Below are 41,212 nucleotides of genomic sequence, written 5' to 3'. Positions count from 1 at the left end.
CGTAGTGCGCAGCGGGGGTTCTTTCATGCCCGAGGACGCGCCGGAAAGGAAGGTCGCCCTCGGGCCGAACATACAAGACAGCTTACGCGACGGTGTAAACCCAGTTGTGCTTATCCTCGACAGCACCAGACTGAATACCAGTCAGGGTCTCGCGAAGTTTTTTCATAACAGGGCCGATCTCGGTGCAGCCAGCCGGGAAGGTCACGGTCTCGTCGGCACCATAAACCTTGTTGTCAATCTCGCCGACCGGGGAGATAACAGCAGCGGTGCCGCACAGACCGCACTCGACAAAGGTGCCGGCCTTGACCTCGGCCCACTCGACGGGACGCTGATCAACGGTCATGCCCAGGTCCTGAGCGACCTGAACGAGCGAGCGCCGGGTGATGGAGGGCAGGATCGAGTCGGTGTGCGACTGCGGAACGACGAGGGTGCCGTCCTCTTTCACGAACAGGACGTTGGCGCCACCGGTCTCCTCGACATAGGTGCGAGACTCGGAGTCAAGATACAGGTTCTCGGCATAGCCCTCGCGATGGGCCTCCATCGTGGGCTTAAGGGACATGGCGTAGTTCAGGCCGGCCTTGATGTTGCCGGTGCCATGCGGGGCTGCACGGTCATACTCGGAAACGCGCAGCTTAACGGGCTTAAGGCCGCCCTTAAAGTACGGACCGACCGGAGTCACGAGAATGCGGAACGTGTACTCAGGAGCAGGAGCCACGCCAATCACGTCACCAGAGCCAATCATAAACGGACGCACGTACAGGGTCGCACCGGAGCCGAAAGGCGGAACCCAGGCGGCGTTGGCAGAAACGACCTGCTTGACGGCCTCAACGAACTTGTCCTTGGGGAACGGGGGCATCTCGAGGCGCTGGGCAGAGTTATACATGCGCTCAGCGTTCATGTCGGGACGGAAGCAGACGATGCTGCCATCCTCGGCGGTGTAGGCCTTCAGGCCCTCAAAGACCTCCTGGCAGTAATGGAAGATGCCGCCGCACTCGGAGACATGCATGGTGTGGTCGGTGGTCAGGCCGCCCTCGTCCCACTCGCCATCCTTCCAATGAGCCTCGTAGCTGTAATCGGTCTTCATGTAGCCAAAGCCGAGGCTACCCCAATCGATATCCTTCTTCTCGACAGTCATATGTCGCTCCTTACATACACAGTTGCATACTCGCGAACCCGCACGCAAGGACCGAGGCCGACCGTGTCGCAACGTCGCACGCCCGGAGCGTAGAGCCGGACGGGACACGCGGGCAACATCGAAGCCGATGGCACGTCGATTCGCATGGACGAGATTGTACTCCCCGCGCGCGTCGGATAAAACGTTTTTCTTTAACTAAGTAAAGTATTTTCATTTGCTTCGGAATTCACCAGGGTAAATAGGCGTCCTCCAAGCCGCGGCGTCCACTCGCCCCATGCGCCCCGCGACCGCCCTATCGATATACTCTAAGTCGAGACGATGATTGGAGCCCCCTTGGCTACTCAGAACAAACGCGAACACTTGACGGAAGACCTGCTCAAGCGGCTGTTGGCCAGTTCGAGCATCGACGCCTATCTGGACGAAGGCGAAACCGTCGACCAAACGCTTCCCTCGTACTTGCGCTGCCTCATCGACGAGCGCCGCATCAAGCGCTCGGACGTCGCACGCAACTCGGGCCTTAACCCGACCGTTGTGTACGACATCTTTGCCGGCAAAAGCCGCCCCGGCCGCGACCACGCCATCATGTTGGCACTCGGTATCGGCTGCACGCTTCGAGAGACGCAGCGCCTTCTGAGACTCGATAGCGTCGCCGAGCTTTGGTGCAAGGATCGCCGCGACGCCATCGTCATCTGGTGCATCGAACGCGGCATGAGCCGAGCGTGCACCGACGACGAGCTCTACCGCCTGGGTGAAAAAACGCTTCTGGGAACCAACCCACTCAAATAAACGCCCACGTCCGCGCGAGCCCCGCGGCTCTATCGTCTCCATACACGATTCAGTTGCCAACTGAACAAACAGAACAATCGTTGGCATATTATTTTTGGGGCATTTGCCCAGCTACCATGAAGGGAGGACGGCTTGAACGACAACCAGCTCATGCATGCCATGAGCCTTGACGACACCTATCGCGTCGAGCAGGTGCTCGCACGCGGCGAAGACGGCATTACCGAACTCGTCACGATTGACGGAGCCGGTCCCTTCGTGCGAAAGAAGATTCGACAGGAGCTTGCCCGCCGCAATGTATGGTCGGCACTCACAGAATGCAGCTCGCCCCGCCTTCCCCGCGTCGAGGCGACCTACGAACTACCCGAGCACTTTGTTGTCGTCTACGACTTTGTGCCGGGTCGGTCGCTTTCCAAAGTTATCGAAACCGATGGGCCGTTGACGCCGGAAGAGACGACATCGCTTGGCATCGAGCTTTGCGAGGCGGCCGAGGAGCTCCACAGACACGGCATCGTCCACCGCGACATTTCCCCCAACAATATCGTGGTTGCCGCGAACGGCGCGCACCTCATCGACCTCGGTATTGCCCGCATGCGCGTCGAAGGGGCAAGCAAGGACACGACCTCCCTCGGAACTTGGGGGTTCGCCTCGCCCGAACAATACGGCTTTGCCCAGACCGATGCGCGAAGTGATGTCTACTCCATCGGACGCGTTCTTGGCTTTGCGCTTACGGGTGTCCGGCCCGATGACGAGGCTTACGAGCAGATTCTTAAGAAGAATCTTGATAATGCACCCGCGACGCTCGCCCACGCCATCACGTGCGCCTGCTCGTTTGAGCCAAGCGCGCGATTTCAGTCTGCAGCAGAGATGGCAGGGGCGCTCGCCGGCTCGTCTCGACCGGGAAACGACAGGGCATCTTCTGGCACAGATGGGCATGCCGACCATGCCCAAATGGCAGCGGGTACGCATGCGTCTAAGCGCAACCCAAGCAAAAGCAGGACGCGGACCTTTGGCGGCTTGTTGCTAAAACTGGCACTCGTCACCGCGATGCTTGCCGGGCTGATGGCAGTCGGCGCGATTGCCATCTCGACGTTCCACGCCGACCGAGAAAGCAACAACGGGCCCACGTCCTCATCGCAAGCCGGCCAGTCTGACGGCGTTTCGACATCCAAAAAAGCAAATACGGCAAGCGACGCCAGCCTTCTGTCCGCCGAGCTCTCGATTGCGGAATCAGGCTGGTCGGTTGATGGGCACGGATACGTCCACTTTGGCATCGGCCTTAAAAACTCCGACGGCCCTGCCGCTATCGCATTTCCCACCATTAAGGTCTCCGGATACGATGCGGACGACAACCTGATCTTTACGGATGAGAAAACCTACAGCGCCATCGAGCCCGGCCAGACCGTCTACTTTGGCGATCAGACGGGAAATGGCACCGCTCCCGCGCGCGTTGAGTTCGAGGCGGTCACACCCAGCGGCGTTGCACTTGCCACCGCCACCGAAGCACCGGTGTACGAAATTTTCGATAGCACCGAATCCGCTGGGGCAGACGGCATGCAGTCATTCTTGGCAAAGCTCAAACTCCAAAGTGCTCCGAGCGGCTTTGATAAGACCCAAGTGTTCCTATCGGCTATCCTGCGCGATAAGCAGGGCAATATCGTTGCCGGCTATAACAATTTTTGCGACTGCCCCTCCGTCGGTTCCACGACCCCCGTTTCGGTCGACGTCCACAATCCGCCCACGCACGCAAGCTGCGATATCTACGCCGCCCAATGGTAGGACCGGGGCGCCGTTCGCCGACAGCATATCCGATTCAGTTGGCAACTGAGGAATCCAACCCTTCCCAGCACGACAATACTCATGTCGGGATATCGAAGGAAGGAATTTTCATGAACAAGACTCTTGTCATCATCGGTCTCGCAAGCTCATTGGCACTAGCGATGAGCGGTTGCTCGGCTCCAGCCCAAACCGGCTCAACCGCAACCCAAGACGAAGCACAAAAAGCCGAGTCATCCGCACCGGTTAAAATCAAATCGTCGGATGACCCCCATATTCAATATGTCAAAAACTATGTTGGAATGAACGCGCGCCAGGTGGGTTATACGGCACTCGATGAAATGCGACACGATCACTATGGAAACGGTACGCTCAAAATCGTGTTCCTCACGCCGGATGGTTCCCATATCGACCTGGGGTCGGACGAAAACGATTGGGACGACTCCGCACTTCAAGACTGGAAAGTCGTTTCGCAGAGCCTTGACCCCAATACCGAGTTTACCTATACGTTCTCAAGCGACTCGGACGGCGAGGATACTACCATCGTTGCAACGCAAACCATTGATGAAATCGTGCTATCGCTCGGCAAAGTCGGCAGCTCAACAAAGAAGGCCACCAAATTAACCAAAATCAATCCCGCCACAGACAAATACACTTATTTCATTAAAGATTATGTAGGCAGGAATCTTGCAGACTGCGGTTACCTCTCCCTTGCAGACACCTTCAACGATTCCTATGGTCCAACCTATATCCAGCTCGATATTGTTTCCGAAGATGGCGCCTATGTAGACCCGACCGACTCCTCCGCTCTTGCGAACTACGTCGTTGTCTCTCAAAATGTTGCGCCCAACTCCGAGCTCAAGTTGGTCTACAGCACCAATTCCAACGGTGAGGAATATCCCAACCTGGTCAGTTCGAAATCAATCGATTCTGTCGCATTGACCGTTAAGAAAATCAAATAGCTCCGAATAGCTATTAGCGCACAAAAGGCGCCGCCGCGAGCTCCTTCTGCTCGCAGCGGCGCCTTTGTCATAAAGCCCAATCGCACCCCATGCTTGTTGGGCACTATTCTTGTCGACACCCATTTGGAGAGTCGCAACAAGCGCGGATTAGGCGTTCTTCTTCCCGAGCTTAGCCTTAACCAGGCCGACTACAGTCGGGATGATCGACACGGCTACGATGCCAATGATCAGCAACTCAAAGTGCTCCTGCACAAAGGGGATGCCACCAAAGAAGTAGCCCAGCAGTGTAAAGACCGTCGACCAGGTAATGCCGCCCAGCACGTTGTAGATGACAAAGTTGCGCCAGTGCATGCCGCCCATGCCGGCAATGAAGGGCACAAAGGTGCGGATAAACGGGAAGAAGCGGCCGAGGAAGATGGCCAGGTGACCCCACTTGTCCAAGAAGTCCTCGGACTTTTTGATACGCTCGGGCGTCATGGCCTTGACCTTGCCCGAAGCGATGATCTTTTTGCCAAAGAAGTGACCGATCATAAAGTTGCACTGGTCGCCCAGGATGGCAGCAGCCCATGCTACGGCCAGCAGGGCCACGATGTTAAAGCCACCGTTATGGGCAAAGAAGCCCGAAGCAAACAGAAGTGAATCGCCGGGAAGGAACGGGAAGAACACCACGCCTGTCTCAACGAAGATAATGAGGAACACGCAGCCGTAGGCCATAAGCGGGCCGGCGGCGATCCAGCTGGCAATCGCGGTGCGCGGGTCTTTGAGTAGCTCGGCGATAAAATTGATGAAACCCATGAAGTAAAACCTCTCAGTTGTGGGCGCGGATACGTCCAAGTTGACTAGTATACGGTTGCGGTGCCCCCTCGTGCGCAACCCCACAAAAGCATGACTCCATTACCAGCAAGTTTGCATAACTGACACCTGTCATGCAAAGCCGCCAAGATTATTCTTCCTAATCCCTAGCGAATCGCTATACTTTATTGAATCGCATTGCCATGGCGCTAAGGGAGGGCGGCCGGTGAGCTTTATCAATACCATTCGCGAGGACATCAAGACCGTCCAGACGCAGGACCCCGCCGCGCAAAACGGTCTGGTCATCTTCCTTTCCTATCCTGGCCTGCACGCCAAGTGGAACCACGTGCCCGAACACTGGCTGTGGGAGCACGGTCATCGCTCGCTCGCCCGTGTGCTCTCGCAAATCACCCGCCACATCACCGGGGTCGAGATTCATCCCGCTGCACAGATCGGCAAGCATTTCTTTATCGACCACGCCATGGGCGTCGTCATCGGCGAAACCACCATCGTGGGCGACAACTGCGTGCTCTACCAGGGCGTCACGCTTGGCGGCACCGGCAACGAAACCGGCAAGCGCCACCCCACCCTGGGCAACAACGTCACCGTGGGCACGGGCGCCAAGGTGCTCGGCAACATTCGCATCGGCAACAACGTCAAAATCGGCGGCAACTCGGTTGTCGTCAAGGACGTGCCCGACAACTGCACCGTCGTGGGCGTGCCGGGGCGCATCATCAAGCGCAACGGCTGCCGCGTGTTCGAGGAGAGCTTCGACGCCAAGCAGCACCGCGAGTACATGCCTGACGATGCCGCCGAGCAGTCCGCCCTCAACCGTCAGGGCATCACCGAGAACGCCCGCCGCGTCAAAGAACTCGAGCAAGAGGTAGCCGAGCTCAAAGCCCTCGTTGCCAAACTTGTGGACGAACGCTAGACGCGGACGGCCAATGACAACATTCACGCCAGCGCAAAGGCGCGCCAGGGAATCTATCCCCGGCGCGCCTTATTTCCGATGCGACAAGGGGGCCGTCCCCATGTCGCATTATGCGAACTGGCTCAGATAGAGGTCGGCGTAGGCGCCCTCGGCAGCCAGCAACTCCTTATGCGTGCCCTGCTCGATAATGTTGCCGTGATCCATGACCAAGATCAGGTCGGCGTCCACGATCGTCGACAGGCGATGCGCGATCACAAAGCTGGTGCGCCCACGCATAAGCGCGTCCATAGCGCGACCGATGGCGAGCTCGGTGCGCGTATCCACGCTCGACGTCGCCTCGTCCAGGATGAGAATCGCCGGGTTGTTGAGCAGCACGCGTGCGATGGTCAACAGTTGACGCTGCCCTTGGCTAATGCTCTCGGCATCGTTGGCCACCCGCGTGTCATAACCCTGCGGCATGGTGCGCACAAAGAAGTCGACCTGCGCGGCGCGCGCAGCCGCCACGATCTCGTCGCGCGTCGCCTCTGGACAGCCGTAGGCGATGTTTTCGGCAATCGTGCCATCGAATAGCCAGGCGTCCTGCAGCACCATGCCAAACTGCTGGCGCAGCTCGCCGCGGTCCATACCGCTCGTGTCCACGCCGTCGAGCGTAATGCGCCCGCCATCGATCTCGTAAAAACGCATGAGCAGGTTGATGAGCGTGGTCTTGCCCGCGCCCGTGGTTCCCACCACGGCGATCTTCTGGCCCGGCTCGGCGGTAAACGACACGTCACGCATAAGCGGCTTGTCGGGCGAATAACCAAAACGCACGTGCTCAAAGGAGACGCGGCCCTCAATGCGACCCGGCAGCCTGGCAGCCTCACCCGGCAGCGGATCGGCTTCCATCTCGGGCTCATCGAGCAGGTCGAACACGCGCTCCGCACTCGCCAGCGCGCTCTGCAGCGAGTTGAAAGTGAACGACAGCTGCGTCATGGGTTCGGACGCCCCGTAGATAAACTGGAAGAACGCCTGGAACACGCCGACGGTCATGTGGCCGGCGACCAGCATGCTGCAGCCCACCAGCGCGATCACGATCTGCGCCAAACGGCCGATAAAGCGAACCGCAGGGCCGACGGCATTGATCATAAAGTCGGCCTTGGTACTCACGCGCGCTAGCTCCCTCGAGGCCTCGTGCACCTCGGCAGAGCTCTGATGCTCGCGGTTGAATGCGCGAATCACCAAACGGCCTGAATAGCCTTCCTCGACCGCGCTCGTGATTTTGGACACCCACTCCTGACGCTCGCCCGTCACATCATGCGTTCGGCGCGAAACCACCTTGGTCACCAGCAACGATACCGCCGTAAAGCCCAAAAAGACCAACGTGAGCTTGACGCTATAGACAAACATCATGATGATGGCACCCGTCACGGTACCGATCGATACCAGCAGCTGCAGCAATCCGCGCTGCATACTCTCGGACATCTTGTCCAAGTCGTTGGTCGCGCGGCTGACCACTTCGCCGGGTCGATGCGCGTCAAAGTAGGCGAGCGGCAGGCGGCTGAGCTTCTGCGCGATGCGGTTGCGCAGACGCAGGTTGAGTCGCTCGGCGACGCTCGACATCAAAAAACTCTGCAGCGCATAGAACGATCCGGCGGCTGTCCAGATCAAAAAGTAGACAAAGATGGTCTTACCGCACTGGTCCCAGGTGATGCTGAAGGTAGTTCCGCTGGCAAACGCCACCTGTATATGGCCCCACAGCTCGTCGATAACATGAGCGCTATATGCCGGCGCGGCGGTGTTAAAGATGACGTAGAACACAATGCTCGCGAATACAATATAGAAGCGCCAATGGTCGCCGGCGGCCTCGCTCCACAAGCGGCGCACCGTCGCCCAGGTATCCCGGGGCGTCTCGTCCTCTTCTTCGTCGTCCACGTCGCGCATACGCTCTGCCTCGGCACGGGCGCGCTCGTCCTCGGCACGCTCGTTTTCCTCGTACAGCGCCTGGCGACGAGCCTCGCGCTCGGCCGCGGCCCTGGCGGCGGCATCCAGCTCGGTCGACGCGACAGACTGCTCGACCGCTTCCTCGGCCGCGTCCACAACGACGGCATCGATAGCGTCGCTGCGCTTCTTGAGCTCCTCGGTCATGCTACTCACCTCCCTTCATCTGCGATTCCGCGATGGCGCGGTACACCTCGCAGGTTTCCATAAGTTCCTCGTGTGCGCCCAGGCCCACGACCTCGCCATCCTTGAGCACGACAATCTGGTCGGCATGCAAAATCGTCGAGATGCGCTGCGCGATGATGAGCACCGCGGCGTCGCGCGTCTCGTCCTGCAGCGCATGGCGCAAGGCCGCATCGGTTTTAAAGTCCAGGGCCGAAAAACTGTCATCGAAGATATACAGATCGGCATGCTTCATGAGCGCACGGGCAATTGCCAGACGCTGGCGCTGGCCGCCCGAAAAGTTCGTACCGCCCTGGGCAACCGGAGTATCGAGCCCCTGTGGCTGATCGAGCACAAAGGTGCTCTGGGCAACCTGCAGCGCATGAAGCATGTCCGCCTCGGTCGCGTCCTCGTTGCCAAAGCGCAGATTGCTTGCCACGGTGCCCGAGAACAGCCACGCCTTCTGCGGCACATAGGCGATGCGCCCGCGAATCTCATCTTGCGAAAGCTCGCGCAGATCGATGCCGTCCAGGCGAATGGCGCCCTTGGTGGCATCGTGGAAGCGCAGCAGAAGCTTTGCCACCGTCGACTTGCCCGAGCCCGTCGAGCCCACAATCGCGGTCGTCTGACCGCGACGACAGGCAAAGCTCAGGTCGCACAGGGTGTCCTCGTCGGCATCGTCAAAGCGAAACGACATGTGGTCGAACACGGCAACAGCATCCGCATCGTCCTCGGAGGCAGGCGTCCCGTCACCCAGCGTACGCTCGCCGTCCACAATGCTCGGCTCAATCTCCAACACCTGCTGCGCACGGTTCAGGCACGCGGCAGCACGCGGAAGCGTCAGCACCACCATCTGGGCCATCATCACAAAGAACAGGATCAGAATTGCATACTCCAGCACCGCCGAGATACTCGCGATCTGCATCGCATGGGCGCCCACCCGGTTACCGCCCACCCACAGCACCGCCACCTCGGCGATGTTCATCAAAAAGAAGCTGGAGCTGTCAAGGCCCACAAACAGGTGGTTGACCTTTATGGCGTTGGCGGCGTAGTCGCTAAACACCTCGTCCAGGCGCCGCTCCTCGTGATGCTCTTTATTAAAAGCACGAATAACGCGCACGCCCACAATATTCTCGCGCAGCACCACGTTCATGCGGTCGATAAAGCCCTGTAGGCGCATAAAAATCGGTGCCGCATTGGCAACCGTAAAGACCGCCGCAACCAGCACGATCGCAACCACGACGCCCAGAAGCACGCCCATAGCCGGATCGATAAACCAGGCGAAGATGATGCCCGCCACCGCCAGGAACGGCACGGGCAGCACCAGCTGAATCGTCTGAAGGACAGCCTGTTGAATCACGTTGATGTCGTTGAGTGAGCGCGTGATCATCGATCCGGTGCCAAAGCGCTCAAAATCGCTGGCAGACAGCTCGAGTGATTTGTCGTAGACGGCATTGCGGATGTCGCAGGCCACGTTAGCCGCCAGACGCGCCGAAAGATAGCAGCCCAGCACCGTGCCGCCGCTAGCCATGCTCGTCGCGATAAACATGTATAGGCCGTTGCATAAGATGTAGTCGACATCGCCCGTGGTAATGCCGGTGTTGACCATGTTCGCCAGCATCGTGGGAACCAACAGCGTACCGACGTTATCCACCAGCAGCGCCAGCAGCGTCACTGCGACAAGCCCTCGATAGGGCTTCAAAAACCTCATTAACAGTCGCACGACTCACCCTCACCTTGATTCTCGGCAGCGATATGCTGCTTAAAGACATCGCACTCATCGCCGAGCGCATGGGAAAATTTTTCGATTAGGCGCATGATTTCGCGCTGTTCCCAGAGCTCGAGCACTTCGAAAGCCTGTTGCTCGGCTTCTTGCGCCGGCAGCGCATATTGCTCGGCAAACCGCATGCCCGCTTCGGTCAAACGCACAACCTTGTTCTTACGGCTGCCTTCGGCAAACTCCAACGTTGCGAAGCCCCGCGCCGTCAAGGTTTTAATTGCCGAGTTGATGGTCTGCTTGCTGTAGAACCATTCGCTTGTCAGACGGCTTACGGCAATACTGCCGCCTGCCGTGCTGGTATCGACGAGCATCCAGTAAGCGCAGTCCGAAAGGCCGCAGGCGCGCGAGAACTCCGAATAGATATGGTCGAGTCCATTGAGCAACCGGTCGAAGTCGGCCGGCGTAACCGCACTATTCATCTATCCCACCATTCGATTGTCCGATTTTTGACCAATTTTATGTCTCTAGATTAGTCCGAGTTTTGACTATCGTCAACAGGTTCTCCGCAAATGCCTGCACTTTTATGGCCTATCGGCAGAAAAAGACCGCCGGCGCGGGGGCGGCGCCAGCGGTCACGTGAAAATCGGGTTTTATTGCCTGTTAAGCGGCGACGGCCTCGTAGACCGTAGCGCCCGAGAAGCTATCGTGCAGGCTTTTGCCGCAGATCCAAGGCAGCTCGACGACCTCGCAGAGCGTGTTGACCAGCTCGGAGCAGTCAGTAAAGTGGCCCTTATCGTTGAGGGCCTCGCAATCCTGAACACGCCAATAGCCATCGGTGTGCGTGATGTAGTACTCGTGATCGTCAATCCTCACAAAAGCGCGCGTCTTGGAACGCAGCAGCTTCAGAAATCCTTCGAAATCGGTCTCGACGACATCCCCAGCCTGGAACATGATAGTTACCTCCTGGCCCGGCGCCACCACGGCGCGTTGATAAACGTTGGTACTTCTTTAGTAAAACCTTTATCAGAGGTTATGCGTTCGTCATTTAGGCAAGTGGTAAAAACCGCAGGGCAGACGGGATAAAACGTTTAACCATCCCATTGGCTTGTCACATTTTAAAGGTACTTTTATGCAAACCTACTTTCCCAATTGGAATCTATCCTTTTGCCGGGCACTTGACCGTCTATCGTTTGAGCCCGACGGGTATGAACGGGGCATCTGCAACGCCACCGCAAGGAGACACCATGGAGACTATCGAAGCGCTCATTCACCGCCGCAGCTGCCGCAAATACAGCGATCGTCCCGTCGAGGCCGAAAAGCTTGCACGTATTATCGAAGCCGGCCAATATGCACCGAGCGGCATGGGCCGCCAGCCGGTGACGTTTGTCGCCGTCACCAACCCCGCGACCGTCGAGCGTCTCTCACAGCTCAACGCCCAGGTCATGGGCAGCAACAGCGACCCCTTCTATGGCGCCAAGACCGTTGTGGTGGTGCTGGTTGACCGCAGCGTGCCCACACATCTGGAAGACGGCTCACTCGCCATGGGCAACTTGCTCAACGCCGCCTATGCACTGGGTGTCGATTCGTGCTGGATTCACCGCGCGCATGAGGTCTTTGACTCGCCCGAGGGCCTGGAGCTGCTGGCCAGCTGGGGCCTGCCCGCCGACGGCAGCCTGCGCGGTGTCGGTAACTGCATTCTGGGCTATGCCGAGGACACGCTACCCGAGGCAAAGCCGCGCCGCGACAACGTGGTGTACGTTAGGTAATTTGTTCCGCCGTTCTACCGAACGGCAGAACAAATTAGTCGACCGGGTGGTAGAAGGTGTCGACGACCGTCTGCTTTACGTTGTCTTGGTCTAAGTAGAACTCGGCAAAGGTGTCGCCCTGCTGCATGGTTCCCTGCAGCGTCACAACATCAAACGAGGTCAGGCCGTGCTCGAGCATCGTGGTCGCCAGATAGCTAAACTCATCGAGGCCCAGATTGGTCCACGTATAGTCACCCATCGTCTGGTACAAGTTGATCAGCACAGCCGGATTACTCTTGGCGCTGTTGAGCACCTTGGCCGCAAACGCCTGCACATAGCTCACCTGACGCGCCGTACGATCGAGCGACGAGGTCAGCTCCGTGGTATCGCGCCACTGCACATACTTTTCGGCCGAGATTCCAAACAGCGTCGTCTCCTGCCCCTCAACCGCTGCCGTGCCCGGCACGGTCTGTGTCGGCACGAGCGTCACGCCGCCAATAGAATCATTGATAGGCGCCACGCCCTCGATGTTGAGCGTGTAGTAATAGTCGACTGGGATATTGTCGAGTACGCGTGAAGCGGCTGCCGCCGTCAGCTGCGAGGAATTATCACCGTCGGTACCGTAGGCAAACTGCAGGCAGAGCTGCTCGGTCACCTGACCCGAAAACGAACCACCCGCATACGTATCGACGGCAACCATGCTGTCGCGCGGAATAACGATACCGCGGGCCTCGCCTGTATCGGTATTAAGGGCTACAACCATAACGGTATCCGACTGGCCTTCTTTGGCGCCATCATCAGACGCGCGATTATCGAAGCCGATAAACGCCACCGTAGCCATATGCTTGTTGAGTGCATACTTCTTGCCGTTATAGGTAATGGTGTCACCCTTGGCCTTAATGACCTTTTCGGTCTTTTCCTCGATCTTCTTTTTGCCCTGGCTCACGCTGTGGTTCACAAAGCCCCAGCCGGCAGCAGCAATCGCTCCGATCACGAGCAACACAATCACGAGTGTGCGGATGCGGCGACCACGTTTGATGCGCTTAATCGACTCCTGGGAACGGCGACGGCGCTGCGGTGGCGCCTCATCGAGCGAAGGCCATTCGGTCTCATCAGCAGGCTGCGGTGCATCATCCGCAACCTGCGCCGAAGTCTCGGCCTGGCCCACGGTTTTGCTCGACGCCCCATTTTGTGTGTCAGATGCCGAATCGACATCGGCACCCTGCTGCGCGCTGGCAGGCTCCGCCACATCGGAAACCTGTTGCTGGGAAGTGTTCTCCTGGCTATTTTCGTCGGGATCCACCGCATCGATAAAGTGCTTGCCACGGGGGTTCATGACTATTTTGTCTCCTGGTCGTTTGTTAACACACCGCTCACAATATAGCGCGAGTTGCCCTGCGAGCTATCGAGCATGCAGGTGCTCAGTTGCACAACCTTGCTATCCGCGTCAAGCGCAATACCTTCCCGTACGTTTTTGAGGAGCGCGTCGGGATTGCAGACGGTATTGAAATACTCCTGGCGCACTGCGGAATCGGCAAAGTTAAATGAGTTGAGGATGTGGCGATCGTCGTACTGGTAGGCCGAAACGATCTGGTACGTCAGAATATGACCGGGCGTGTAGATGAAGAACTCGGTATTCTCGTTAAAGAAGTCCGTATCCTCAAAATTATGCAAGTTATGGAACACGCCGCCGTTCACGTGGCCGTAGATCACCGTCACCGGATCGCTAAAGTCACGCGCATTGGCCATCTGGCTAAAGGCGGTGCCATACGGGTCGTACTTGCCGTCCTTGTCGTGATCTAAATAGAACAGGTCGTCGGTCGCACTCTGCAGTAGAGGCGTATTGATGTCGGCGCCCGGAATATAGAGCCAGGCGTAAACGTCAGCGTTTTCTTTGATAAGCGAAGCAAAGTCGATGGGATTGTCTGCCAGCTCCCTGTCCTTCGATTCGACCTTGGTGGCAGGCTTGCCCGTTGCACTCATCTCCTGCGCGCGCTGCTGCTCCAGATGGTTCATATAGAGTGCGTAGCCGCCGCAGCCGACTGCGATCAGTAACAACGCCACGAAAACGCCCTTGAGTATCGTGGCGCGACGCTTTTTGTCCGAGTCGTCCATATACTTGCCCCGTGGCTGCTGTGCCATAGTGTTCCCTTACCCTGTAAATCGGCTAAAAAAAGGACCCGCACAAGTACGGGTCCTCAAATCTTACGGTTGAAACTGTATGTGTGCTAGTTGTTCTTGCGAAGAGCAACAAAAGCGCAAGCGGCACCAGCGGCGGCAACAGCAGCCACGGCGGCAACAGCGGTGGTGTTCACGCCGGTAGCCGGGGACTTAGCACCCTTGTCGGCAGTCACAGTCGTGCTAGCGGCAGCAGAAGCGCCACTCGTGGGCTGAGCAACCAGAGAGATGATGCAGAGCTCGTCCATCGTGAAGGAAACGTTGCCGTTGGCGTCGGCGGTAAGCTCCTTCACATCGTGGGAACCAGAATCATGCTGGATGTAGACGGTCACCTTGGCGCCTGCATACTGAGAACCAAGAGCAAAGGTGAAGTTGTACGGGCCGCTCGTGTTATAGTGGGTGACCTCAAAAGAAGCAACCACATTGGAACCAGAGGGGACGTTGTTGGCGGCAGTACCGGTACCGACAACATTAAGCCAGGCATTGCTATCAGCGGCAACGCCAGACGCATTCGCAGTCACGCCATTGGACGTAACGGGATCGCTTTTAACATTTGCAGGACTGTTAGTGGCGAAAGCAGCCACGGGCAGAGCCAGGGCAAGAGCGAGCACACTCAGTGCTGCCATGAATCTCTTCTTCATGTTGGGTACTCCTCAACTTGCAGCTTACGAATTTTTAAGTTTATAGTAGTATAGCTTTTTTCTGCAAATTGTAACTAAAGAGCTCTACATAAAACGATTTTGCAGATTTTTGTTCGCCTATAGCTCAAAACGGCACCTAACCGTGACTATTTTATGTTCCGTCAGGTCTATGCCGTTTGATTTGGAGCCGAATTCGCCCCGCCATCACTCGCCTGTGCCGCTCCCTCTGCTTTTTGTTCGCCTTCATCCTTTTGAGCATCGGCAATGGTGGCAGCGGCTGCGACCATGCCGCGCTGGGGCGCGACGCCCGTCTGGGTCTGAACGCCCTCGACAACTTCTGTGCCTGCATGCGCGAGCTCCGGCGACTTAAACATTGCGTCCAGATTGGCCCCGCCGCCGGCGTAGCCAAGCGCCGCGAGCGCGATGACAATCACCGCAACAACGACCGCGATCGGAACATAGCGATGCCAGCCTGCGGGATTGAGGCCACTACGGCGAGCAGCGCCACGGCTAATGTAGCCGAGCGTTCCATCGTGCTTGAGCTTTGACCCCACCACACGCTTACGGCCCCACAGCGATGATTCGGCCTGCATGGCCAAGCGAGCACTTGCCGAAGGATAACCATATTTAGTGCGTTTGAACGAGCCGTCGAACCCCGAGGCGCTTTTGCCCCACGTCCGTGAAGTCGTGCGACGGTTGACCGGCGCCGCGGGCTTTCGAACCCGATTTGTTTTTGAAGTCTCCGCCATACTCCCCGCACGCCGTAACACAGTCGAAACAATACTGCTTTGGACTGTATCACACGCGCCGCGCGCGGTCACGGGCGCCTCGCTTAACGGTCGTCGTCCTTCAGCAGGCGCCACAGGGTCGTACGGCTTATGCCTAGCACTTCGGCAGCTCGGGTCCTGTTGCCGTGAAGGTGGCCTACGACCAGCCGTGCGATATCACGCTCGGTATCGGCCAGTGGGCGCAAGATATACAGATCGCTATCGAGCGTCGGGGCACCAAAGGTCGCGGTCTTGATAACGTCCTCCTGGGCGAGCACCTCCTCCGCCACCGCCCGCTCGGCTGTACCCGTCCTCACTAATATATAAAGTCGTTCCGAAACCTCACGAAGCTGTAGATAGTTACGGGGCCATCGATAGGCATCGAGTGTCTTTGCCGCCCCGGACGACAAGGCGGGTGTTGCCGTCTCAAACATATCTGCCAGATACTCCAGATAGCGCGCAACCTTTTCCGACGCGCCGCCCTGCTCGGCAATCGCCGGCGCCACACTCACTGCACAGGCCAGACGCTCGGTTACAAAAGCAGCCTGATCGCTTTCGCCGCCGCCTGGCATGTCGTTTGCCGTCAACACCACATGGCAACGAGTTGCGAGCGCCGTGTCGATCATTGCGGACACGAGCTCGCGCAGGCGTTGGGGGCCAACGGCATGCCAGCCGCCCATGCAAAGTGTCAGCCCCGTTTGGAATAGCGGCGATTCGGAACTTTTGAGCAGATGGCGCCAACCGCGATCCGTAAGCTCATCGAGCGCAACGGACACAAAGGGCTGATCGGCATAGGGTCCATCCAGGTACAGGCGTTTTGCAATCTGATCCTGTCCCGCGCCCAGCTCGCCCTCGAGCATAAGGGGCACTCCGCGCGCATAGCTCTCCCGTACGGGGGCAGCGACCGCTGCCGCGTCTTCGACGATGCCGTACGCACTCGATTCGTAGCGGGCCTCAACTTCGTCGGCGTTGAGCCACTCGATGCCCGCATGCGCCGCGGCGGCGCGCACCTCGCGGACCACGATGACCCAAAGGCCCCCGCCCTCTTTATCGGTGGGGCGAACGGTCAGGCTCAGGCGCGTACCCGCACGCCCCATAACCAGACGCGCGCCGTCTCCTATGCGGTCGAGGCGCTCAGCGACAAAAGCCGCCACATCCCGCTCAAGCGCCGCGTCAGTCATGGTCGAGATCGCGACGTCCCCACGCGCATCGATTGCCAATGCCGAGGCCCCGGCAGCAGCTAGGGCATCGCTCAAGATCTTCAGCTTGGCATCGCTATCCATGATTTGCCCCTGTCCGCTGCGACGTGCAACCGCCGACGGTCGCACGACCGAGTGTTTCAAAATTGAACGATATTGCTCACCAAACACTATAGGGCAGAAAGCTCCGTCCTGCGAGTATAGGTGTTGCCCCGCATCGCCATCCTGGCGGGGCGATAAGAGCTCTTCGGGATCTATTAACCTGCGGACAAGCCATACCCGCAAGAGCTCCTATCGCTCCACCGCGAGGATGCGGCCACCAGCAGCCAGCACGTAAATGGGCTACTCCTCTACCAGATTCCCAGCACGTGCTGCATTCCCAAACCCATGCACGCAATGCCAATCCAGCAGCAAAAGCCCAATGCGATGGGCTTGCCGCCTTTTTTGACCAGCTCGACGATATCGGTATTAAAGCCAATAGCCGCCATGGCCATCACGATAAAGAACTTCGACAGCTCCTTGATGGGCGCCGTAACGGACGCGGGAAGCTGAAACACTGTGGTGACCACACTCGCCAGCACAAAGAACAGCACAAACATGGGAAACGCGCGCTTAAGGGAGAACGTGCTTTTGGCGTCGCCGCCGGCCTTGCGCGCCAGATGCATCTGCCAGCATGCGAGGACCAACGTGATGGGAATAATGGCCAGCGTCCTGGTGAGCTTGACTACCGTAGCGCTCTCGAGCACATTGGCGCCAGGGTGCATACTGTCCCAGGCGCTCGCCGCAGCCGTTACAGACGAGGTGTCGTTGATAGCGGTACCGGCAAACAGGCCAAAGCCCTCGTTGGTCAGCCCAAGCATGCCTCCAAGCGTTGGAAACACGAGCGCCGCGATAACGTTAAACAGGAAGATGACCGAAATAGCCTGGGCAATCTCGCGATCGTCGGCATCGATGACGGGCGCGGTCGCGGCGATGGCGGAACCGCCGCAAATCGACGAACCCACACCCACAAGCGTCGCGATCTTGCCCGGCACGTTCATAACGCGGCAGAGCACAAAGGCGATGATGAGCGAGGTCAAGATCGTAGCCACGATAATCGGCAACGACTGGGCGCCTTTGGACAGAATCTGCGAGAGGTTCATGCCAAAGCCAAGCAGGATAACCGCGTACTGCAAGACTTTTTTAGACGTATAGGTGACGCCGGCGGCGAGCTGTTCGCGACGATTCTTGGGAAAGACGAGCGCCAGAACCATGCCAAAGAGGATGGCAAATACCGGCCCACCGACCACCTCAATCTGTTTGCCGAGCAACGACGCAGGGATGGCGATGATCAGGCAGAACAAGACACCCTTCCAGCGCTCGCGTACGATATTTACCAGTTGCATATGGGATTCCTTCTTTCTATTTCACGTTTGCGACGGCTTATGATACGGCAACATCGAGCACAGCCATACGCAAAAACAGACTAAGATGCCGCAATAGTTCTCGGGCAACAACCGAATTACCCAGCGCGGAGAGCTGATTCGCGGCATAATTAACAACTGACATATGAGTGTGATAGAACAGTTGCGAGGCACTATGGAAGAATCGATGCACGTCGGCGAGCAGGAAACGAGCCTACAGGACCAGTCCTACCACACCATTCGACGCAAAATAGTCTACCTGGACTACAAGCCGGGCGAAAAGTTGGGCGTCAAGCAGCTTTGTGACGACCTAGATATGGGGCGCACCCCTGTGCGCGAGGCACTGGTTCGTCTGGCGCAAGAGGGCCTAGTGCGCACCGTGCCCCAAAGCGGCACCTATGTCTCGCCCATCAACCTCACCCTTGCCGAGAGTGCCTGCTACATTCGCGAGCACCTGGAAAAGCAGGTGATTGTGGAGTGCTGCGCCCGTGCCACCTCGGTAGGCATCGAGCAGCTCGACCGAGCCATCGCGCTGCAGGAAAAAGCCATGGCCGAAGAGGACCGCATCGGCTTCTTTTTAAGCGACAACCTCATGCACCGCATGATCTTTAGCATCGCGTGCCGCAGCACCGTGTGGTCGTGGCTCGAGGCGACCAATGCCGACCTGGAGCGCTTCCGCTGGCTGCGCGCCGCTACGCAGGCGCTCGACAATCAGGAGATTGTTAACGAGCACAAGCAAATCCGCCGCGCCATCGCCGGTCGCGATCCTATCGAGGCAAGCTTTTTGGTCAGCAAGCACCTGCATATGATGTTCCGCAACCAGACCGAGGTCCTGGACCAATATCCCGAGTACTTCGAGACCAGCAAGCTCCGCTAACCTGCCAAAAAGGGACAGGTTTATTTTGGCAGGTTTTATCTGCGCAAATGCAACAAGGCCCGGCTCCGCTGCAACGAAGCCGGGCCTTAGTTGTTAGGACGTAGGAACTCGATTACTCTACTGTGACACTCTTGGCCAGGTTGCGGGGCTGGTCAACGTCGCAACCGCGCAGGATGGCAACCTCGCGGGCGAGCAGCTGCAGCGGAACGCTCGCCGTGATGGGGCTGAATACGTCACGGACGGCCGGCACGCGAATGATGCAGTCGGCGATCTTGTTGATTTCCTCGTCGCCCTCGGTAGCAACGACGATGACCTTGGCGCCGCGCGCCTTGCACTCCATGAGGTTCGACACCGTCTTGTCGTATGTTGCGCTTTTGGTTGCAACCGCGATAACGGGGAAACCCGGGTCGATCAGCGCGATAGGGCCGTGCTTCATCTCGCCGGCAGCATATGCCTCGGCATGCAGGTAGCTGACCTCCTTGAGCTTGAGCGCGCCCTCGTAGGAAATGGCGGCGCCCATGCCGCGACCCACGAACAATGCAGACTGCGCGTCCTTGCAGACAAGCGCGGCCTCGTGCACGGCCTCGGTCTGCGTATCCAGGATCCACTGGATCTGCTCGGCCGTATCGGAAAGCTCGCGGAACAGCATGCGCGCCTGCTTGGTGGTCAGACGGTACTTAACCTGCGCCAGCAGCAGGGCCAAAAGCGTAAGGCTCACGACCTGACCGATGAAGCTCTTGGTCGAGGCAACTGCAATCTCCTTGTTGGCCTTGGTGTAGATAACGCCGTCGCTCTCGCGCGCCACCGGGCTGCCCAGCACGTTGGTGATGCCAAAGACCTTGGCGCCCTTGATGCGTGCATCGCGAATGGCGGCAAGGGTGTCGGCCGTCTCGCCCGACTGGGACACGGCCACGACAAGCGTCGTCGGCGTGATGATGGGGTTGCGATAGCGGAACTCGCTTGCCGCCTCGACCTCGGTAGGAATACGAGCCCAACCCTCAATAAGGTTCTTGGCGATAAGTCCGGCATGGTAGCTGGTGCCGCAGGCAATCACATACACGCGGTCGATATCGTTGAGCTCCTCGAGCGAAAGGCCCAGCTCGTCGATATCGAGCTCACCGGCGGGGGTCATGCGGCCCACCAGGGTATCACGCACGACGCGAGGCTGCTCATGGATCTCCTTAAGCATAAAGTCGGGATAACCGCCCTTTTCGGCCATATCCAGGTCCCAGTCGATATGGGTAAGCTTGGGCTCAATCACGTTGCCAGCCTCGTCGGTATACTCGACGCCTGCGGGCGTAAGCTTGGCAAACTGACCGTCTTCGAGCACCACGACATCGCGGGTGGCATCGATAAGCGCGATCACGTCGGAGGCAACGTAGGAGCCGGTTTCGCCGACACCGACCACAATCGGGGAGTCCTTGCGGGCCACGGCGATCACGCCGGGCTCATCGGCAGAAACGGCGGCCAAACCATAGGCGCCCACCACGTGGGTGCAGGCCTCGCGCACAGAAGCCATCAGGTCGTGTGTCTCGGCATAGGCCTCTTCGATCAAGTGCGCAAAGACCTCGGTGTCGGTCTCGCTCTTAAAGTGATGGCCGCGGCCCTCCAGCTCCTCACGCAGCTCGGCGAAGTTCTCGATGATGCCGTTGTGGACGATGGCGATGCGACCGTCGCAGCTGGTGTGGGGATGGGCGTTGACAACGGAGGGCTTGCCGTGGGTAGCCCAGCGGGTGTGGCCGATGCCGCAGGTGGCGTCGCTGTCGACATTGGTAAGTTCGCTCTCCAGGCCCGCGACCTTGCCCACGCGGCGAATGACGTCGAGGTGAGCCGCCGTGCCCTCGCCCACTTCGAGTGCGACGCCCGAGGAGTCATAGCCGCGATATTCCATACGCTTAAGGCCCGTGACAAGGATGTTCTTTGCAATATCAGAGCCGGTGTAGCCGACAATTCCGCACATAGGATAAATCCCTTCGCTCGCGTGACTGCAAAACGTCCACGCACAAGGGGCGCTGAGACGTATAACGTTCGAGTATTGTACTCACGCAAGCGCAAGCTGATATACCAGAAGTGGTATCTCAACTTAGATACCACCCGATGCACACACGTTCAGCCGGTCCAAACCGCCACAAAGGTGCCTGTCCCCTTCGTGGTGGTCGCGTTGGCAATAGCGTTTCCCCAGATAAAACCTGCCAAAATAAACCTGTCCCTAATTGGCAGGTTTTGACACCCTAGGGACGGGCGATGCTACAATCTGGCTTGTACTTGAAACGCATCAAAGGGGCCGCTATGGCAAAGGTAAAAATCAGCGACGTCGCGCGCGAGGCAGGGGTCTCGCTGGGCACGGTATCCAACGCGCTCAACCATCCCGAAAAGCTGCGCCCCGAGACCCTCAAACTCATCAACGAGACCATCAATCGCCTTGGCTACCTGCCCAACCAAAGCGCCCGTCAGCTCGCAGGAGGCACCGCCAAGTCCTTTGGCCTGGTCCTCCCCCGTCTCGACCACGGCTTCTCGCTCCAAATTGCCAGCGGCGCCCATAACGAGGCCCGCAAGCACGGTTACGACCTGCTTATCGCTAACGCCGATAACGACGATATTCTCGAAGACCATTACCTGCGCTACTTTATGGGCACGCAGATGTCCGGTGTCATGGTTCAGCCCATGGCATCCCCCGATTGGCACCCCGCCATGACCAAGATGCCCGTGCCGATTGTCCATCTGGACATCCACTGTTCCGAGCCCGGTTACTACGTGGCCGCCGATAACGAGGCACAGGGGCGCATTATCGCCGAGCTCGCCATTGCCCGCGGCGCACGCCATATCACCGTTGTGGGCAGAGCGGCATTTATGCAGCTCACCCTGCGCGTGCTTGGCATTCACAAGGCCCTCGCCCTTCATCCCGATATCAAAATTGAGGTCATTGACGCCGGAGAATGGAATACCGCTGCCGACGGCTACAGTATCGGCACTCAAATTGCCGAGCGTTCCACCGATGAGCGTCCCGATTTTGTCATCGGCCTAACCGACGTATTGGCCTCGGGTGTTATCTTGGCGTTGATCGACAAAGGCATCTCCGTCCCCAAGCAAGTTCGCGTGGCCGGCTGCGACGGCAACCCGCTTGCATGGAGCGGGTCGGTCCCTCTCACCACAGTGGCACCGCCGGGTTACGAAATTGGCCGCAAGGGCGTGCAGCTGCTCGTGGAGCAAATCGAGAACAAGGCACCGACAAAAACCAAACGCGTCCGTATCGGCTCCGCCGCACGCACCGTCACCGAGGTCACAGCCGCCGAGGACATCAACCGCCAAGAACTCGTGCGGCCGTTCCTGCTGGAGCGCGCCAGCACCCAGGCAAGCAGCCAGACCGACGCCACGGCCATCAACCTCGGCGTGTATCTATAGCACGCCCGCAAGTATGCTAAGTCACCGCTTAAGCAAAAGGGGCCCGACCATTGCCGGGCCCCTTTTGCTTAAGCGCAAACGTGGGCAATTGCTCGTTTCAACGCCGCAATTGTCTAACGCACGGCCTTGACGACTGCCGCCGCCAGGTCGAACAACGTGTCGAGCACGGCCTCACAGCCATCCACCACGTCCTGCGGCAGCGGAACAATGTCAGGAACGGCAAAGACATGGCAGCCGGCCGTGATGCCAGAGACGCAGCCGTTGCGCGAATCCTCGACCACGGCGCATTCCTCGGGGGCAAAGCCCGCGCGCTCGCAGGCAAGCAGATACATCTCGGGGTCGGGCTTGCCGTGCACGACGTCCTCGCCGCAGGTCACCGTCTCAAACTTGTCAAAGAGGCCGACCGTCTTAAGATTGCGCTCGGCCGCGACGCGGCGTGACGACGTCGCAAGGCCCACGTGATAGCCCGCAGCCAGCAGCTCGTCTAGGCACTCAGCGGCGCCGGCCTTAAGCTCCAGGTCGGTCTTGACCATCTCGTCGCGAATCTCCTTGTGGCGATGATAGATCGCCTCAGCGGTTTCTCCGCTGCCGTAACGCGCCTCAAGGATGTCCATGACATCGGGCAGCGTGCGGCCGATAAACTGATGGATCAGCGCATCATCAATCGCGACCCCCAGCTCGGCAGCGCCCGCCTTCCATGCCTTGATGCCCAAACGCTCGGTATCGACCAGCGTTCCGTCCATGTCAAAAATTACAGTCTTGATCATATCGGTCCCCTCACCGGATTGCATTACGGCCACTCTAGCGCACTTTACAAACTTGTATATAACGTATATAGCATATTGCACTATCGTTACATAGGCAGAAGTCATATGACGAGCAGTCCGATAGGATTATAGTTTTCGACCGAGTACTCAATGGTAAGGATTGTTTTATGCTTTCAGACACTATCGCACCTGCAAAGGAGCTTCAGGACAAACTCGCGGCGCTCGAACAGCTGCTTTTGGCATACGGACGCGTCGCCATCGGCTTTTCCGGTGGCGTCGACAGCAGCTTTTTGGCCGCGGTCTGCGCCCGCATCATGCCTGCCAGCACGCTTCTCGTTCACCTCACCACGCCGCTCATCGGCACGCCCGAACAGACCTCGTTTGAGCGATCCGTTGAAAGGCAAACCAATGAGGGACCGCATTTTAAGCTCCCCGTGCTCAATCTTTCGGTCGATCAGCTGCAGCTCCCCCAAGTAGCCTGCAACGACGCCAACCGTTGCTACCACTGCAAGCACGCCGGCTTTACCGCCATCGTCAACCACGCTAAGTCGCTCGGCTTTCCCACCGTCATCGATGGCAGCAATGCAAGCGATCGCGGTGACTACCGTCCCGGCATGCGCGCTGCCAAAGAACTCGGCGTACGCTCCCCTCTTATGGAGGTCGGCTTTACCAAGGACGAAGAGCGCGAGCTGCTGCGCGCATGGGGCTATCCCGTTTGGAACCTGCCGGCGGGAGCCTGTCTTGCCACGCGCGTCCCCACGGGCGAGAAACTTACGCGCGAAAAGGTCGATTTAATCCGCGCCTGCGAGGACTACCTGCACGATCTTGGTCTGTCGCAGGTTCGCGCGCGCTTGGTCGGCGGCTGCATGCATATCGAAGCCGTTCCCGCAGATATCACCAAGATTGCCGCCCTCGGCGGTGCTACCGTCAATGCCGAGGGCAAGACCCCGCTGCCCGCCGCCATCGAGTCCGCGCTGCGCGAGCTGGGCTGCGCCCACATCTCCCCCGAAGTCACCCCCTACATCCACGGCAATATGAACCAGTAACCTGCCAAAAAGGGACAGGTTTATTTTGGCAGGTTTTATCTGGGGAAACGCCGAATAGCCCCACATTCACAACCGCCGCAGCTCCATATGAGGAAAATGAATCCGTAGCGTTTGTCCCAAATCTTAAGTATTTGTTCGACAGAACGGCCCCTGCCGGCTCCTGCTAGACTGGTAGACTCCCAACCGTCCGTCCAGGAGTCACCATGTCGCGCAAGTCCGCCTACAAGCAAGCACTTTCTATCGGCACCGCTGTGGTGCTGGGGTTTGCGCTGTTTACGGGATCGCTCGACGGGGCGCCCAGACTGCTCTCGCCGCAAAGTGATGAACAGGCGGCGGCTCTGGCCGAGAAGCAAGACGAGAGTCCCAGCCGCACCGACGACGAGGCAGACCTGGTTGCCCGACTCGAATCGGGAACGGCAAACTCCACAGACTCCCAAAACAGCCCGAACTCTAGCGACAAGCCACATTCCGCCGCACCCGACACCGGTGATGACGTTTCCGCGGACAGCGCCGCCACCCCCATCGACGAGGTCGAAAACCCCAATCTCGACCGCGCCCGCGGCGTATACCTCAGCAGCATTCCCGACTACGCGGGCAACCCCTATGTTGCCCTGCGAGCCGACAGCACGCACCCGTTGGGCACACCATCATTCACGCTCGATGAATACGAGCGCGCTACAGAAGAAGGTTGCTTTAAGAAGTTCTCCAAGCTCGACAGCCTGGGCCGCACCCGCAAAGCGCTCGCTTGCGTGGGCCCCGAATCGCTCGGTCAAGGCGAGCGCGGCGATATCTCGCGTATCCATCCCGCCGGATGGCGCCAGCAGCGCTACGACTTTATTCCGGGCCAGAGCCTCTACAACCGCTGTCACCTCATCGCCTGGTCGCTCTGCGGCGAAAACGCCAACCGCAAGAATCTCCTCACCGGCACGCGTTATCTCAACGAAACGGGCATGCTGCCATTTGAGGAGCAGATTCTCGGCTACATCCGCGAGACGGGCAACCATGTGCTCTACCGTGTCACGCCCATGTACAACGAAGAGGAACTCGTCTGCCGTGGCGTGCGTCTTGAGGCACAATCGGTCGAGGACCACGGCAAGGCCCTCTGCTTCCACGTATATTGCTACAACCTGCAGCCGCATGTGCAGATCGACTACGCTACCGGCCGCAATCAGGCCTCGGGAGACTAGGGCCGGCCAAGCTGCCCCAAAACCTAAATGGACCGTTTTCCTCCATCCCCCAGGGATCAAAAAGGGCCGCCTGGATTGCCCAGAGCGGCCCTTGCATCGGCATGTATGTTACAGACAACGCCCAACGCTACTTGGCACGGCCCTCCTCATAGCGCTCGACCAGCTTGGCCTGAACGTCATAAGGCACCTGCTCATAGCCCGCAGGCTTCATGGTAAAGTCGCCCGTGCCGCGCGTGATGGAGCGCAGACGCGTCGAGTAATCCGTCAGCTCGGCGAGAGGCGCCTGAGCGATGACCACGGTGTCTCCGCGCTCATCGGTCTCCATACCCGTCACGCGACCGCGCGATGCCGAGATGTCGCCCATCACGGCGCCGGCGTAGCTCTCGGGAATAGTCACCGTGATTTCCTCGATGGGCTCCAGCACCACCGGGTCGGCGTCGGCGCATGCCTTGCGCAGGCCGATGCGAGCCGCCGCGCGGAACGCCATCTCGTTGGAGTCGACGCTGTGATACGAGCCATCGTACACAGCCACGCGAATGCCCGTAAGCGGGTAGCCGGCAATGATGCCGTCCTTCATGGTCTCCTGAACGCCCTTGTCCACGGCGGGAATGAGCGAGCGCGGAATGCGGCCGCCTACGACCTCGTCCACAAACTCATAGCCGTCGCTCGTACCGTCGGGCCCAATGAGCGGCTCTACGCGCAGCCAGCAGTCACCATACTGGCCGGCGCCGCCGGTCTGCTTCTTGTGGCGGCCCTGGGCAGTTGCCGTGCGGCGAATGGTCTCGCGATATGGGATGCGAATCGGCACGCTCTTGGCCGCGACCTTGGTACGGTCCTCAAGACGATTGAGCAGGACCGAAACCTGCGCCTCGCCCACCGCCGAAATGATGGTCTGGCCGGTCTCCTCGTCGCGGTCGATGCTCATGGTCGGATCGGCCTTGCATGCCTTCTCGATAAACGTGTAGAGCTTCTCTTCGTCGCCGCGATTCTCGGCCTCGATGGCGATGCGGTACTGCGAGTTGGGGAACTTAAACGCCGCAGCCTCGACCTTGCCGGTAATCGAGAGCGTATCGCCCGTCTCGGCCGCCAGCTTGGGTGCCACGATGATATCGCCGGCATAGGCGTGACCGACCTCGGTCATGTCGCGGCCGCACATCACATACAGGTGAGCCAGACGATCGCTCTTGCGGGTGCGCGCGTTGATCAGCTCAAGGCCCGGCTCAAGCGTACCCGTCAGCACCTTGATGAAGCTGATGCGACCCTGCTGAGGATCGGCCAGGGTCTTAAACACAAACGCCACCGGGCGGTCATCATCGCTCGAAATCTTGAGCGAATCACCGTCGATGAGCGGCATCTCACCGTAGTCCGTCGGCGCCGGGAAGTACGTGGCGATGTCGTCCATCAGCGAGTTGACGCCCTGCTCCTTGATGCAATCGCCCGCAAAGACCGGCACAAAGATGCGCTCGGCGATCGCCTTCGACAGCAGGCCTTCAAGCTCCTCCTGCGTCAGCGTCTCCTCGCCTTCCAAGTACTTCATCATCAGTTCGTCGTCAGCCTCGGACACCAGCTCGCACAGATGGTCATGGGCCTCCTCGGCCTGGGCACGATACTCCTCGGGAATCTCCGACTCAACGGCTTCGGCGCCGTTGCAATGGCGCGCCTTCATGCGCACCAGGTCGATGATACCGTCAAAGTCCTCGCCCTCGCCCCAGGGAAGGGTCACGGCGCCCAGGCGCGTGCCAAAGCGCTCCTGCAGCAGGTCCATCGTGGTCGCAAAGCTGGCCTCGGAGCGCGACAGGCGGTTTACGAACACCGCACGCGCCAGACGCAGGTCCTCGGCGGCATACCAGAGCTTAACCGTCGTAGGCTGCGGGCCGGCCTCGGCGTCGACCACAAACAGAGCCGTCTCGCAGACGCTCATCGCGGCAAAGGCGTCGCCGATAAAATCGGGGTAGCACGGGGCATCGAGCACATTGATGCGCGCACCCTTCCAGTCGATCGGCGCAATGGTCGTCGAGATGGAAAACGCACGCTTGACCTCTTCGGGGTCATAGTCGAGCGTGGGCTTGGTGCCGTCGTGGCCGCCCAGGCGGGCGGTCTTGCCGGAAAGGTGGAGCATGGCCTCGGCGAGTGAAGTCTTGCCCACCCCACCTTGGCCTACGAGCACCACGTTCCTTACATTACCGGTCTTGGGAGCACCCATGATGACCTCCTTGCAGGGCCGCGCGCAATGCGCGACGCCAACGGGGAGAGTTCGCGGTCGATGCCGTCCCGGGAGCAGCATGGTCGGCAGCCGATCCGGCTCACCCTCCAAATGTCCTATGCCACCACCCTACCCTCGCGGGCGACTGTCCATGCACACCTTTCGGCGCACGTATGAATACGGGCGGCGAGAGGAGGGGGCAAACGCCTGAGGCGGTTATTAAGCCCCAGCGGCGCAAATAAAAACCGCCGCAGGCCATAAGACCTGCAGCGGTTTCGCCTCAATGTCTACTTGAGCCTAGCCCTCGATACGGCTCAGGAACTCGCGCGTGCGCCGTTCGCGCGGATGGCCGATAACCTGCTCGGCAGGACCCTCCTCGACAATGCGACCGCCGTCCATAAAGACCACGCGATCGGCAACATCGCGCGCAAACTGCATCGCATGGGTCACGATCACCATCGTCATATTCTGCGCGGCAAGGTCTTTAATGACACGCAGCACCTCGGCCGTTAGCTCGGGATCGAGTGCCGAGGTCGGCTCATCGAAGAACAAGATCTCTGGATCGAGCGCCAAGGCGCGCGCAATACTCACACGTTGCTGCTGACCGCCCGAAAGCTCGCATGGCACCTTGTTCTCGTTGCCCGTAAGCCCCATCTGCGCGATCAACTCACGCGCACGTGCTTCGACCTGCTCGCGCGGGCGCTTGAGCACGCGGACCGGAGCGTCGGTAATGTTTTTCATCACGGTATAGTGCGGGAACAAATTGTAGTTCTGAAACACCAGGCCAAAGCGCGAGCGCGCCTGCTTGGGCACATCGCCTTTCGCATACACCGTGCCCGATCCCGCATCCGTCGCAACGGCTAGATCACCAAACGAAAGCGAGCCGCCGTCAAGCGTCTCGAGCAGCGTGGTGCAGCGCAACAGCGTTGACTTACCGCCGCCCGAAGGTCCGATAATCGCCACGACCTCGCCGCGCTTTACCTCGAGCGAGATATCCTTGAGCACCTCATTGCCACCAAACGCCTTGCGCGCGCTCGTTATATTCATTACCGTTCCGGACACGGGAACCTCCATGTGTTGAAAAGCACGACGGAACAGGCTAGTCGTGGTAGTAGTCAAGTCGCTTTTCGGCGGCGCCCAGCAGCATCTCGACCACAAAGTTAAAGACCCAGTAGATCAGTGCCGCAATCGCAAACGGCACCATGCTCACTTGCGAGGCAACCAGTGCCTTGGCCGTCGAGAACATCTCCCCCACGCCGATGGCAAACGCCAGCGACGTGTCCTTGACCAGTGTGATGATCTCGTTGCCCATCGCCGGCAAAATGCGCTTAGCGACCTGCGGCATCACAATGTACAAAAACGTCTGCAGGTGTGAGTAACCCAGCACCTCGGCGGCCTCATATTGACCACGCGGGATAGACTGCAAACCCGAGCGATAGATCTCGGCAAAGTAGCCGGCATAGTTGATGATGAATGCCACGACGCACGCTGTCCACTTGGAATCGGGCGTGAGCGAAATACCAAAGACATAATACGGAGCAAAGTAGATGGCAAACATCTGCAGCATGAGCGGCGTACCGCGCATGACCGAAATGTAGATGCGCGCAATCCAACGCAGCGGCGCGATTTTGCTCATGCGCATAAACGCCACGGGAATTCCCAAGGGAATCGAGCCCAACAGCGTGAGCAAAAACAACTGCAAACTGACCAAGAAACCCTGGCCAAGCATCTGCATCATGACCTGAATAGACAACCCAAGCTCTCTTTCACAGCAACAGAACAGCAGGTGTTAATTGAAATAGGCACAGTGCCCAAGATTGCGAGCGACAAGCCCGACGAAGCGTACTTTGGTACGCGAGGAGGGTTGGAGCCGCAAGGTTGGGTGCTGTGGCTATTTCAAAACCCAGTTATCGAAGGACAGGCCATAGCTCGCATACTTGTCGCACAGGTCCTTGACTGTACCGTCCTCATAGAGCGCCTTGAGCGACTCGGTCACGGCGTCGGCCGACTTGGTGTCGCCCTTTTTAAAGCCAACGGCGTAGTGCTCGCTGGACAGCGGCTTGTCAAGTTGCGTATAGGCATCGGGCTTGGCGGCAAGCTGATACTGGGCGATCGAAAGGTCGCAAGCCACCGCATCGACCGCGCCGCTCTCGAGCTGCATAAAAGCCGTGTTGTACTCACCGATGGTATCGAGCGTGGCAAACGTCGCCGCCAGATCCTTCTGGTCACCCTCTAGCACATCCTGCGCGGCAGAATCGGTCTGGGTAATCACGGTCTTGCCGGCAAGGTCGTCCCAATTCTTGATGCCCGCATCCTTCTTAACCACCAGCACCTGCTCATTGAGCATGTACGGCTCGGAGAACGTGTAGTCGTCCTCGCGGCCCTCCATGGTAAAGCCGTTCCAGATGCAGTTGATGGCACCCGAGTTGAGCAGCGTATCCTTGGCGTCCCAGTCGATGGCCTCGTACTTGACCTCCCAGCCCTGCTTATCGGCAACTGCCTTGGCCAAATCGAGATCAAAGCCGGTGTACTCGCCATCGTCGCCCACAAAGCCATACGGAGGATAGGACTTGTCAAAGCCCACCACGAGCTTCTTAGACTCCACAACGCCCTTGGCGTCCTTTGCCGCGGCAGAGCCGGCAGTGGAACCCTTGTCGGCACCACCGCCGCAGCCGACAAGACCAAGGCCAAGCACCGTGGCGAGCGAGCCGGCTAGACCAACAAACTGACGACGAGACATATCGGTATTCATGGTATTCCCCCTTGATGGCACTTTAGCTAAGTAAAGTGAGTCATGTAACGTTCAGAATCATACACTTTACCTTGATAGAGTACAAGGGAGAAGTTGCCCGGCGCGGGCGGGGAGCGGCGCGTAATTAAGTTTCCTGCTCTACAGTCCTGCGCAAGACGGAAAGCACATTAAGTGCTTTCCTTTGCGTGCGGAACTCGCGATAAACTTAATTACGCGCCGCTCCCCGCCCGCGCCGGGCAAACGTCGTTGGACTTATCACTAACGTGAAGTGGACGCTTGTATATCGTCTGCTAGCTTGGCACGGTACAATGCTTTCAGATTTCAATTTATAAATTAGTGGGGTTACTTCATGGCAGAATCTCGTGCGGAGCGTAAGGCTCGTCGTGCTTTGATCGAGGCGGCTGAGGGGTCGGAGGAGAAAAAATCTTCTAAGAAATCCAAGTCGTCTCAGGACACGAAGGGTAAGTCGGCCAAGGGCAAGGCTAAGACCAAGCGTCCCAGCTTTCGTCAGTGCGAGGATAAGGCGCCTCAAGCTCGTTCCAAGCGCTCGCATAATGAGTCGTCCCGGTCCGCTCATAAGGACGTTGATCCCAAGTCGCCCTGTTCCATCATGAAAGCTTGCGGTGGATGCACGGCGCTCAACAGGCCTTATAAGAAGCAGCTGGCGACCAAGCAGGCTGCTATGGATGAACTTTTTGCTGCTCTTTGCGAGCGTGAGGGCATAACCGTCGATCCCATTCGCGGTATGGACGTTACCCTGGGCGACCCGGGCAAATATCCTGCGCCGCGTGGTTTTCGCCATAAGGCCGCCACTCCCTTTGCCCCCGGCAAAGGGGGCGCTGTCCGCTGCGGCTTTTTTGAGCGCGGCACGCACAGAATCGTCGCTGTTCCCGAATGCCCAGTCGAGGCGCCGGGAGCCCGTCAGATTCTTAACGGCATTGCGCGTGAGGCCGAGCGCCTGCACATTCCCGCCTTTAACGAGGACAAGCATCTGGGCCTGCTTCGCTATGCCGTCGTTCGCTGCGGCTGGCGCACCGACCAGATCATGATCACCCTCGTTACCGCCCAGCGCGACCTGCCGCATGCGCAGGAATTCTTTGAGGCCATCGCCGCACTCGATCCGCGTATCGTCACCGTCGCCCAAAACATCAACGGACGTCCTGGCAACGCCATCCTGGGTGAGGAAACCCACATCGTGTATGGCGCTGAATGCATGCGCGACCAGCTACTCGGCTGCGAGTTCGATATTTCCCCCACCGCGTTCTACCAGACCAACCCGCAGCAGACCGAGCTGCTCTACCAGCTCGCTATCGACGGTATGGATCTGCACCAGGGCGATGTTCTCATGGATGCCTACTGCGGCAGCGGCACCATCGGTCTTTGCGCAGCTAAAGAAGCTCAGAACAAGGGCGTCGGCATCATGTTACTTGGCGTGGAACGCAACCCGGCGGGCATTGCCGACGCACGCCGCAACGCCGAGCTCAACGGTCTTACCCGCAGCGCCTGGTTTATGGCCGACGATGCCACCGACTACATCCTAGATGCCGCCGACAACAACGAGCGCATCGACGTCCTTTCCATCGATCCGCCGCGTGCCGGCTCTACCCCCGAGTTCCTCGCAGCCGCCTGCGCGCTTAGACCTCGCCGCATCACCTATATCAGCTGCAACCCTGTGACCCAAGAGCGTGACCTGCACCAGCTCCTCGACGGTGGCTATCGCCTGCTCAAGATCACGCCCGTCGACATGTTCCCCCATACCGACCACACCGAAACTGTAACGGTCCTCGAGCGCCGCTAATCCACCGGTACAAGAAGGGGGCGACCCGTCTGGGCCGCCCCCTTACTTGGTTTATGAACTCCGCTACATCCTCTTGCGCAGGTCACACACGCCGGCTGCCGCCATCTCGCGCAGTAGCGTCTCACGGTCGCGCGTCACGATCAAATCCAGCGGAAAGTGAATCTCGTCGAGCATCTTGCGCGCTTGGTCGAGCTTACCAATTGCCATACCAATGTGCGCATCGGTCGAGACGCCAATCCCCACGCCCAGCTCGGCGCACCGCTCGGCAATCTTGCGGCACACGTCCCAATGCTCGGCATCCGCGCCATGCTCAAGACTGTGATTGTTGATCTCGATGATCTTGTGCTTAGCCTTAGCAGCAAGCAACACCTCGTCGATATCGAACGGCACGCCCGATCGACCCGTATGCCCCAGCATAAACACCTTGGGGTGCTCCAGAGCATTGATATACATCTCGGTCGTCTGGGCCAGCGTCGCGCCTTCAGCGAACTGCGGATTATGCACGCTTGCAACCAAATAATCCAAATTACGCGTAACCCGATCGAACAGCGAATGCTGACGGCTGTACGAATCGCCGGCAATATCGAGCGTGACAGGAGTGTCCTCGCCAAACAGACTTCCGTCCAGCGAAACGATATCGGCCTCGGCGCCACGCAGCACCAACACGCCGCTCCAAATGCGCGGCCATATATCCTGGTTGATAAAGAACTGGTAACTGCGCAGGTCATTGGGGCAAGCCGTAACCATAGAGCTCAGATGGTCGGCAGATCCAAGCACCTGCAGGCCACGCTCTGCCGCCCAGTACACATTCTCCTCAATGGTCGAATATGCATGCGCAGAGAACATCGTATGGGTATGAATGTCACAGGAAAGCAGGTAGGGCATCAGGTCTCCTTATCTGGTATGGCCGTCGCGTATATTCATTGTACGCATAGCCTTCGATAGTCGTAAAACCGCTCCATCCCAAAGACACAACGTCCATGACAACGGGGTCCGGTTTAACACCAAACCCCGTTTCACGTAAAACATTGTAGGCAGAGCGCTCTGCTTTTAACGATACTCGTCCGCCAACTGTTTCCAAGCTGGTAGCGAATTGATAATCGTTTCGTAACTCACGCAATAACCCAAGCGGAACCAACCCGGCATGCCAAAGCTATCCGAAGGCACCGCGAGCAACTCGTACTTCTTTGCACGCTCGCAAAAAGCGTTTGCGTCGGGCTCGAGCGCCTTCACCCACAGATAGAAAGCGCCGTCCGGCTCAACGTAGGTGTAGCCGTACTCCGCCAATGCGTCGGTGAGCGCCGTTCGGTTGCGAGCATAGGCTTCGACATCACTCGGCTCATCGATGCAATCGATAATCACGCGCTGGAAGAGCGCCGGTGCGCACACAAAACCCAGTGTACGGGCGGCACCGGCGACGGCCGGCATAAGGCGAGCAGCCTGCGGATTGGTGTTGGGAACCAAAATCCAACCCACACGCTCACCCGGCAGCGACAGCGACTTGGAATACGAATAGCACACGACGGTGTTCTCGTAGATTGAGGGTACCCAGGGCACCTCGGCACCGTACACGATCTCGCGGTACGGCTCATCCGAGATGAGCATAATCGGATTCTCGGGATCACGCTTGGCATTGACCTCGCGCAGAACATTGGCCAGTCGCGTCAGCGTGTCGCGCGTATATACGGCACCGGTCGGGTTGTTGGGCGAGTCGATAATGACGGCCGCCGTCTTATCAGTAATCGCCTTGAGCACGTTGCCCACGCTCAGCTGGAACGTGTCTTCATCGGCGGGTGCCTCGACACACGTACAGCCGGCCTTCTCAATCCACACGCGATACTCCGGAAAGTACGGGGCGATAACAATGACCTCGTCACCGGGATTGGTAACAGCGTTGAGCGTGCAGGTGAGCGAAGCCGCCGCACCCACGGTCATAAAGACATCTTTACCCTCATAGCTCGTGCCAAAACGACGGTTGAGCGACTCGGCCACAGCGACACGACATTGCGGCAGGCCTGGTGCGGGCGTGTATCCGTGCAGTTGGTCGCTCGGCAGCTCCAAGGCCTTTTTGATGGACTCCGCCACGGCAGCGGGCGCCGGAACACTCGGGTTGCCCAGCGAAAAATCGAATACGTTCTCCGCACCGATCTGTGCCTTGCGTTCAAGTCCATAGCTAAAGATCTCGCGGATGATAGAGCTTTCCGCGCCGCGAGCAAACATGGTTTCGTTGATCATCTGTTCCCCTTTCGCATAGGCGGTATTGTACGCTTTAGTCAAGCAAAGTACCGCAGCAATGTTAATTGGGGACAGACTTAAATGCGTGAAAACGCTCATTTAAGTCTGTCCCCAATCAACATATCGCTCAAAAAAAGCCTCCGCAGGTTTCCCCGCGGAGGCTCTCACGACAAAGATTACTCGTCGGCCTCGGTATCGCCATCGGCCTTTTTTGTGTCAGCAGCCTCGACATCGTCAGCGCTATCGGATGCGACTTCGGCATCCTCCTGCATGGCCGCCTGCGCAAAAGCTGCGGCATCAGCCGCCAGCTCCTCCTCGCTCATACGAGGCGCGCGCTTTTTGGTCGGCACGCCGGCCGCCTTGGCATTGCGCTCCTCCTTGGCTGCCAGAATGTCGCCCTCGCGCTCAAGGTAGGCATCCCAGTCGTTGTCGAGCAGGGCGTTCACGGCGTCGCCTTCGACGGTCTCGCGCTCAAGCAGCACCTTCGCCATCAGATCGAGCTGATCGCGACGGGCATCCAAAATCTCAACAGCACGGCGATGGGCCTCACGCATGATGCGCTGAACCTCGATATCGATGCGGCGCGCCGTCTCCTCGGAGTAATCCTGGTGATCGGCATAATCGCGACCAAGGAACACCTGATGCTGCGCCTCGCCAAACACTTGCGTGCCCAGCTCCTCGCTCATGCCCAAACGCGTAACCATCTCGCGCGCCATCTTGGTCGCGCGCTCCAGATCGTTGCTCGCGCCCGATGTAATGTCATCGCACATGAGCTCCTCGGCAACGCGACCGCCCAAGAACACGGCAAGCTCGTCGAGCATCTCGTTCTTGGTCTTGAGGAAGTGATCCTCCTGCGGAAGCTGCAGCGTATAGCCCAGAGCCTGACCGCGGCTGACAATCGAAATCTTGTGAACCGGATCGGAGTGCTCCAGGATGTGACCCACCAGAGCATGACCGCTCTCGTGGTAGGCAATCGTGGTGCGCTCGGCTTCGGTCATCACGCGCCCCTTGCGCTGCGGTCCTGCAATCACGCGCTCCATCGATTCTTCGACCTCGTCCATCGAGATCACGGAGCGATGACGGCGAGCGGCAAGCAGTGCGGACTCGTTGAGCAGGTTTGCCAGATCGGCACCGGTAAAGCCAACGGTCATCTGGGCGAGCTTCTCAAACTTAACGTCCTCATCCATTGGCTTGTTCTCGGCATGCACGCGCAAGATCTGCTCGCGCCCCTTCACATCCGGGCGGTCGACCGTAACCTGGCGGTCAAAACGACCGGGGCGCAGCAATGCCGGATCCAGAATATCGGGGCGGTTGGTCGCGGCGATCAGGATGACCGATTCGCTTTCCTCAAAACCGTCCATTTCGACCAGCAGCTGGTTGAGCGTCTGCTCGCGCTCGTCGTGACCGCCGCCCAGACCGGCTCCGCGCTGACGTCCCACGGCATCGATCTCGTCAATGAAGATGATCGACGGAGCCTGAGACTTGGCCTCCTTAAAGAGGTCGCGCACGCGGCTGGCGCCGACGCCCACGAACATCTCGACAAAGTCAGAGCCCGAGATGCTAAAGAACGGGACACCGGCCTCTCCGGCAACGGCCTTGGCCAGTAACGTCTTACCGGTACCCGGAGGGCCCACCAGCAAAACGCCGCGCGGGATCTTGGCACCCAGCTTGCGATAACGGTCCGGATCGCTCAAGAAATCGCGAATCTCTTCGAGCTCCTCAACAGCCTCGTCCACGCCGGCAACGTCTTCGAACTTGACCTTGGGACGCGTAGCCTCGTTGGTCTTGGCGTTGGTCTTGCCAAACTGCATGTTCCTATTATTGGCGCCCATCATCTGGCGCATAAAGTAGAACATGATGGCGATCAGGGCAATCGTCGGCAGTACGCTCATCGCCAAGTCGCCCCAAAAATCGGGGTCGTTGGTGTTGACGATGTACTTAGTGTCGGGATGCTCCGCCATGAGCTCGGCAAGCGAATCGGAGCCGACATAGGTCGAGGAAAAGCTCTTGAGCTCACTCGTGTCGCCCTTGTCCTTTTTCGCCTTCCAGTAATGACCCGTCACGCTTCCGTCCTGAACCGTATAGGTCAGATCTTCGACGCGATCCTGCTTGATAGCGCTCACCATCTCGCTCGTCGCGAGCTTAACGGTATTGCTGGAGCTGGCAAAGCCGGAGCCCATATTAAAGAAGGCGTAGCCCAGAAGTGCGCAAGCCAAAAGAAAATACAGCCAGCCCGTACGTGTGGGCTTCTTGCCTCCGGGCATCCCCGGAATCTTAGGGTCCCGGGGCGTCTGGGAATTGTAGTCGTTACGGTCGTCGGGCATCTTACGAATAAACCTCCGGTTTCAAAATGCCCAGATACGGAAGGTTGCGATAGCGCTCGGCATAGTCGAGGCCGTAGCCCACCACAAAGGCATCGGGGCAATGGGTTCCAACATACTTGGGCGTAATGGCCGAGATGCGGTCCTCAACGTCCTTCCACAGGAAGGCGGCGACCTCCAGAGAAGCGGGCTTGCGGCTCTCAAGGTTCTTCATCAGATACTTGAGCGTCAGGCCCGAGTCCAGAATGTCTTCAACGATCAGCACGTCACGACCGCGGATATCGATATCAAGGTCTTTGATGATACGCACGATGCCCGAGGACTTCACACCGTCGCCATAGCTCGAAACGGCCATGAAATCGATATTGGTCGGCAGCTCGATCTTGCGCATCAGGTCGCCCATAAAGACCACGGCGCCGCGCAAGACCGCAATCAGCACCAAATCCTTACCCGCGTAGTCGCGCGTAATCTCCTCGCCCAGGCGAGAGACGATACCGTCGATATCCTCCTGCGTAAACAGAACCTTCTCGATATCCGGATGTTGAGAAGCCATGACAACCCTTTCTTGTGCTTAATCGCCCACACACCGCCGTATGGACGCGAACTACACATTCTAGCAGCGCACGGGGTATTTTTTCCAGCCCGTGCACCATCAGCGCGGGAATACCGTCAACGCCGCACAGAAAAACTGGTGCGAGGGGCTAATCCGCGTCAACCACGCGAAGCAGATAGGCCACACGCGTCGCCGCCGTGCACTTAAAGCGTTCGTCCGCGCGAACTCCGGCGACCCACACCACGACACCCCCCGGTGCCGTCCTTACCATAGGCACGCCGGTGCGCTCGGAAACGGGAATACGAGCCTCGCACAACAAGTCGGATACCTTCTTGCTTCGGCCACTCATGCCTAACGGGCACATCACGTCTCCCGGTGCGGGACCGTCCACCCACAGGCGCGCCAATCGCCCCTCGGCAGGAACCTCGCCGCGCGAGCCCGCCAAGATCCGCTCGCTATCGCTGTTGGCAAAACCCAGGGCAGCCGCGTCCACCAAAGCTGCCACTTCCCCAGCAGCCGCAAACTCACGGGCGCGGCGCACGATATCGCATCCCGGCTCAACGGATATCGCTTCTGTGACCAGCATACGTCCCCCGCCCAACGACATACGGCCGGGTATGGTAATCCAGTCCGCAACCAAGCCCTCACGAGCCGCCGGCGCCTTAAACGCCAGCATGCCAAACTCAACACGTGCGTCAATCCCCGCCGGAAGCGTAACCGAACCCGCACCCTCGGCAACACAGGAGAGGACTCGCTCCACATGGCGCATCTCTGGGCGAGCGTCCGGATCGATGCGTTTAATCGCCAGTCGCACGATGCGCCGCGCGATTACCACCTCGGCCGCAGCAAGGCGTCTGGCATCAAGCACCAGCGCGCCCGCTGCCTCTTTGCGCAGGCAGCTTCGAAACGCCTGTGCCGACAACTGGGATAGAAACGCATCCTCATCACCCAAGATCTCACAGGCGGCACCAATCGTCTTGCACACGCTCGCATTACGCTGCGCCAGCACTGGCATTACCCGGTGGCGAACGTAGTTTCGCAGATACGAGATATCTTCGTTGGTCTCGTCCTCGCGCCACGGCTGACCATGCACCTGCAGATAGCCCACAAGCTCGCCATGAGTTAGGTCGAGCAAGGGGCGTACCACAATATTCCTTCGGCGGGGAATGCTCGAGAGCCCAGCAGGGCCCGACCCCTTAATGGCGTTCATCAAAAATGTTTCCGCGCGGTCTGAAGAGGTATGGGCAGTACAGATGCGCGCCGCCGTTCTCGGCGCCCCCATCTTGGCACAAAGCTCGCGAACATACCTTCGCGCCGCGGCATAACGCACCTCGCGCGCAGCCGCCTCGATATTGCCCGACTCCCCATCAAAATAGGCGTGCTCCACACACAGCGGCAAGCCATATTGTGCGCAGAGCTCGCGCACAAAGGCCTCGTCGCCGTCGGACGCCTTGCCTCGCAGGTGATGGTTTACATGAAGCACATGTAGGCGCTCGCGAGCAATGGGGGCAACGCCGCGTCCATCTTGGATATCCAGCTTTGATGTGCACGCCATAAGAAGCAGTGCCGTCGAGTCCGCACCGCCTGATACCATGAGCACCACAGGAGCAGCCTGCTGCCTCGTCCGGGTCTCATCGACTGCCCCGGGTACGGCATGGTGTCCGTAATGCTGTGATACCGTTGGCATTCGCTTCCTCCTCTATTCGTCAGCACTCATTGTATCCTTTGGAATCTTATGTCTCGCCTGCACCTTCATATCCTCGGCAGCGGCTCTAAAGGCAACTGCGCACTCATCGAGGGCCCGCAGGGGCTCATCATGGTCGATGACGGACTGTCCCGCCGCGAAACACTCAAACGCATGGCTGAGCTCGGCCTTTCGGCAGACGACGTGTCCGCCCTTGTTGTCACCCATGAGCACAGCGACCACATTAAGGGGCTTGAGGTGTGGTGCAAACATTGGAACGGACCGGTCTTTTCCAGCAGGGGCACGCTCGCATCAAAGGAAAGCCTTGCACATCTGTCTGTTGAGGAATTCGACCCAGGTGACGCCCTCTCTATTGCTGGGGTCCACATTCAAACGTATTCGACATCGCACGACGTTGTCAATCCTGTCGGCTACCGTTTTGATGCCCAGGGTGATTCGGTTGGCTTTGCCACCGACACCGGCGAGTTGTCGAAGCATGCCATCGATACGCTCAGGGACTGTCGCGTTCTCGCGCTCGAAAGCAACCACGATGTAGCCATGCTGCGTCAAGGAGACTATCCTCGCTTTCTTCAGGAACGCATCCTGTCTGCAAAAGGGCATCTCTCCAACGATCAGGCCGCCGATGCCGCACGCGCGCTGGTAACCGATCGCACCGAGCAGCTTATCGCGATGCACATTAGCCAAGACAACAATCGCCCAAGCCTTACCGTCAAAAGCTACGCAAGCTCACTTGGGGCAACACTCGACAACGAGCTTGGTAGCACCGCCACCCGCGTTGAGGGGCCACATAAACTCACAATACGTCCCGCCGGGCAATATCGGCCCATGACCATTCAGTAGGCCGTCTCAAATATTCAGTAGGCCGTCTCAAATATTCAGTAGGCTGTCTCAAATAGAAAAGGGGGCCGGGAATCGCTTCCCAGCCCCCTTAGCTCAGGCACCGATGTTAATGGCCGATAACGTTAATCGATGAAAATCTTCGTAACATTCTTCTTCTCGACAATCTTAGGAACCGTAACAGTAAGGATGCCGTCAGCATACTTTGCAGAAAGGCCCTCGCTCGAAGCATCCTTCAGGTACACACCGCGCGTCGCGCTGTAAGAGCAAAACTCCTTCTGCAGGTAGTTCTTGTCCTTGTTCTCTTCGCTCTCCTCAACATTCACGCTAATGGAAAGACGACCCTCATTGAGCTCAACGTCGATGTCGTCCTTCGCGACGCCAGTCAAATAGGCCTTAACCTCGTAACCGTCGCCCTTGTCCTCAACATCAACGGGAAACGCCTTGGAGGCGATCGAGTTGTTTGCCAGATCGGTCATATCATCAAACAGATCGAACAACGAGCTAGCAGAGGGACGAACACCAAAAACCGAACGATAAGGAACCATGCTTGCCATGACTACCACTCCTTTAAGGGACTGCCGAGCCATCTTCTAGGTGGCAGGGACTTCTTTTGACGCTTTAATATATGCCCATCCATTTCTTATATATACATTTTGATATAAAGTTTTTTGAGTCTCTATCTATAAGCATATCTAAGTCTGTGTGACTAAGGTTTAATGAGGTCAAGGTTCTTTGAACCGTGCCTTAAATACCAAATGTGCCCTGGCTAAACAAAGCTGGGGCTTACAATGAGCGTATACACAATATTAATGACAACCTAAGGGCATCATGGACGATCAAGCCTCCGACAATTCGTATGATCAGATGCAGAACGATAAATCAACCTATCCGCAGACCATACACTACCATCGTCCCCATATTTCCCAAGAGCCTATTGACGATACAGAGCCTGAATATGTAACTCGCAATCGTTATCAAACCCTTGAAGAATCTCAATCACGTCGCAAACACATGGGCGTCGCCCCGAGCGAATCGGCGTATCTCAAAGATGCCCCCTTATCCAAAAACAGCGCATGCAACCAGGAGCAGGCCCGAACACCCGCTAAGCAACAACGAAGAGAGCCTCGCCCTAAGCAGACCCTAGCGCATTCTGCCCGCTATTTAGAGACGCCGAAGCAAGGAAAATCGATATTTATATCGTCTAGCAGGCGACGCAAACAGCACCGGCTCCAAATCGCGCTCTTGATCATTGCCATCGCGGCAATCGCGCTGGTCATTCGTTTTATTTTCTTCAAATAGAAAAGACAATTAAGCCGTAGAGGCTTTAGGTTTACAACGCCCAAACGAAAAAGGGA

36 protein-coding genes are annotated in these 41,212 nt (G+C 58.5%); 12 read left to right on the top strand and 24 right to left on the bottom strand.

The genetic code is table 11. The features are described 5' to 3' along the window. Nucleotides 1-82: 82 nt before the first annotated feature. Nucleotides 83-1,135, bottom strand: coding sequence for a branched-chain amino acid aminotransferase (locus ACQRC0_RS06805; protein ID WP_427728837.1), 1,053 nt, complete (start codon nucleotides 1,133-1,135; stop codon nucleotides 83-85). A 333-nt stretch (nucleotides 1,136-1,468) separates the two neighbouring features. On the opposite strand from ACQRC0_RS06805, the gene ACQRC0_RS06800 reads away from it, so the two are divergent. From ACQRC0_RS06800 to ACQRC0_RS06790, 3 genes are all read left to right on the top strand, one after another. Next, a complete protein-coding gene (locus ACQRC0_RS06800; RefSeq protein WP_138340479.1) occupies nucleotides 1,469-1,921 on the top strand; it encodes a helix-turn-helix domain-containing protein in 453 nt (150 codons plus the stop codon). A gap of 132 nt (nucleotides 1,922-2,053) precedes the next feature. Then, on the top strand, nucleotides 2,054-3,697 hold the full coding sequence (locus ACQRC0_RS06795) for a serine/threonine-protein kinase (protein ID WP_427728836.1): 1,644 nt from the start codon (nucleotides 2,054-2,056) through the stop codon (nucleotides 3,695-3,697). A gap of 110 nt (nucleotides 3,698-3,807) precedes the next feature. Next, nucleotides 3,808-4,656, top strand: coding sequence for a hypothetical protein (locus tag ACQRC0_RS06790; protein WP_427728834.1), 849 nt, complete (start codon nucleotides 3,808-3,810; stop codon nucleotides 4,654-4,656). Between the two features lie 147 nt (nucleotides 4,657-4,803). On the opposite strand, the gene ACQRC0_RS06785 is transcribed toward ACQRC0_RS06790, so the two are convergent. Next, nucleotides 4,804-5,451, bottom strand: a complete 648-nt coding sequence (locus ACQRC0_RS06785) for a VTT domain-containing protein (protein ID WP_427728832.1) — start codon at nucleotides 5,449-5,451, stop codon at nucleotides 4,804-4,806. Nucleotides 5,452-5,674: 223 nt separating this feature from the next. On the opposite strand from ACQRC0_RS06785, the gene cysE reads away from it, so the two are divergent. Continuing rightward, a complete protein-coding gene (cysE, locus tag ACQRC0_RS06780) occupies nucleotides 5,675-6,379 on the top strand; it encodes a serine O-acetyltransferase (protein ID WP_370450655.1) in 705 nt (234 codons plus the stop codon). A 108-nt stretch (nucleotides 6,380-6,487) separates the two neighbouring features. Here cysE and ACQRC0_RS06775 read toward each other — a convergent pair whose 3' ends face one another. The 4 genes from ACQRC0_RS06775 to ACQRC0_RS06760 form a co-directional block, all read right to left on the bottom strand. Further along, complete coding sequence (locus tag ACQRC0_RS06775; protein ID WP_427728830.1) at nucleotides 6,488-8,503, bottom strand: ABC transporter ATP-binding protein; 2,016 nt, start codon at nucleotides 8,501-8,503, stop codon at nucleotides 6,488-6,490. A 1-nt stretch (nucleotide 8,504) separates the two neighbouring features. Next, nucleotides 8,505-10,229, bottom strand: a complete 1,725-nt coding sequence (locus ACQRC0_RS06770; protein WP_427728840.1) for an ABC transporter ATP-binding protein — start codon at nucleotides 10,227-10,229, stop codon at nucleotides 8,505-8,507. Beyond that, nucleotides 10,229-10,717, bottom strand: coding sequence for a MarR family winged helix-turn-helix transcriptional regulator (locus ACQRC0_RS06765; RefSeq protein WP_427728827.1), 489 nt, complete (start codon nucleotides 10,715-10,717; stop codon nucleotides 10,229-10,231). The genes ACQRC0_RS06770 and ACQRC0_RS06765 overlap by 1 nt, the downstream gene beginning before the upstream one ends. 181 nt (nucleotides 10,718-10,898) lie before the next feature. Then, nucleotides 10,899-11,189, bottom strand: coding sequence for a CDP-alcohol phosphatidyltransferase (locus ACQRC0_RS06760; protein ID WP_427728825.1), 291 nt, complete (start codon nucleotides 11,187-11,189; stop codon nucleotides 10,899-10,901). Between the two features lie 293 nt (nucleotides 11,190-11,482). On the opposite strand from ACQRC0_RS06760, the gene ACQRC0_RS06755 reads away from it, so the two are divergent. Further along, on the top strand, nucleotides 11,483-12,004 hold the full coding sequence (locus tag ACQRC0_RS06755) for a nitroreductase family protein (protein ID WP_427728823.1): 522 nt from the start codon (nucleotides 11,483-11,485) through the stop codon (nucleotides 12,002-12,004). Nucleotides 12,005-12,038: 34 nt separating this feature from the next. On the opposite strand, the gene ACQRC0_RS06750 is transcribed toward ACQRC0_RS06755, so the two are convergent. From ACQRC0_RS06750 to ACQRC0_RS06725, 6 genes are all read right to left on the bottom strand, one after another. Continuing rightward, on the bottom strand, nucleotides 12,039-13,319 hold the full coding sequence (locus ACQRC0_RS06750; RefSeq protein ID WP_427728821.1) for an LCP family protein: 1,281 nt from the start codon (nucleotides 13,317-13,319) through the stop codon (nucleotides 12,039-12,041). 2 nt (nucleotides 13,320-13,321) lie between these two features. Continuing rightward, nucleotides 13,322-14,125, bottom strand: coding sequence for a class B sortase (locus ACQRC0_RS06745; protein ID WP_427728819.1), 804 nt, complete (start codon nucleotides 14,123-14,125; stop codon nucleotides 13,322-13,324). Nucleotides 14,126-14,211: 86 nt separating this feature from the next. Beyond that, nucleotides 14,212-14,802, bottom strand: a complete 591-nt coding sequence (locus tag ACQRC0_RS06740) for a hypothetical protein (protein ID WP_427728817.1) — start codon at nucleotides 14,800-14,802, stop codon at nucleotides 14,212-14,214. 167 nt (nucleotides 14,803-14,969) lie between these two features. Then, nucleotides 14,970-15,395 carry a hypothetical protein gene (locus tag ACQRC0_RS06735; RefSeq protein WP_154517807.1) on the bottom strand — a complete coding sequence of 142 codons (426 nt, stop codon included), beginning with the start codon at nucleotides 15,393-15,395 and terminating at the stop codon, nucleotides 14,970-14,972. Between the two features lie 239 nt (nucleotides 15,396-15,634). Continuing rightward, a complete protein-coding gene (locus ACQRC0_RS06730) occupies nucleotides 15,635-16,852 on the bottom strand; it encodes a helix-turn-helix domain-containing protein (RefSeq protein WP_427728814.1) in 1,218 nt (405 codons plus the stop codon). Between the two features lie 266 nt (nucleotides 16,853-17,118). Further along, complete coding sequence (locus ACQRC0_RS06725; RefSeq protein WP_154517801.1) at nucleotides 17,119-18,153, bottom strand: YeiH family protein; 1,035 nt, start codon at nucleotides 18,151-18,153, stop codon at nucleotides 17,119-17,121. 193 nt (nucleotides 18,154-18,346) lie between these two features. On the opposite strand from ACQRC0_RS06725, the gene ACQRC0_RS06720 reads away from it, so the two are divergent. Next, the gene (locus ACQRC0_RS06720) at nucleotides 18,347-19,048 is read left to right on the top strand and encodes a GntR family transcriptional regulator (RefSeq protein WP_427719781.1); all 702 of its coding nucleotides are present in this window, start codon (nucleotides 18,347-18,349) and stop codon (nucleotides 19,046-19,048) included. 112 nt (nucleotides 19,049-19,160) lie between these two features. Here the strand turns inward: ACQRC0_RS06720 and glmS are convergent, their stop codons facing one another. After that, entirely contained in the window at nucleotides 19,161-21,008 is a 1,848-nt protein-coding gene (gene glmS, locus ACQRC0_RS06715; protein WP_427728812.1) for a glutamine--fructose-6-phosphate transaminase (isomerizing), read from the bottom strand. 329 nt (nucleotides 21,009-21,337) lie between these two features. On the opposite strand from glmS, the gene ACQRC0_RS06710 reads away from it, so the two are divergent. Continuing rightward, complete coding sequence (locus ACQRC0_RS06710) at nucleotides 21,338-22,450, top strand: LacI family DNA-binding transcriptional regulator (protein ID WP_427728810.1); 1,113 nt, start codon at nucleotides 21,338-21,340, stop codon at nucleotides 22,448-22,450. Nucleotides 22,451-22,563: 113 nt separating this feature from the next. On the opposite strand, the gene ACQRC0_RS06705 is transcribed toward ACQRC0_RS06710, so the two are convergent. Further along, nucleotides 22,564-23,217, bottom strand: coding sequence for an HAD family hydrolase (locus ACQRC0_RS06705; protein ID WP_427728808.1), 654 nt, complete (start codon nucleotides 23,215-23,217; stop codon nucleotides 22,564-22,566). A gap of 167 nt (nucleotides 23,218-23,384) precedes the next feature. Between ACQRC0_RS06705 and ACQRC0_RS06700 the strand changes: the two genes are divergently transcribed. Further along, a complete protein-coding gene (locus ACQRC0_RS06700) occupies nucleotides 23,385-24,263 on the top strand; it encodes a hypothetical protein (RefSeq protein ID WP_427728806.1) in 879 nt (292 codons plus the stop codon). 203 nt (nucleotides 24,264-24,466) lie between these two features. Next, the gene (locus ACQRC0_RS06695; RefSeq protein ID WP_427728804.1) at nucleotides 24,467-25,450 is read left to right on the top strand and encodes a DNA/RNA non-specific endonuclease; all 984 of its coding nucleotides are present in this window, start codon (nucleotides 24,467-24,469) and stop codon (nucleotides 25,448-25,450) included. 127 nt (nucleotides 25,451-25,577) lie between these two features. On the opposite strand, the gene ACQRC0_RS06690 is transcribed toward ACQRC0_RS06695, so the two are convergent. From ACQRC0_RS06690 to ACQRC0_RS06675, 4 genes are all read right to left on the bottom strand, one after another. Beyond that, on the bottom strand, nucleotides 25,578-27,653 hold the full coding sequence (locus ACQRC0_RS06690) for an elongation factor G (protein WP_154517778.1): 2,076 nt from the start codon (nucleotides 27,651-27,653) through the stop codon (nucleotides 25,578-25,580). Between the two features lie 297 nt (nucleotides 27,654-27,950). Then, on the bottom strand, nucleotides 27,951-28,715 hold the full coding sequence (locus ACQRC0_RS06685) for an amino acid ABC transporter ATP-binding protein (protein WP_427728802.1): 765 nt from the start codon (nucleotides 28,713-28,715) through the stop codon (nucleotides 27,951-27,953). Nucleotides 28,716-28,752: 37 nt separating this feature from the next. Continuing rightward, nucleotides 28,753-29,406, bottom strand: a complete 654-nt coding sequence (locus tag ACQRC0_RS06680; protein WP_427728799.1) for an amino acid ABC transporter permease — start codon at nucleotides 29,404-29,406, stop codon at nucleotides 28,753-28,755. A 138-nt stretch (nucleotides 29,407-29,544) separates the two neighbouring features. Further along, nucleotides 29,545-30,405, bottom strand: coding sequence for a transporter substrate-binding domain-containing protein (locus ACQRC0_RS06675; RefSeq protein WP_427728798.1), 861 nt, complete (start codon nucleotides 30,403-30,405; stop codon nucleotides 29,545-29,547). A 349-nt stretch (nucleotides 30,406-30,754) separates the two neighbouring features. Between ACQRC0_RS06675 and rlmD the strand changes: the two genes are divergently transcribed. Further along, nucleotides 30,755-32,203 carry a 23S rRNA (uracil(1939)-C(5))-methyltransferase RlmD gene (gene rlmD / locus ACQRC0_RS06670; RefSeq protein ID WP_427728796.1) on the top strand — a complete coding sequence of 483 codons (1,449 nt, stop codon included), beginning with the start codon at nucleotides 30,755-30,757 and terminating at the stop codon, nucleotides 32,201-32,203. Nucleotides 32,204-32,266: 63 nt separating this feature from the next. Here rlmD and ACQRC0_RS06665 read toward each other — a convergent pair whose 3' ends face one another. The 5 genes from ACQRC0_RS06665 to tilS form a co-directional block, all read right to left on the bottom strand. Further along, complete coding sequence (locus tag ACQRC0_RS06665; protein WP_154517764.1) at nucleotides 32,267-33,088, bottom strand: phosphatase; 822 nt, start codon at nucleotides 33,086-33,088, stop codon at nucleotides 32,267-32,269. Nucleotides 33,089-33,253: 165 nt separating this feature from the next. After that, entirely contained in the window at nucleotides 33,254-34,438 is a 1,185-nt protein-coding gene (locus tag ACQRC0_RS06660; RefSeq protein ID WP_154517761.1) for a pyridoxal phosphate-dependent aminotransferase, read from the bottom strand. 176 nt (nucleotides 34,439-34,614) lie between these two features. Beyond that, the gene (gene ftsH / locus ACQRC0_RS06655) at nucleotides 34,615-36,762 is read right to left on the bottom strand and encodes an ATP-dependent zinc metalloprotease FtsH (RefSeq protein WP_427719758.1); all 2,148 of its coding nucleotides are present in this window, start codon (nucleotides 36,760-36,762) and stop codon (nucleotides 34,615-34,617) included. Nucleotide 36,763: 1 nt separating this feature from the next. Beyond that, entirely contained in the window at nucleotides 36,764-37,312 is a 549-nt protein-coding gene (gene hpt, locus ACQRC0_RS06650) for a hypoxanthine phosphoribosyltransferase (RefSeq protein WP_154517754.1), read from the bottom strand. 148 nt (nucleotides 37,313-37,460) lie between these two features. Further along, nucleotides 37,461-38,999 carry a tRNA lysidine(34) synthetase TilS gene (gene tilS / locus ACQRC0_RS06645; RefSeq protein ID WP_427728793.1) on the bottom strand — a complete coding sequence of 513 codons (1,539 nt, stop codon included), beginning with the start codon at nucleotides 38,997-38,999 and terminating at the stop codon, nucleotides 37,461-37,463. Nucleotides 39,000-39,047: 48 nt separating this feature from the next. Between tilS and ACQRC0_RS06640 the strand changes: the two genes are divergently transcribed. Further along, nucleotides 39,048-39,857 carry an MBL fold metallo-hydrolase gene (locus ACQRC0_RS06640; protein WP_427728791.1) on the top strand — a complete coding sequence of 270 codons (810 nt, stop codon included), beginning with the start codon at nucleotides 39,048-39,050 and terminating at the stop codon, nucleotides 39,855-39,857. Between the two features lie 122 nt (nucleotides 39,858-39,979). On the opposite strand, the gene ACQRC0_RS06635 is transcribed toward ACQRC0_RS06640, so the two are convergent. After that, the gene (locus ACQRC0_RS06635; RefSeq protein WP_427728790.1) at nucleotides 39,980-40,411 is read right to left on the bottom strand and encodes an Hsp20 family protein; all 432 of its coding nucleotides are present in this window, start codon (nucleotides 40,409-40,411) and stop codon (nucleotides 39,980-39,982) included. Nucleotides 40,412-40,685: 274 nt separating this feature from the next. Here ACQRC0_RS06635 and ACQRC0_RS06630 point away from each other — a divergent pair, with 274 nt between their 5' ends. Continuing rightward, nucleotides 40,686-41,156 (top strand): hypothetical protein, encoded by a 471-nt coding sequence (locus ACQRC0_RS06630; protein WP_427728788.1) that lies wholly within the window; start codon nucleotides 40,686-40,688, stop codon nucleotides 41,154-41,156. The last annotated feature ends 56 nt before the right edge of the window (nucleotides 41,157-41,212 follow it).

The sequence above is a fragment of the Collinsella sp. SGI.033 genome, from assembly GCF_050315135.1.
Classification (GTDB): domain Bacteria; phylum Actinomycetota; class Coriobacteriia; order Coriobacteriales; family Coriobacteriaceae; genus Collinsella.
The sequence above is the reverse complement of the archived record's forward strand: the minus strand, read 5'-3'. Positions and strand labels throughout refer to the sequence as shown.

Coding starts and splice junctions, on each gene's coding strand:
- ACQRC0_RS06805 (WP_427728837.1), bottom strand. CDS start 1,135: ATGACTGTCGAGAAGAAGGATATCGATTGGGGTAGCCTCGGCTTTGGC.
- ACQRC0_RS06790 (WP_427728834.1), top strand. CDS start 3,808: ATGAACAAGACTCTTGTCATCATCGGTCTCGCAAGCTCATTGGCACTA.
- ACQRC0_RS06785 (WP_427728832.1), bottom strand. CDS start 5,451: ATGGGTTTCATCAATTTTATCGCCGAGCTACTCAAAGACCCGCGCACC.
- ACQRC0_RS06775 (WP_427728830.1), bottom strand. CDS start 8,503: ATGACCGAGGAGCTCAAGAAGCGCAGCGACGCTATCGATGCCGTCGTT.
- ACQRC0_RS06770 (WP_427728840.1), bottom strand. CDS start 10,229: ATGAGGTTTTTGAAGCCCTATCGAGGGCTTGTCGCAGTGACGCTGCTG.
- ACQRC0_RS06765 (WP_427728827.1), bottom strand. CDS start 10,717: ATGAATAGTGCGGTTACGCCGGCCGACTTCGACCGGTTGCTCAATGGA.
- ACQRC0_RS06760 (WP_427728825.1), bottom strand. CDS start 11,189: ATGTTCCAGGCTGGGGATGTCGTCGAGACCGATTTCGAAGGATTTCTG.
- ACQRC0_RS06755 (WP_427728823.1), top strand. CDS start 11,483: ATGGAGACTATCGAAGCGCTCATTCACCGCCGCAGCTGCCGCAAATAC.
- ACQRC0_RS06750 (WP_427728821.1), bottom strand. CDS start 13,319: ATGAACCCCCGTGGCAAGCACTTTATCGATGCGGTGGATCCCGACGAA.
- ACQRC0_RS06745 (WP_427728819.1), bottom strand. CDS start 14,125: ATGGCACAGCAGCCACGGGGCAAGTATATGGACGACTCGGACAAAAAG.
- ACQRC0_RS06740 (WP_427728817.1), bottom strand. CDS start 14,802: ATGAAGAAGAGATTCATGGCAGCACTGAGTGTGCTCGCTCTTGCCCTG.
- ACQRC0_RS06735 (WP_154517807.1), bottom strand. CDS start 15,395: ATGCAGGCCGAATCATCGCTGTGGGGCCGTAAGCGTGTGGTGGGGTCA.
- ACQRC0_RS06730 (WP_427728814.1), bottom strand. CDS start 16,852: ATGGATAGCGATGCCAAGCTGAAGATCTTGAGCGATGCCCTAGCTGCT.
- ACQRC0_RS06725 (WP_154517801.1), bottom strand. CDS start 18,153: ATGCAACTGGTAAATATCGTACGCGAGCGCTGGAAGGGTGTCTTGTTC.
- ACQRC0_RS06720 (WP_427719781.1), top strand. CDS start 18,347: ATGGAAGAATCGATGCACGTCGGCGAGCAGGAAACGAGCCTACAGGAC.
- glmS (WP_427728812.1), bottom strand. CDS start 21,008: ATGTGCGGAATTGTCGGCTACACCGGCTCTGATATTGCAAAGAACATC.
- ACQRC0_RS06710 (WP_427728810.1), top strand. CDS start 21,338: ATGGCAAAGGTAAAAATCAGCGACGTCGCGCGCGAGGCAGGGGTCTCG.
- ACQRC0_RS06705 (WP_427728808.1), bottom strand. CDS start 23,217: ATGATCAAGACTGTAATTTTTGACATGGACGGAACGCTGGTCGATACC.
- ACQRC0_RS06700 (WP_427728806.1), top strand. CDS start 23,385: ATGCTTTCAGACACTATCGCACCTGCAAAGGAGCTTCAGGACAAACTC.
- ACQRC0_RS06695 (WP_427728804.1), top strand. CDS start 24,467: ATGTCGCGCAAGTCCGCCTACAAGCAAGCACTTTCTATCGGCACCGCT.
- ACQRC0_RS06690 (WP_154517778.1), bottom strand. CDS start 27,653: ATGGGTGCTCCCAAGACCGGTAATGTAAGGAACGTGGTGCTCGTAGGC.
- ACQRC0_RS06675 (WP_427728798.1), bottom strand. CDS start 30,405: ATGAATACCGATATGTCTCGTCGTCAGTTTGTTGGTCTAGCCGGCTCG.
- rlmD (WP_427728796.1), top strand. CDS start 30,755: ATGGCAGAATCTCGTGCGGAGCGTAAGGCTCGTCGTGCTTTGATCGAG.
- ACQRC0_RS06665 (WP_154517764.1), bottom strand. CDS start 33,088: ATGCCCTACCTGCTTTCCTGTGACATTCATACCCATACGATGTTCTCT.
- ACQRC0_RS06660 (WP_154517761.1), bottom strand. CDS start 34,438: ATGATCAACGAAACCATGTTTGCTCGCGGCGCGGAAAGCTCTATCATC.
- ftsH (WP_427719758.1), bottom strand. CDS start 36,762: ATGCCCGACGACCGTAACGACTACAATTCCCAGACGCCCCGGGACCCT.
- hpt (WP_154517754.1), bottom strand. CDS start 37,312: ATGGCTTCTCAACATCCGGATATCGAGAAGGTTCTGTTTACGCAGGAG.
- tilS (WP_427728793.1), bottom strand. CDS start 38,999: ATGCCAACGGTATCACAGCATTACGGACACCATGCCGTACCCGGGGCA.
- ACQRC0_RS06640 (WP_427728791.1), top strand. CDS start 39,048: ATGTCTCGCCTGCACCTTCATATCCTCGGCAGCGGCTCTAAAGGCAAC.
- ACQRC0_RS06635 (WP_427728790.1), bottom strand. CDS start 40,411: ATGGCAAGCATGGTTCCTTATCGTTCGGTTTTTGGTGTTCGTCCCTCT.
- ACQRC0_RS06630 (WP_427728788.1), top strand. CDS start 40,686: ATGGACGATCAAGCCTCCGACAATTCGTATGATCAGATGCAGAACGAT.